The following is a 57,557-nucleotide window of genomic DNA, read 5'->3' on the forward strand; positions in this document are numbered from 1 at the left end:
TGCTCTCCCACTCCCTCAGGCTGTGTCTACTTCTACTCTCATTCGTATCGCTAGTTTCTCTCGCTGGCTATATACCTCTCCACAGAGCATCTCGCTACTCTCCCACTCACTCAGGCTGTATCTACTTCTACTCTCATTCGTATCGCTAGATTCTCTCACTGGTTATATGTCCCTCCACAGAGCAACTCGCTATTCTCCCACTCGCTCAGGTCCAGCGCAGCAGTTATCATAAACAGAAAAATATATTCCACAACTGAACTTACGGGATAATAGTCAGACACCCTCTAGTACATATCTCCACATACCATGAGCTTCTTCGTTTATCCTTACCATAGGCTGCTTTGAGCGTGAGCATTCATGTTCCTGAATCATTGGGATAATAGTCAGACGCCCTTTAGGACATATCTCCACATACCATGGGCTTCTTCGTTTATCTTTACCATAGGCTGCTTTGAGCGTGTTCATTCATGTTCCTGAATCATTGGGATAATGGTCAGACGCTCTCTAGGACATATCTCCCTATGCCATGAGTTTCTTTTCATTTATCCTTACCATAGGCTGCTTCGATCGTGTTCATTCATGTTCCTGAATCATTGGGATAATGGTCAGACGCTCTCTAGGACATATCTCCACATACCATGAGCTTCTTCGTTTATCCTTGCCATAGGCTTATTCGAGCGTGTTCATTCATGTTCCTGACTCATTGGGATAATGGTCAGAAGCTCTCTAGGACAAACATTAGCAATGCAGCACTAACTTATCTCAACTACTACGGAAAAAATTCGTATAAATCATTCTCTCTACTTACACTAGCAAGATTTCGTTATATGTTATATCTTGGCGAAATGCCAATACCAATGCCATAACCATACCTTAGCTTCGAGAAGGGAGTGACGCTATTTTGAAGAAGAATGGGTTTCAATTTAGCATACCAGAGAGAGGTCAAGCTTCATAACAGCATGCTGTCCTCTCGAATGGTGAAGGGAGGAAGATGAGCCATGATGAATTTATTAACGATGGTCACGGGATTATCCAACGACACAATCGCACTAAACCTGATCCAGCATTGGAACCATGACGATGGTACCCTGCGCTTCTGGCGCGCTAGTACGAACTTTGTGTATGTATTTGAACAGCAGCAGCAAAGGTACTTTCTAAGGTTCTCGTCCGAGCAAGACAACTCGCTGGAGCAGATTCAAGCTGAACTAGATTATATGCTGCATCTAGATAAACGTGGCTATCCGTGCGTCAAGCCAATTAGCTCCATCAATGGGAAATGGATTGAAACAGTCCGCACAGAGGTCGGAACCTATTTCGGTGTCGTATTCAGCCAAGCCCATGGCAGACCGTTGGAGGCTGCGACTATCACAGTTGAACAGGCAACCCTATGGGGAGCATCGCTCGCTTCACAGCATGCCATGTCTCAAACGTATGAGCCATCCTGCATAAGACGCAGAAGCGTGGATGACGTCCTGGAAGCCATGCAACATATTCTGCTTCAACACCCTTCTGAACAGGAAGCGATGCGTGAATTAGAAGACTTGCGTGATTCGCTGCACTTATTGTCGGTGTCAAAGGAATGTTATGGGCTCATTCATTATGATTTTGAGCTCGATAATGTACTATGGAATGAGCAGTCATGCCGATATGAAGTAATCGACTTCGACGATTCGATGTATCATTGGTTCGGGATGGATATTGTATCCGCGATTCGCGATCTAACAGATCTGACAGAAGCCGGTGATCAAGCTGCTCGGGAGAAGATCGATTATTTTCTAGAGGGATATCGTTCTGTATTGCCGTTGCTGGAAGAGACCCTGCAGCAGTTTCCTCTATTTCAGAGATTCGAAGCGTTGTACGGATTCACTAGACTGTTACGGGCGTTAGAGAATAGCAACATCAAAGTTGACGCGGCACCCGAATGGTATGGAGGATTGAAGACTAAGCTAGAGCATTACCGTGATACGACTCGACTTAGTTTTAGCTAATAAACGTGAAGTAACGAAAGAAACTGTCCTGTATGATGCTATCCACCATCATAAGCAGGGCAGTTTTTTATGTTCAGCTGCACTCACAGACCATTGACAATCATTACCTAAAGCTTTATGATCTATTTTAACAAACATCTAATTAGACATTTATTAAATCACTTCCAAGGAGTGAATACCACACATGCAAATGGATAAGGTTGTCGCATACCACAAGGCAATGGCGGATCCGACACGAATCAAGATGCTCATTCTGCTGGCTGACGGAGAATTAAACGGTCAAGTGTTAGCGGAGAAGCTCTGCGTAACCCCAGCAACGATAACGCATCATGCCGCAAAATTACGCACTGCGAGCTTGATCAACGAACGCAGAGATAAGAACACGATCTACTTTTCACTGAACCATTATTTCATAAAGAATAGCGCGAACGGGGCACTAAATCTGATTTACAAGCATAGCAAAGGAGATCATGAGCTTATGGATGATATGAACGAACGATTAAGACAATCGGTAATCAAGAACTTCTATACGACAGATGGGAAGCTCAAGAATGTGCCTAGTCAGTTGAAGAAGAAGCTGATCATACTAGAGCACATGGTATCTCAACTGGAAATGGGCAGAACGTATACCGAGAAGCAAGTTAATGAGTTCATCAAGCAGTATCACGCGGACTTCGCGACCATACGCAGAGAATTCATCATGCATCAGTTCATGTTCCGTGAGAAAGAAGTATACGAGTTGAACCCACGGAAAATGTGGGCGCGATGGGAGACGTTGACATGAGTAACGACATCGTGCACATCACGGAAGAAGAGCTGGACTACACGATCATATTCAAAGAAATCGCAGCTAAGGGAAAAGCTTATATCGCAATAGCCAAGTGTGCAAGTAAAGATCGAGACTACGTCATAGACCAAGCAGTACGCGACTTACGATTGGCTGGCGCGAACAGCATCTATCTGACGATTAAAGATGAACACATCGAGCCAAGCTCCGACTTGATCAGCACGATAGATTATTCGTTCCGATATGACAGCGATATGGATGTATTGTGCAAGGATCTATCTAAAGAGGAAGTCATCCCTCGCTCCACATGCGGCATTTCAATCGAGGAGTTAACGGACCATAATAAGGAGCGGTATATAGAGTTGGATAATGAATGCTTCTTTCATGTCCCGAATTCGGCAACATCTGACGATCAAGATACAGCCAGGATGATGAGCGATTCTCGAATTCACGCAGGTCTCCTTATGTTTAACGGAAAGCCTGTCGGAATAGTCGAAATCTCCTATGAAGATCGTGAAGCTGTGCTCTGCTCAATTGGAATCACTACTCCATTCCGCGGCAAAGGATTAGGCACTGCAGCATTAGAATATGTATTGGCTTCTGTACAATCAGCTGGATATAATAAGCTAAGCCTAACTGTTTCTTCAGCTAATCCTGCAGCCTACCGACTCTACCTCAAATTCGGATTCCATAAGACCCATACGATCTCCAAATGGTACCGGTTAGAGCCATGAGTCTCTGCTTCATCATGTCGGCCTGCAGCAGCAAACAAACATAAGGGACTATCCGTTTAGCATTGCTAATAGGATAGCCCCTCTCCAATAATCATGGCTCGTCTCGCAAGAATAACGACACAGCTCCTAACACACCCGCCTTGTTGCCAAGTGATGCTCTACGCAGTTTCACATCCCTAAAGCTCTCCATAACAAGCAACTTCATTCTCGCTTCGATCATGCGCACAAGCTCTTCCCGCTCCATTACACCGCCGCCAACAACGATAGCCGACGGATTGAAGATATGAACAAGTGAAGCTAGGCCAATAGCTACCTCATCCATCCACCCATCCAGAACATGCTGCAGCAGCTCGTCACCCTGGTCAATTTTACGGAATAGAACTCTTCCATTTACACATTCGGGATCTACTTGCGCGGCTTGCTGCACCAAAGCAGTTGTTGACGCAAAAGCTTCATAGTAAGGCTTCCTGCCTGTAGTTGTACGATCCGTCATTGGATGAGTAAAGATATGACCAAATTCAGCCGCAACGCCATTGGCACCTTTGTATATTTTCCGATCAATAACGATGGCACCGCCGATCCCGGTCCCAAACGTTAGACATAAGAAATCGTCGAATGCTTGAGCCGCGCCAAAGTGCGCTTCCCCTAATGCAGCTGCGTTCACATCATTTTCTACCTTAACGGGCTTATTGAATCTCATCTCAACGATTTCTTTAATCTTCATTCCCGTATATCCGGGTATATTCTCGTTCGCGTAAACTATGTAACCTTCCTCTGCGTTTACCTGCCCCGCGGTGCTGATCGCAATCGCATCGTAGTCTTGATAAGCCGCAATCTGCCCCAGCAGCTTCTCGATAACACGCAGCCCACCCTTGTGGCTCTCCGTCTCATACTCTGAGAACTGCTCAATGTTCCCTCGTTCGTCACAGATGCAGATCTTCGTGTTCGTTCCGCCGATATCAACAGCTACCCATTTCATAATCTCATTTCTCCTCTCCTCATCATGAGAGATAAGTCGCAGCTTATTGAATAGCCTGTATGAATCTCTTCGTAATCTCCATCGGTCTTGTAATGGCCGACCCTACAACGGCTGAATGTGCACCCAGCTCAAACATCTTCTTCAATTGTTCTGGAGTAGAAATTCCTCCTTCTGCGATAAAAGGAACGGAAAGGGTGCGAACTATTTTCTCTGCCATTTCATAATCAGGTAGGACTTTCCCTTTAGTAGCAGCTGTATATCCGCTTAAGGTTGTACCTACACAATCAAACCCAAGCTCGACTGCATGAGCCGCTTCTTCGTAAGTGGAGCAGTCCGCCATAAATAATTGATCCTTATACTTCTGCCTCAATATAGGAAATAGCTCGGTTATCGTAGATCCGTCCGGCCTAATTCGATCTGTAGCATCCATGGCGATGATATCAACGCCTTCGCGATACAGCGCATCGACTTCCTTAGCAGTTGGCGTAATAAACACATCGCAGTCACCATACACCTGCTTGATGATTCCGATAATCGGCAAATCAACTTGCTTCTTAATCTCTTGAATATCTTCAACGCTGTTCGCTCGTATACCTGCCGCTCCGCCCAGCTTAGCTGCGTAAGCCATTCTTCCCATGATGAACGGGCTATGCAATGGTTCCTCAGGCAACGCTTGACAGGAAACTATCAATTTTCCCTCTATCTTTTTCAACACTTGATTTCCTATTGTCATATATTCGCATCTCCGCTATGTGATTATTTTTATTCCTTTACTGCACCTGCTGCAATGCCATGTGGATAGTACGCCTACATGGGCATTGAATCCTTCTTTATAAAAATGAATAAAAAATATTTCCTCCATTAAATCTTGCCATGTTGCAGACTACTAGCAATTCCAATCAATTATTAAACCATCGCTTAATTAAATTATATGCAAGCGTTATCAAAATGCAATCCAAAATAGAAATATTCTTTATTTTATTCTGTAAAAGTGGAAAATACATTCACACAAATATAGATATACATCTAATAAAATGATTGACACTTATCTAATATAATGTTTTACTTACATCTAGAAAGGTGGTTAGATGTTCATGGAACAAAGCTTAGCAAAAGGAAAATCATACAAGGATCTATTATCACAGCGCCAATACTTAAAGATGATCGGCGCTAATGTAGTGAATCGTTTTGGGGACTCTCTCGATATGATTGCTTTCTCCTTAATGGTGTTTCAGATTACGGGCTCCGCATCTTGGGTTGCGCTCGTGTTTGGCATCAATGCTCTGCCGACCATATTGTTTCAGCCTTTCGCCGGTGCTATTGTTGAAGGCTTGAACAAAAAGTATACGATGGTAATCTGCGATATCGGCCGAGGCATCGTAGTCGGATTAACTGCCCTGATGCTCATGCTGAGCATTCTTAGCCCTTGGATGCTGCTATTGCTAACCTTCATCAACTCCACACTAGAATCCTTTCGCATCCCTGCTGGTCTCGCTGTGGTTCCCAAGATTCTGGACAAAGAATGCTACACACATGGATTATCCCTCAACTCAACCTTGAGCAAGACCATTGAGATCGTAGGTTTAGCCGCTGCTGGAGCCATAATTGGCTTGTTCGGAATTGGAACTGCGATCCTGATCGACGCCATCACCTTCTTCCTATCTGCGATCATCATTCTATTTATTCGTACACCTGCAGAAGAACGAAAGCCTATTAGCCTAGATATGAAATCGTACCTGAATACATTAGCTGACGGATTTGCTTACTTGAAACAAGCGCGAGTCGTATTCGCCATATGTCTGCTCGGCGGTCTCATTAATCTTGCTCTCATTCCCATTAGCTCGATGTCTGCTCCTTACACCACGGGTGTGCTCGGACTTAGTTCTATCGGAATGTCCGTTGGAGGCATAGGAACAACTGCAGGATTTGGTATAGGAGCTTTCCTATATCCATTCCTGAAGAAGCGTTATTCTGGACGCACTCTATTCATCTTTGGCGGAGCAATGGTCGGACTTTGCTATTTGTTATGGGTAGTCATCCCCTACATTAATCAGCATGAAATGATCACCTATGTGCTGCTCGCATTATCGATGTTCTTGTTTGGTTTATTTGCGTCCTTTATCTTATCTGTCATTCAAGTGTCCTTCATGCAGCATATCGAAGAGGCTTATATCTCTAGGGTCGGCGCTATTTTTAATGCTATAGCCAACTCGACTGCTCCGTTAGGTTCCTTGCTAGTGGCAGGCTCCATGCTATTCCTGTCTTTGCCTCAGCTGTTTGCTGTCATAGGCATTTTTACAATTGCCCTGTTTATTGGTATGCTTTCTATTAAAGTATTAAGGCAGTTGTAAAGGAGCTAGCGTATGAAGATTACTGTGCTGCAGCAACCCAATGCATTAGTTGAATGTGTTGAACTGCTCTTTCGATATACGAATCATGATGAACATCGGAAGCTTAAAGAAAGCTTTGTTCACAAATACAAACTGGACGAAACGGATCTACACGAGCCATTTGCACACATTATTGCACTTGGAGAGCATGTTTATCACAATCTGAATGCTCCCCAAGAACGAATTGACTATTTCTTCACAGAGAAAGGCCAGTCGAAATGGACAATAGCTCATCTGCTCCTCATGAATAGGCACCACTTGAATGTGCTCGATTCTGAAGAACAGATCAAACAGATCCGATCGCTAACCAAACAAGATGTGTTGTCGCAATACGCAAATTCCCTGGTTGAGACTATAACAGGAGTCGTCGGCAGCACCTCACTTCCTGAGATCAACAGTGAAGCGGACCTGTTCCATGTAATCGAATCCTTAGAGCTTGAAGCACAAGACAAATGGCTCTGCATGCTTGTCTATCAGAATTACGAACGCTATCTCGAAGAGCTGCTAGCAATTCTAGAGCAAGCGATTATTCTATACGAGCATCAGCTGCCTGCGCTGCAGCTGATGCTGTCAGAATTCTATACCACTTACAATGAGATCGCTCAGCGCAACCCGGAAAGCCTGCTGCAGGAATCCTTTCATATCAAGCTGGGGCCCATTCAACATCTATATGTAATCCCGTATATTATGGGCTGCAATATGCTTACAAGTACGAATCCGGAAGGTCAAGACGCATCTGATACGGATTACCTATTCTTAGGCGTGCTGTTTGAGCAGCTCGCTGCGTCCGTTGAACATGTGGTAAGCGACGAGAAGCTCTGCAAGATGCTGAAAGTATTAAGCGATACGAGCAAATTTGCGATACTCAAGTCGATTCGCAACGACCCGGCCTATGGACAGGAGCTGGCAGAGCGCCTTAATCTGACCACCGCCACCATATCTCATCATATGAATTCGTTGATCAACAGCGGCTTTATTACAATCGAGAAACAAGCGAACCGTGTCTACTATCAGATGGACAAACATCGAGTGAAACAGTTTATTGAACAACTGCAAATAAGCTTGTTGGACCCTAATTAATCGGGCAAAAGTTTATTGATTCAGACAAAGAAAAGTCATCCTTTGGGATGACTTTTCTTTGTCTTGCAATAATTTACATATAATTGACACTAGCTTATGGCTATATTTACCATTATAATCTAATGAAATACATTATTTTATATTTATTGTTAAATGTATACATGACTCATATCATTCCAGTAGCTCGGGAGGATTCGATGGAACTCAGAAAACAAATGCTAAAATCACTCTTCATTAGCATACTTTCATTTATACTCGTCATCTTAATTGTCTTGTTTCCCCGAGATATGGCCGTTAAGATTCAAGGCTACGGCTATGTTCCTGATGATTATAAGTTTAACATCGAAGCTTATGCCAACAACGTCATCACTTTCTTCAGTGATGCCATGACGAATAAAAGCCTTGGAAAGCTTGCTTATACCGACATAACGACGGAATCGATCATATGGTCCGCTATGCAAAAGAGCATCCTTATCATATTATTCGCGCTTATATTTGGATATCTGCTAGGCGTATGGAAAGGCATAGTAGATTATAAGCTATCGAAGACAAAGTTCAATGTTTTCGGCAACTGGTTCAGCTGGTTCTTTCAGTCGATACCGGACTTCCTGCTTATATTGCTGATCCAATGGTTCCTGATCAAAAAAGTGCGTGTCATCCCATTCTTCGCTCAGGGTGAGTGGTATGATTTCATACTGCCATCTATCTTGGTCTCTATCTATCCCATCATGTATATCGCTAGAATCACAAGCGCATCGCTTGCCAGCCAGGAAGGTCAACTATATATACTAGTTGCTCGCGCAAAAGGAATATCCGAATTTCTGATCCTGTACAAGCATATGTTAGCCAATTGCTTCTCTACGATATTAACTCATCTTTCACCTTTATTTGTTTATATTCTATCTAATCTGCTGATGGTTGAGTACTTTACCAACTATCCGGGACTTGCGTTCCGCATGTTCCGTGCTCTTGATTACAGCGGCTCCTTCGGCACAGGAACCAGTTACAATCCCGGCATGATTATCGGCATTTCATTTTGCTTTATGGTCCTTATCCTGCTTGTACAATTCATTAGCCAAATAGCCAAGCGCTTCGTGGGTCCAAGATAAAGGGGGCGGCAGAGATGAAAAATGTGACATTATGGATCGGTGGAGCGATGCTTGCGCTTCTGTTGTTTGTGATGTTTGCAGGTCCTTACTTGCCATTTGTGGATCGCGAGCTGACACCGGAAAAGCACCGTTGGACGGCAGACGATCATTTAATGCTTCCGCCTTATCCTCCTTCTGAGCTGAATCCGATTGGTTCAGACGCGAAAGGGGTAGACAATCTTAGCAAGCTAATTATTGGGACCAAAGAAACCGTATTTATCATATTTGCTGTAGCACTGGTTCGATACCTGATCGCAGTTCCGTTAGGACTGTTATCTTATCGAAATAAAGGTCCATTTCATTTCATAACGTCAAGCATGAATCAATTCTTCTCTTATTTGCCTACTATTTTCTCAGCTGTCCTATTGATTAATTTACCGTTCTTGTTGTTGACACCTAACCGAATACTGTGGGTTATCCTCATTCTAGCTCTGCTTGAAGTTGGACGAGTTGCCTATATAATACAGCAACAGACGCATCATGTATCGCTTCAGCCGTTTGTTGAAGCAGGAGTTGTACTCGGATTAAGCAATTCACGGATGGCTAGAGGCTATTACCTGCCTGCTATTGGCCCAGAGTTAATCGTAAACTTCTGCATCGATTTAGGTAAAGTCACCCTGCTGATTGGACAGCTTGGCGTACTCGGCATCTTCCTTGCGCATGAATGGGTTGAAGTCAACGTTATGTCTTATCAGTTCGTGAACACAAGCAACAACTGGGTTTCTCTGTTGGCTGAATATAGAAGAGATATCTTCTTAAGCAAATTCGAATTCATCTTCTACCCAGCCGGTGCCATCATGTACACGATTCTAACCTTTAACGTGCTTGGAGAAGGGCTTCGCAAGCATTTTAACAGTAGAATGAAAAGCAATGTATAAGAATAGAGCCTCCGCCCTTGACCAAGGGCGGATTACCGTAAATAACCAGAAACACTTTCCATAATTGTATACCCTAAGCGTTGAACAAATGATATAATGCCACTAGCGATATGTAATCGCTTCATTTTTTAACGCTAGCGTTACCGTTAACTCTTTACTACATTATGAAATGAGAGGTCACAAGAATATGAATACGAACAGCCCTATTCTCGCTGGATATGCCGGTGATTCTATTCTCCCACAAGTAACAGCTGAGGATGCAGCTAAGCTGACTCACCTGAACGTTGCATTTGGTCACGTTAAGAACGATCGAATCTCGATCGAGCATCTAGCTAACTTGAAAGAACTGGCCGTTCTTAAGTCTCATAACCCGAACTTGCAAATCCTGTTGTCTGTTGGCGGCTGGAGCGCTGGCGGCTTCTCTGAAGCAGCTTCAACTCCGGAAGGAAGACAGAGCTTTGCCGAATCCGCGCTAGAAGTACTGAAGGCTGCTCCATTTGACGGAATCGACCTGGACTGGGAATACCCTTGTTATGCTGTAGCTGGCATCGCTTCCAGCCCGGATGACAAACAGAATTTCACAGCCCTTTTGAAGCTTCTTCGTGAAACATTGGATCGCCAAGGCAAAGAAGATGGACGCCACTATCTGCTGACGATCGCTGCTGGCGCAGACCAATACTATATCGATGGCACTGAGATGGACGTCATTGTACAGTATCTGGACTTTATTCAATTGATGACTTATGATATGCGCGGCGGCTTCCAGACGCTGACTGGTCATCATACGAATCTGTATTCATCTACTGGCGACCTGTTCCGCATCAGTGTTGACGCATCGGTTCGTCTATTCATCAACGCAGGTGTACCTAGTGAGAAGCTCGTAATTGGCGCTGCATTCTACTCTAGAATGTGGAAGGATGTGCCGAACCTGAACAATGGCTACTTGCAGATGACAGCTTCATCAGGTGGTTACGGTCCAGATTATACTAAGCTTGCTTCTGAATACATTAACAAGAATGGTTTCGTTCGTCACTGGGATGACGAAGCAAAGGCTCCTTATCTCTATGACGGCAGCACATTCATCACATACGATGACCCTGAGTCGCTGACTCACAAGTGCAACTACATCAAGGAGCACGGCCTCGGCGGCATCATGTTCTGGGAATACACCTGTGACGGCACACATACATTGCTTGAAGCGATGTACCAAGCCTATAAGAAATAGGTTCTTATCGAACCGACAGCTCCTTTCTGGGACTGTCGGTTTTTTGCTGTATATACAAGCTCATATGCAGCACCATCAAAACAAAACGACTGCTCCTCGATTCAATATCGAAAAGCAGTCGTTCTGCTACCTATACCGTCATTCACCTATACGGACCGGCTGTCCACCGTTCAATCTGGAGTGCTCCGCAGCAAATGCCATCAAATGACTCTGCAAGGATGCTGTCGCGGAAGTCAATCCTTGAGCAGGATGAAGCTCAAAGCTTCTGACATCCTTCAAGAACGAGCTAACCATCCGTTCATCGCCGCCTCCATGTCCGTCACCCTTCGTATTGCACTGAATGTCCAGTTTCTCCCCTGTCGCATATCGATACAAGGTGAAGGAGCCCTCATCCATATCCCCGATAATCTCGCCTCTCGTCCCCATGATCTGGACGCGGCGAGTTCCACTCTGTGTCAGTCCTGACATGATGAAGGAGGCATTCGCGCCATTCGTAAATTCCATGTTGACGATCTGATGATCGACCACGTTGTTATCGCAGCGATAGACACAACGACCGAACGGTCCTTCCTGAATAGCCTTCAGGATGCCCTCCTGTGACAGATCATTCGTCATATATCGCGCCCATGGATGGTCTGGAGGCTGAATATACATCTTCAACGCGGAAAACGGACATTCCTTTTCAACCTCACAGCCATTAATGCAGCGATCAACCGATCCTTCAGGAGCGTTCTCAGCTCGGAAATGCAGCAAGTTGCCGTATGAGCTTACACTTGTGCACGGCTGCCCCATCAGCCAAGAGATAAGATCAAGGTCGTGGCACGACTTCGCTAATATCATCGGACTCGTTTCCTCTGAATTGCGCCAGTTCCCGCGAACGTAGCTGTGTGCCATATGTAAAAAGCCAACATTCTCTGTTAATTGAATGGTTGCTACTGTACCCAGCTCTCCATCCTCTATGCATCTCTTGATCCCTGCCCAGAAAGGAGCGTATCTCAGTACATGACTGACAACCAGCAGCCTTTTATGTTCATGAGATGCCTGTTCCAGACGAATGCATTCATCCTTCGAAGGCGACATCGGCTTCTCCAGCAGAACATGATACCCTAGCTCCATAGCTTTCATGGCTGGCACATAATGCATGTGATCCAGCGTGCTGATGATCATCACATCAGCAATCCGCCCATGTTCAAACGCCTTCTCCCATGAATCATAAACATATTCGGGTGCAATATTGTGAATGCTCGCAAACCGCTGTCTTCGTTCATCGTCGGGCTCTGCTACAGCGACAAATTCTAATTCATTCGGAAACTTTTCTGCATACGGCCCATATATATACCGTCCTCGACTGCCAACACCTAATATGACTGCAGTAATTTTTTTCAATCCTGCTCCTCCTCGCCTAATTCACCTTATATACTATAATTCTAGTTGAGCTCCAATAAGGGATAAAGAGACTGCTGCTGACATTTGATATACATTTATTGACCTTGATGCTGCGCCTCCGAACGCCCCCCTCTAAATTCCTGTGGAGTCATTCCGTTCTGCTTCTTGAAGAAGCGTATAAACGCAAGCGCGGAATTATAGCCAAGCGCAGAGGCTACTTCATTCACTTTCTTGGATGTATTCAAGAGCATTTCCTTCGCTGCTAAGGTTCGGTAATCCATAATATATTTAGACAGGCCAATCCCCGTAATCTGTTTGTACAACCTGGACAAGTAGGATGGATTCAGGCCTACGAAATCTGCGAGCGCATTCAAAGAAATGTCCGATGCTATATTCTCTTCGATGTAACTATGGACCTTCGTCACCACTTCAGTCGGCGAATGTGTGACGTTAGATGCATTCCACTCCAGCAAACAATCAGCCAGCTGCCAAAAATATTGCTTGAGATCCGACCACGAGGCCGTATCGCTGGGCTGAAACAAACTATCCAGATCCAGCAGACTATTGACATAATCGCGGAGATTCCGATGCTTATTGATATAGAACAAAAATACAGCAGATAGCGAATGGTATAATTCTGCCTTCCGCTCATAAGATGCCTTCGGATCACTCCAGATGGCTGTCAATTCGACAAACAGCTTGTTGAATTGTTCCCGATGATTGTTCTCTAGACAAGTCATCAACAATTGAACACGCGTATGAAAGAACACATCATGATTGGTACCCACTCTAACGTTCTCTATTTCTTTACGAATGTCCTCATCGGTCATAATAACCTCGCTGGACCAGCCGTAACCGTATACAAAACCGTACTTAATCGAATGAAATTTTTCGGATAGATGATCCCAAGGCAGCCATTCGCTTCCTAGAACAAAGGAAACAGACAACCCGAGCATTCTCTTACAAGTTCCTTGTACGGTCGCAAGAATGCTGCTTGCAGAGCGGTGAGCTCGAGTCCATTCCAACGAGCCATCGTCTCCATTAGGCTGCACTTTGCTAATAGGTTGAATAAGCCAGACGATCTTAGACAAATCGTATACACAGGAATAGCAGCGTACTTGCCCAGATAAATATTCGTCGGCTATATTTTGAAATGCATAAGTCAGAAGCGCTTTATCAGCTGTCGTAAACCGTTCCTTCCAGACGTCCACTCTGCCGAGCAGCAAGTAGACCGGCATCTCCGCATCCAATGGAATATGAATCTCGGAAAATGCATCCTTCAATTGATCTTCCGTCGCCTGCTTGCCTTGAAGCAAGCTCCACATATACTCTTTCTGCAGTGACGGCAGTGCCAATCTCATATTGGAATGCGCCTGAGCGATAATCTTCTGCTGCACATTTTCCTCTTCAAGCTTCTCAATCGCCTTCTCAACGGTCTCGATAATTTTCTCGTCACTTTCTACTTTCAATATATACTCAAAGCCGCCGTAGGTAAGAGCACTTCTAGCATATTGGAAATCATTGTACCCCGTCAGAAAAATAACCTTGCACGCAGGCCAATGGGATTTAATCTCCCTCAGCAATTCAATACCTTCAAGGCCAGGCATCTTGATATCGGAAATGACGATGTCAACCTTATTTTGCTTCATGATTTCCAATGCCTCTTCGCCTGAATAAGCCTTCAATACATCGAGATTCAAATGATCGGTTTGCTCGAACAGCTCAAGAAGGCCGTCAACGATAATTGGTAGATCGTCGACGAGAAGTAAACGGTACATGTTGGTTCCCCCCCCTTTAGCTCACGCTAAGATTAATGGTTACCTTCATTCCTCCTAGAACAGAACGTGATATCAGTATTCCATAATCCTCTCCATAACGAAGCTGTACTCTGCGATGAACATTAATGAGTCCTGTCGTCTCTTCAATACGATTAGAAGATTGCTGCAAACGTTCATTAAGCTTCTCTATTTCCTCATCACTGACACCATCACCATTATCCTCAACATACAAGGATAGAACATCTCCCTTTCGATCACTATGGACCCATAGCTCGCCCTTCTGAACCATATTGCCCAGCGCATGCGCATAAGCGTTTTCAATAATAGGCTGCAATATGAGTCTTGGAACGATCATCTCGGGGACATCCCCCTCAAATTGAACATGAATGCGTTCACCGTAGCAGATCTTTTGCATTTCCACATACGTGCGGGAATGCTCTACCTCAAGCGCGAGCGGTATTTCGTCTTCAGCGTTTCGGGTTATAAATTGAAAATACTGTCCGATATACAGGCAGAATTGATATGCCTTTTCCTTCTGGTTCTCGGATTTAATCAAGCGGCATAGCACAAAAAAGCAATTGTATAAGAAATGAGGATTGATCTGTGACTGCAATCGTTTCAGCTCTGAACGCTGGTTACGAATTTGCTGCTCATAATTTTCCTCGATTAATGTCTTTAACGAACGAACGGTATTATTAAAGGCATGATATAAGTAGCCGAACTCATCATCTCCCCGATCAATCGGGATTAACTCCAGCTTATTCTGCTGAACACGCCTGAAGGAATAAACCAGCCGCATGAGAGGACGATAGATAAGCCGCAACAAAAAGTAAGAGAAGAAAAAGACAATCAACACGGCAAGCGCACATGCCCACCAAAACCAGAATCGATACTTTTCCAACGGTCCCAAAATATCCGATTCAGGAATACACGTTATCGAATACGAATTCCATAGCTCGGAATACTTATAGACGGTCAAGTACTTATTTCCATCATATTTCAAAGTTTCATATCCTTCAACGGATTGGGCGTTTTGCTTCTCTATGGCAAAGCTTTTCATTTCTTCTAGCAGCCCTTCATCAGAACCGCTAACGATCTCCCAATCTCGATCCAGATTAAGAAGCGCACTCTGACCGCCCCGCGTGCCAACGATCTGAGCCAGTGTCTCTTTGATCTTGTTAGTAGACAGCTCAACCCCGACTATGTATATCGGTCTTCGTAACGAGTTGGCAGGGTACTGCATGCTGATGAACAATCGATCATCCCAGTATATAAACGGTTCTTCATACAGCTTAGCGTTCTGCTGCATCGCGAGATATTCCTCACTATCAACAGAGGTATCGTAGTTCAAGCTGTAGATCGTACGCTCGATGAGCGGTACGTAAGCCTTCGCTTCCTTGATAAAGGGACTTGAGTTCTTCATGAGATCCAGGCGCTTCTGAATGTCTAATATTTTGAGCGCGCGCTCGTAATGGCTCATGTAGTTGCCAGTGGTAGAAATCTCCATCAGATCATCGTCCATGACGTAGTTCGGCAAATAGCGGCTGATCCGATCCGCTTCCTTCTCTAGCGAATCTAGATAGAACCGGGTCGTGTTCAAGATGGACTCCGAAATTTCCGTACGTATATTTTTCGAGCCTTGTTCGTTAATCATCCACGTAATCGCCATAAGCGGCAGCAAGGCAGCCAGAAAGGCCGCCATAATCTTTTTAAATATAGAGGAGTCGCGGAAAAAGATAAGACTTTTCATCGTTAGTTCTCCTGCAATAATGTAATAGAACCCCTATATTATTCTTTGACACTCCCCATCACAATTCCTTTAATGAAAAACTTCTGCAGGAACGGATAAACGATTAGGATCGGGAATGCAGCTACAAAGATTTGCGCCGCTCTGCTCGTACGGTCGGACAGCTGAAGTGCCAATTCGGCATTCTCAGCTTTGATAAAACGGAAATCCAAGTTTACGATAATGGTCTGCAAGAAGGTTTGCAGCGGATAATTATCGGGATGATTCATATAGATCATGCCGTCGAACCAGCTGTTCCAATGACCCACCACTGTAAAGAGGCCTGTCGTCGCCAGTGCGGGCAGAGACAATGGCACATAGATTTTCCACAATGTTTTAAAATGCCCAGCGCCGTCAATTCGCGAGGATTCCTCCAGCTCCTTCGGCAGATTGCGATAGAAGTTAAGAAGCAATATGATATTGAATACCTGAACTGCTCCTGGCAGCACAAGCGCCCATATCGTGTCAATCATTCCCAGCGACTTTATTGTCAGGTACGTCGGGACAAGTCCGCCGTTGAACAATATCGTAAATACGAATATCCAGGCATACAACGTACGCATCCGAAGCTGTCTAGTATCCTTAGATAACGGATAGGCGGTTATAATCGTCAGCAGCATACTGAGCGATGTTCCTATTATTACCCGTTGAATCGATACCCAGAATGCACGCAGGTATTCGGGTTTACCAAACACATTTTCATACGCTGCTGTTGTGAATTCTACCGGCCATAGGAATACTTGGCCGGAAGCCGCTGCAGATCCTGAGCTGAAAGAGATCGCTAATATATGGATAAGGGGCGTTAGGCATAAAAAGGATACGAATCCTAAACATATGTAATTGCATACGATAAACAGCTTTCTACTCCATGTTTTGTTTGAAACCATGATGTGGCCTCCTTCTGAATTAGTCGCAACACGATTAGAAGATGCGATAATTCGCTACACGATAAGCTAAGAAATACGAGATCGATATGAATATAAACGAAACGACTGACTTCAACAGACCCACGGCTGTAGCTAAGCCAAACTGCGACTGCTCAATACCCAACCGATAGACGAAAGTATCGATAATATCCCCGCTTTCATACACGGTAGGACTGTAAAGGTTGAAGATCTGATCGAAGCCGGCATTGAGTACATTCCCGATATTCAAGGTAAGCATCAAGACAATGATCGGCATCATGCCTGGCAGCGTCACATGCAATGTCTGCTTGAAGCGTCCAGCCCCATCGATCTCTGCAGCTTCATATAGAGATGGGTTAATTCCGGTAAGTGCGGCCAAATAGACAATCGTACCGAAGCCAAACTCCTTCCAAACGTCCGATATCACCATGACGTAAGGGAACCAGTCGTTATCGCCCAAGAAGAATACCGGATCTATGCCGAATAGGCCGAGCGCTTGGTTCAGAATACCAGATGAAGGAGATAGAATATCGACCAATATACCGCTTAACAATACCCAAGATAGAAAGTGAGGTAAATAAACTAGCGTCTGAAACGTTCGTTTTACCCATTCTTTTCCAAGCTCGTTTAGCAGAATCGCAATTGTGATTGGCACAACGAGTCCAACAATAATTTTCATACTTGCAATATATACGGTATTGAAAAAAATCTGCCCAATATCGGGATAGTCAAGTAAGAATTCAAAGTTTTTCAGCCCGACAAAGGGTGAACCGAACAAGCCCTTATTCGGTACATATTTCTGAAAGGCCATTATAATACCAGCCATCGGAATATAACTGAATATGAAGATCATGACCAATCCCGGAATTAGCATCACATGTAGCGGCCATTCCTTCTTCCACATCCGTCTCAAAGTATGCATGCTGATCACCTCTCTAGAATAGAAAGAGGGATTGCTAATGCTCCAACCCCTCCACATTACTAGTTCATTTATTTGTTATTAGCGTGCCATTCGTTCACTTCTTTAGTTATTTCGTCTCCGCCAAGCTTCTTCCATTCTTCTACGAACTTATCGAACTCATCAACAGAAACTTGGTTCATAATAATCTTGTTGAACACTTCATCGCGCTTTTTGATCAGGATCTCTTGGCGTTCAACCATAGTAGGAGTCGGTGCTCCATAGAATTTATTTTGAAGGAAACGGTTCTCCTCCTTGACCTTCGGAATATGCGAGGATGCGCCATTTGGTCCGGAGATCAGGTATTCCCACCACAAGCTCGTATCGCCATCAACATATTTCATCGCACGTCCATAGCGAGATTTTTGATCCTTGGTCTTCAAGATGCTCTCATCGCGATTCGCAATCGCCTCCGGCAGAATCACACCGTTATCATCGAATTGACTGCCAACTCGGAGCGGGCTAAGCAGCCAGTAGTTGCTGCCTTTCTCCACACGGTCTTTACCGAATTCATATACCTTCTGTTCTTCCGTTGGATTGCTTTCAACAACGATGTATTGATTTATCAGCTTAATAACGCCCTCAGGATGCTTTGCATCCTTCGCTATAACATAATATTCATCAGCGCCTAATCCGATCTGCGTGTTCGCGCCTTTGTCATCAATCGAAGGGATCGGGAATACGCCCCATTCTTGAACGACTTTTCCGTCCTTTACAGCGCCTTTAACAAGCTGTGCTGGTGTCCAGAAAGCGCCGTATACCATACCAATGTTGCCGTTGTATACGAGCTCGGCTTCTTTTTCTACATCCTTGACGGCAAATTCAGGATCAATCAGGCCTTTCTTGAACATATCCTGAAGTGCAGCTAGAGCATTCTTCATTTCCGGCTGGATATCGCTGTTCATTAATCCACCTTTGCCATCATCAAGCCACATGTTAATATACGCGTGGTAGCTGTTCATGAATCCATGAAGCCCAGTTACACCTGTATTTTGATCGAATGGATTCTTACTGATCGCCAACCCGTACGATTTGCCTGTACCGCCTGGATCTTTGGTTGCAAACGCTTCCGCAATTTTGAGCAAGTCATCCATCGTTTTAGGCTCAGACAGCCCCAGTTGTTTCATCCAATCGGTACGAATATAAATATACTGCATGTTATAAGGATTATAAGATTTCGGAATACCCATCAGTTTGCCATCGAACGTAGCCGACTTCAACTGCATGCCGCCGTCCATCGACATGAACTTCTTCGTTTGTTCTGTGGCATGTTGGTCATATACTTCGGTCAGATCCATGATCATATCGTTTTCCGTAAGCTCTTTTAATTGAGTAGCGTTGACTGGGAAGAAGTCAGGCAGATCGTTGGAAGCGATTGACATCTTCACTTTCTCATTGAACTGACTGGTGTCGGCTATCCACTTATTTGTAATCTTCACGCCGATATCTTTCTCGTAAGCGTCATATACGGCGTTCTTCTCAAAGCTCTCACCTGGGTCAAACTTTAAATATTGGTCACTTGGAGAAACCGTCGATACTTCAATTACCTCTGTGTCTTTTGTGTCTTTTGTATCTGTTTGAGACGACTTCGTTTCTGACTGCTTCTCTTCTTTTGGCGCAACAGACTCTGTCGATTTCCCACATGCTGTCATGGCTAAGCTGAGTACCAGTGTGCAGATCAGAAGCATACTCCACTTGCTCTTCATATAACCCCTCCGTCATGTTTCAGAATAAGCAGCATATCTGGTATCACTGCTTTACTTCACATCTTAAGTATAGAAATGAAAGGGCTCTCATTCCATATACTAGTCTTTACTTTCATATACACCTATTGACTATGGACGCACAGTCAATAGGTGGCTTCAGTTGTCAAGCCGATCGATTGAATTAGCTGCCTAGCAGAATGCGGCGCACCTCATCATAGCTCTTAGCTGCGTACTGCGGATTATAATCCGATTCCGGCTCTACCTGCCGATGATTAAACCAGATCATGGTCCAACCTGTATCCTTCGTGCCCATCACATCATTGCGCCAGGAATCCCCTACATAGATGCAGTTGGATGCGGGCACCCCCGTTTTCTCATTTACATGGGCAAACAACCGCGCATCCGGCTTATCCCACCCTACAGCTCCAGACACAAATATTCGCTCAAGAGGTATGCGCTTGTCCAGCGACATGGCGCTGATCTTCTTGAGTTGATGCTCTTCCAAGCCGTTAGTAATGATGCCAACGACATATCCCGCAGCCATCAATTGATCGATCACATCCACTGCGCCTTCGAACATCTTAATATCGTATTGTCTGCCGATATAATCATCCTGGAGCCTACGAGCCTGTTCATCATCTATCTCAATGCCAAACTCTTTCAGCGTCAGTATGAATCGGCTTATACGGATATCCTCCAGAGCTTCTATATTTTCTTCGGAAAATGAGCCTTCCTGCTGTGCGGACAAGATGTCGCTGTAATATCGAAAGCGATGATAGATCTCTTCATATGGATAATCCTCAGGTAGCTTCAGCACCTCGAGCAAAGTGTGACGCAGCGGATCCATATGGTCATACAGCGTATCATCTACATCAAAAAAGACACCTTTTATTGCATGATTACTATTCAAATTGCACCTTCTTCCTAACTAGTCAAAACCTTTACCATTACTGTTGTGATGATCCGCGATAGCATTCAGCAGCTGGTCGATATAATATACTACTTCCTTCGAAGCTTGCTCAATCTGAAGCATATGCTCCTCTACCAGTTCCATATTGCCTGCCGCGTATGCCTCTGCAGCCGCATGCGCAGCTTGGTGAAGCTTCTGATGCGGTTGATCAAGCGACTGGAAGGCAGGCTTCAGTCCGAAACGCGACATCGACTCCGAATCAAAATACCATGTGCCAAGGCGGCATTCATGGTGCGAAGTAACCTGATCTGGCGTTACCTTCTCATAGCCTAACAACATATTGTAGATCCGCCATTTCCACAGAATATGATCGGACTTTGCTAACTTCAGCAGCGCAATAATCGGCATCCCTGTTTGACTCGTAAACATCGAATTTCTAAACTGTTCTGTCGTTTTACTGAGCTCATGCACAGCTGTACCGGTTGAGTTCGCTAGATTGGACACCTGATCCGTTACTTCGGCCATCTCAACTACTTGACTTGATGCTTCTTCAACCGATGCATACTGTTCTTCGGTTATAGCTGCGATTGATGAAGTAGCCGTCCCTATTTTGATCATCTGATCGGTAAACGAAGTCAGAATGGACACAGCTTCATCCGCTTCGCCTACCCCCTTCTGTATGACACTGGAAGCGGACTGAATCGCTACCGATACATCTGAAGTTAAACGATTAATTCTCTGCACATGATCCTGCGCACCCTGAAGCGACTCCTTCGTGGAATGAGCCAACTTGCGAATTTCGGCGGCAACAACAGCAAAGCCTCTGCCTTCTTCTCCTGCTCTGGAAGCTTCTATAGAAGCATTAAGCGCAAGCAAATGCGTTTGGTTCGCAATGCCGTCAACCATCCCCACTACGTTCTCGATCTCTACAAGACTTTCTCTTAACTCATTAAAATGATTAATAACCTGATCTATCGTTATGCCAGAATGAATGATCTCTTCCAGCGCTTCCGTGATTACTTGCTTGCCGTGATCCATATACTTAACCGCATCATCTGTTCGCTCTGCTGCGAGAGTTGCATTGCTCGCTACTTCTTTTATGGAAGCAGACAGCTCTTCCGAGGCGGCGGCAACGCTATGAGATAAGCCTCGTTGGTATTCCATCTTCTTCAGCAGTTCACGGATATAGCTGATCTCGCTGTTCTTATCCAAGAGCGTCACAATCCCCTCGGAAGCCGTTATCATCAAGCTGTTCATATATTCATCCGTCAGCATTTCCAGCTCTAATCCAACCGCCTTCTGCAGACCATTCATGAGCGAATTAGATTTGCTTGTAAACAAGTTGTGCTTGTGCGTTGCCACTTTGATATAGGAATAGTGCAATTCATTCAGGATCGCGAGTGCTTGTCCGAGCGCGAGTCCGCTTGCATGCAGCAACTGATAGAAATCAGATGCCTTACGGATAAACTGTTCATTCCGCGCTTCTAGAAAAAAGGACTTTACGTGCTCTTGTAACATCTTCTCTGATATACTTCCTGGCCCAGCGGCTTGATTGATCTGCTTATAACAGGAGTCAGCCGCCTCTTGAATCGAGCTGTTCATCTGATTGTACCATGCTCTCAGTTGTTTCAATTCTGTCTCTGTCAATAGATGTAAGTTCGGCATATCGTTGTCTCTCCCTTTGGATGATGCATCATCAGATGTCTAATGTGGGACACCTCTAATGCACAATGATGTTTTACATTTCAATATAGCAATACATCGGAGATTATGTAAGCGCTTATTTATGTTCATATTTTCAGTTATAATATATTACTGCCGACTCGGTTCAATAATAGAACTCCACCGTAATTTTCACATAGTTGGGTACAATATTCAGGTAAGACTGCAGTACTTCCACTACGTGCTGCAGATGATCGCTGCGTCTCTGCTAAACGTACTCAATATGTTTATTTAGAAGACGGACAAATGAATTCAAATAAGCTACAATAAGGAAGTAACAAATATTTCAAGAAAATGGTGATGACTTAATGAATTTATTCGAACAACAGTTAGACAAGTATGCAGATCTGATTGTTAAGGTAGGCATTAACGTACAACAGGGTCAAGCCGTATTCATTACAAGCTCAATCCAGATGGCTCCGCTTACACGACTGATCGCAGGCAAAGCATATGAAGCAGGTGCCGGTAATGTTCACGTCGACTGGAATGACGAAACTCTCACTCGCCTGAAATACGACAAAGCAGATGCTAACGTGTTTACTACATACCCCGAATATGAAGCATTAAAACGCAACACTTTCGTTGAAGCCGAAGCAGCCTTCATCTCCATCGTGTCCGAGAGTCCGGATCTATTGAAAGGCGTAGACTCCAACCGCATCAGCAATTTCCAAAAAGCAGCCGGCAAAGCGCTGGAGAACTATCGCAAAGCCGCTCAATCCAATAAGGTGAGCTGGACAGTCGTTGCCGGCGCAGGCAAGGATTGGGCTAAGAAGGTATTTCCTGATGCTGCTCCTGAAGAGGCCGTTCAGCAGCTATGGAACGCGATCTTCGAGGCTGTCCGCTTAAACAGCTCTGATCCTGTTCAAGCTTGGAATGATCATAATGCGAATCTGCATAAGAAGGTTGAAGTGCTCAACAACAAGCATTTCCGCAAGCTGCACTACACTGCTCCTGGCACAGATCTGACCATTGAGCTTAATGATAAGCATCTGTGGGTCGGTGCGAGCAGCACGAACATTAACGATGTTCAATTTATGGCGAATATGCCAACAGAAGAAGTGTTTACTGTTCCGCAGAAAGATGGCGTTAATGGGTATGTTTCCAGCACGAAGCCGCTCAGCTATGGCGGCAACATTATCGATAAGTTCAAGATTACGTTTGAGAACGGCCGCATCGTGAAGGTGGAAGCGGAAGAAGGCCAAGAAATCTTGGAGAAGCTGGTTGAGACGGATGAAGGGTCCCATTACCTAGGTGAAGTTGCCCTCGTACCGCATCAATCCCCGATCTCGGAATCGAACATCCTGTTCTTCAATACGCTGTTTGATGAGAACGCCTCGAACCACCTTGCGATCGGCAGCGGTTATGCGTTCAATGTTGAAGGCGGCACGTCCATGTCCAAGGAAGAGCTGGAAGCAAACGGCGTGAACAGCAGCATGACCCACGTAGACTTTATGATCGGTTCAGGAGAGATGAACATTGACGGTATTCTCGAAGATGGTTCGTCCGAGCCGATCTTCAGAAACGGCAACTGGGCAATCTAGTTCTTACCGGCGGATCTAATCTTGGATATAGAGGAGAAGTGTTCATGGCTTATTACGCTGCAATACTGAATATGAAGGATGCATCCAAGAACATGGTCTTTCGCCAGGACCACCTGGATTACCTGGAGAAGCTAAAAGAACAAGGCAAAGTACATTTAAAGGGCCCATTCAAGGATGGTTCTGGCGGCATGGTCATCTATGTGGCGGATTCGTTTGAAGAGGCGAAGGCAATCGCGGAGAACGATCCTTATGTTGTAGAAGGCGTGCGTGATCTGGATCTGCGCGAGTGGGGAATCTAATTGCAATGAGTATATGACAAAGCAGCCGCGGCATACAGTGCCCGGCTGCTTTGTTATGCTTAGCTATCCGATTATAGATGTCGTAAATATCGTTTGTCACTGAGATTAACTTAACATAATAAGGAATGTTTTCAAGTAAAGTTCTGTTCATTCTTAACTCCAAAATATACAAGCATCAAAGCGTGGCTGTGGAACATCGAATACGATACAATGATGAAGCACGAAATAGAGGTTTCATTGAACTGTAACCTATTGAAAATCTAATGCGGCTCTATCTGTATTTGAAAATAGGGATACACAACACTTACAATAGAATCACAACATGACAAACCTGTAAGACGCATGTAAGAGACATCGATAGAATAGGAATGGGAACTTCGGTAAGCTGTTAGTAAAGGGCAGTTCATCTTCATCCTGTCCGTTCGCTCGAAGAGGAGATTAGGCATGATCAAGACAATGCTAACCAAATACGGCACACGTTTATACGCTGCTATAGCAGTTATTACAATAGTATTTGTATTTATGATCGCGGGATTCATCGGCACCCTAGCGGCAGATTCTAGGGACAGCAAGTATCAGCTGTCACCTCTTAGCTACGACATTCAAGCTCGCTGGGAACAGGAGACCAACACCTTGCATGCTACTGCGGAAGTGACATTCACGAACCCGTATCCCGATGCGCTCTCCGAGCTCGTCTTTCACTGGCATGGCGATTCGACCAGCAATCTCGCGACACAGACACCGCAAGCCAGAGGCGTAGGCGAACAATGGGCTAAGTCACTTGGTGCAGATCATCCTATGCCGGAATCGGATTGGCTGGGCGGTATAACGACGAAAAGTGTTACAACAAAGAAAGGCGAGGCACTTGAGTTTGAGCATCGAGCACAAGCGCTTACGATAAAGCTCCCGAAACAGCTCAAGTCAGGAGACAGCATTACCATTAAGATTAACTACGCGGTGGAATATCCGTACGGCGCCAATCTCTTGATGCGCAGTGAGAGCTTAACCGGGGGAACGTGGTGGACTCCGCAATTAGCGGTATACGATCCGGTGCACCAAGCCTGGAACCGTGTTCCATATGATGCTAACTATCGCAGCGATTTCTATAATATGGCCGATTACAATGTGAAGCTGGAGCTTCCGGCTGAATGGAATGTAATCACGAACGGAGACAATACCCACACATCGACCGTTGGAGATAAACAGATCGTGTCCACCGTTGCTCACGGTGTGCGCGAAATGGTGTGGTATGGCGGAGACTTGGAGGAAGCAGGATCGATTAAGCTGGACAGCGGCCTCAACATTCGCTTGTACCGTCAAGACTCATCCGCTGTTCGTCATGATGGACTCCAGCCATTATCACCAGAAGCGGGTCAGCAGCTTCTCAATCAAGTCGCTGCCGCAGCAGAATGGATGACGGAGAAGATCGGACGACTGCCGTATCCGGAGATTAAATTGATCGAGGCTCCGTATACGGGAATAACACAGAGCATGGACGGCATCATCATGTTCAGCCGCAAGCAGGACGGGACCATAGATGAGAGTTTAATCTATCGGACGCTTGCGAAACAGTGGGTCCAGCATGCTGTTGGCTCCAACCCACAGACAGACGGCTTTTTGAGCTCTGGACTATCTGAGTATATCGCTTCGCGTTATACCGAAGAAGTGCTTCAGAAGCCATGGAGCTCGCCGGATATGAAGCAGCCCGTGCCGCAGACACTGCCTGCTGCCGCTCCAGCGAAGAAGCTGGGAGCAGATGCTGAGCTTCATTATCGCTTGTATGGATCAAACGCATTGCATCAATGGACTTCCCAATTCGGCACAGAAGCGTTCGATCAAGCGCTAAAGCAATTCTATGATACGTATAAAGGGAAGATGGCTTCAACGAACGGCTTCATCAACATTGTCCAACAAGTATGCGGTGAAGAGGCTGCTCAAGCATTGTCCGAATTGCTATTTTAAATGTATAAAGGGGTATTCTGCCGTCCATTCCAGGACGGAGAATACCCCTCTTTCATTATCTGTATTGTTTAATGAACTTTACAGCCTTCATAATATCTTCGCCAGGCGAATCGCCTACTTCACGCTCAATCGTCAAGTAGCCTGTGTATCCGATATCCTGCAGCGCCTTGAAGTAAAGATCGAAGTCGACTCCGCCTTCTCCAAGCGGAACTTCCTTAAACGGACCATCAGTCGCCATCTCCGCGATCTTCTCATGGGACATCGGCTCATATCCGATCATGCCGTACACGTCACGAGGATCAACATCAACCAGCTTAACGCCGTCCTTCACATGAGTATGTACGATGTAGTCCTTTAACAGATACACGCCTTTTGCCGGATCATCGCCCGTTACCATAACCATGTTCGCTGGGTCGAAGTTCACTGCCATTCCTGTACCAGTCAAGGAATCCAAGAATTCTTTCAGATGCTCAGCAATCTCTGGGCCTGTTTCAATCGCAAAGTGGCCGCCTACGCTGTTCGCATATTGGCTAAGCGCCTCACAAGCTTCCTGCATCACAGAATATATTTCGCTGCCCTTCTCAGGAATGAGGCCGATATGAGTCGTCACGATATTTGTACCGAGATCAAGAGCCAGATCGAGAATACGCTTCGACTTCTCGATTCTCTCTGGGTTCGCAGCGTGCTCTTGGAAGCCGTGACCGCCCATATCACCGCACAATGCGGATACTTCGAGGCCAAGCTCATCGATATAAGCTTTCAGCTCTTTGCGCTGTTCAGCAGACAGATTGTCTGGGTCCATTTCCCCCTTAGTCGCATAGATCTGAACGCCTTCAGCACCTGCTTCTTTCGCTTTCAGAAGCGCTTCGCGAACCGGCAATCGAAAGCTGTCTGTGATAACGCCAATCTTGTTCGTCAATTTATCCATGGATTGATTCGCTCCTTCTCTTATTCGTATACAACCTCGCGGCCAGTTGCACTAGATTCGTAGATACCGCATAGCATCTTCATCATCTCAACGCCGTCTTCAACCGGACAGATCGTATCTGCCTTACCCAAGGCGCAGTTTACGAATGCTTCCACTTCGTTGTAGAAGCCTTGTTGGAATTCGAAAGAACGGTGATCGATCTGCGGAGTCATGTTCAGAATCGTGTTGTACTTCTCGCCCACGATCAGCAATTCTGGCTCCAGCTCAGCTCCGCCTTTGTCTCCGTACAATTTAACCGCTATCTCATCCTGCTTAGCGTGCAAGGAGAAGCTCACATCTACCAACAAGGAAGCGCCGTTCTCGAAACGAATGATGGCGTTTGCCAGATCCTCTACTGTGTTATGATCCGCATCATAGTCAGCCGCTTTGTAGATTGAATAGTTCTCAATATTTTTACGGTTGCCGAGCTTGTTGTAGGCGTTCCCGGATACCGATACTACTTTTGGCTTGCCCATCATGTACCAGCACAGGTCGATAACGTGTACGCCAATGTCAATTAGAGGACCGCCGCCGGAACGCTCGATATCACTGAACCAGCCGCCTGGGTTACCGATCTTACGCAGGCAAGTAGCCTTAGCGAAGTAGATCTCACCCAAGTCGCCGTTGTCGATGAATTTGCGAAGCACGCGAGCGTTCATCGCATGACGACGAACATAGCCGACTTGCAGCGTCTTATCGGAAGCGCGAACCGCTTCCTGCATAGCAAGAGCTTCTTCAACCGTGCGGCACATCGGCTTCTCAACCAGCACATGCTTGCCCGCTTTGATCGCATCGATGCCGATCGATGCGTGCGAGTTGTTCCAAGTACAGATGCTGACCGCTTCAATATCAGGATTAGCCAGCAATTCATGATAATCTGTATATACTAACTTAGCGCCATATTTCTCCGCTTTGTCCTTAGCGCGCTGCTCGTTCAAGTCACACACCGCGATAAGCTCAACTTCTGGATTCGCCACATAGCTATCCAAGTGAGATTGGGAGATCGATCCTGCTCCGATAACGCCGACCTTCAGCTTTCTCATTATGATTTCCTCCTCTATGTAAGCCGTTAGCGGCTTTAAGTACGACTATTGTTAGGATAGCTGCTGCTTAAACTTCTTCCCACATTCTACGCGCGTTCGCAAGCGCGATTCGCGTGCCTTTCAAGCAATCTTCCATTCCTTCGAACTCAATCGACAAGTATCCGTCATAGCCGGATTGCTTCACATAGCGAACAATCTCGTTTAATTGAAGATCTCCTTGGCCTACAATCGCACCGCGCACATACTGACCGTGCACCGATTGGAACCATCCCTCGCCAGGATTCTGTTGTGAAGGACGAACATAGAAGTCTTTTAAATGCACCATAGAAGCGTACGGTAAATTGTCCTGAACCGCGAACAACGAAGGCTCATCCACACAGATGAAGTTGCCTACGTCAAGTGTCGTGCGGAAGTTCGGACGATCAACCGCAATAACGAGGCGACGCACTCGCTCACTTGCCTGCATATAAAAGCCATGGTTCTCCACACTGGTCGTAATGCCATAAGCTTGCGCATGATCAGCTATGCGTTGGCACGCCTCCACGAGCTTAGGCAGGTCCTGTTCAAAATATTCGGTACCCATTTCAGCAAGCGGACGAGAAGCAACATCATGCCGCATCCGTTTAACACCAAGACGATGTGCTGCATCTACATGTTTCTTGACGCGCTCTACCTCTGCTTCGAAGGCCTCGTCGCTCAAGCCGGCAAAGTTCGCGCCAATGCAGTAATTGGACAGTTCAAGTTCCAGCGAAGCCGCTTTCTCGCGAATCTGATCCGCAAGCTCCGGAGTCTCAGTCAAGTTAAAGCCTAACTCGACGATCTCCGCATGTTCAGCTCCTTGCTCCTTCAACCATTCCAACACTTGAAACAGATCCATTCGACCATCGTTCATCGCACCATACAAACTGTAAATACTGACACCTAATTTCATCTGGCACACTCCATTCCCACAAATGATGCCAACTGCTCGGCTGAACCGAATAGCTGGCGTATACTGGGCTCCATATTAGTTGAATCTCCTTCATTATAATAGGTAACCGCTTTCGCTCATTGGACTATGTTCCACAAATGTTGGACTATCTTACACGCTTTCATAATTGTTAACTCTAGATCAGCAGCCCGTAGAACACTTTCGCCAATCTGTTGATTCTATTGTAGCTAACTGCCTCTCATGTCCAATAGACTATAAATGTATGAAATATAGCAATAACTTATGAAGATGTGCAATTGGCGCATATGAAAAAGCAATCCCAATGGAAAATGTATACGCATCGGGATTGCTCTTGGCTGTTTAAGGTTGTATAGAGGAAGCTTGCTTCTTATACAGAGTCGGGGCTACGCCCGTCTGACGCTTGAATACACGTGAGAAGTAAGCATGGTCATTAAAGCCGACTCCATAGCTAATATCGGTAACGGACATATCGCTCTTCAGCAGCAGCTCCGCTGCTTTATGGACGCGATATTCAATCAGATAGTCACCGTATGTTTTGCCCGTAAAGCGCTTGAACAGCTGACAGAAGTAGCTCTTGGATATACTAAACTCACGGCAGACGGTCTCCAATCGAAGCTCTTCCGCATGATGATCCTGTACGTATTTGATAGCAGAGATCATCAACTCGCGATACTTCTCCACTCGCTCATCTTCGTCTTTCAGCTTTCCCGCTTGCTTCGCTTGTTCACGAATAATAATAGAAAGCAATTTTAATAGGTCGGCACGCAATACGAGTTCATAATAGCGCTTAGCAGACTGGAATTCATTCAGCATCCCCTGCAGCAGTCGTGTAACTTCCATATCAGCCTCGCCTATTAATGCGATCTTCGGATTCACATTCCGTTCATCCTGCATAAATGGATGGAGATAAAGCGCATCAAAGCTTTCATCTCCTTCATGCACGGCTTGATATCCTTCATATACGAACTGAGGCATGAACTCTAATCCTATGACATGGAAGCCCTTCTCTAGTATCCGATCTACCCGATGAACGGTGTAAGGCGGAATGACGAACAAGTTTCCTTTCACCATTCGGTATGCGTGGTTATTGATCGTGTGCATGAATTCGCCCTTAACCACGTACCAGATCTGAATATAATCATGAGCATGGTCATTAATGCTTATCCCGTTGCGCTTCCAATCGTATATCTTAAACGGCATGGCTGTACCAATCTCACGATCCGCACGAAAGAATACGACATGATCGGGCAAGGAATGACGGGACCGCTCGCTTTTATCAGAGTAAGACATGCAGATCCCCCTTGTTACTGTCCTCTCGATTATCAACATCACAAGCTATATTAACTAAACTATACTATAGGAATCGGAAGTTGACCAATTATATAATAGTAAATATGAAGATTGCAGGCTTGCACACTTGAACCCATTCGCCTGGATTATGTTGAGCCAAGATGACTTCAGCTTGGTATAATATACATATTACTATTTACGAAAATGCGATGACATCATGATTTTGAGCAAGGAGGCATAAAGACTTGAGGGCACATATTGCATCACTTCACGTCGGCAAGCCGGCCGAGTCGTTCACTTATAACGGCAAGCCTGTCCTAACGGGCATGGTTAAAGAGCTCGTCACTGTTTCTATTATGCTGGCCTCGCTTGGCTTCGAGGGTGATGGACAAGCAGATCAGAAGCACCACGGCGGACCTGATAAGGCGGTATGCGTATTTGCGGAAGAACACTATGCCTACTGGAGCAAGGAGATAGGCCGCCCGCTTCCTTCATCTGCATTCGGAGAGAATCTGACCACGAGCGGCTTAATTGAAAATGATGTACATATCGGCGATACATTTCGCATTGGCGAAGCGGTTGTTCAGGTGAGCCAGCCCCGGCAGCCCTGCTTCAAGCTTGCGGCTCGATACGACCGCAAGGAGCTGCCGATCTGGATGCAGAATACCGGGTATACCGGGTATTATCTGCGGGTGCTTGAGCCGGGGCGGGTAACCGTTGGCAACCCGATCGAGGTTATTTCTCTAGAGCCGTCTGCGCTCAGCATCCAATATGCGAATGAGGTCATGCATCAGAAGCTTCATGGCGCTGAGGGCATTGAACGGCTGCTGGCCGTGCCAGCGCTGTCCAGCAGTTGGCGCGCCTCCTTGAACAAGCGTCTGCTTGGCGCGCAGGAGAACACGGATGCACGCATCAAAGGCAGCGAATAGCTGAAACTGCAAAGAGACTTCCCTTATCCACGGTTTGGACACGTTGCTGTGCCGTCCATCGATAAGGGAAGTCTCTTCTGTTTATTCTTTATGCTGTTCAGGCTTAACCGCATGATCAGCGGTGCTGCTTGAGGATACTTGCGCGGCTGCTACCTTATCCGTTTGAGTAGAATAACCTTTGAGCTGAAGCGCAATCGGGATTGCGATCAAGGCAAGCAGGAAGCCGATGAAGTTAACGTCATTAATCCCTTGAGTATAGGCCTCCAATTGAACAGTTGCCTGATCAACTGCTCCGCCCTGCGACAATACCTCTATATGATGCATCGTTCTGGATACAAGGAGTGAGGAGAACATGCTAATAGACAGCGCTGCTAATCCTTGGCGCAGCCAACTATTGATTGAAGAGCCATATCCCGTCCATTCCCGCCGAATGGCACTCATACCTGCATTAACAGACGGCGTGTTCGCTAATGCGATACCGACGTTACGGAATATGAGCCAGAATATGATAGCAGCATGCGACGTATTCACATGCAAGCGGCTCATCGCAAAAGAACTGATCGCGATCAAGGCAAGGCCGATCGAAATCATCTTGGCTGGTCCGAAACGGACATACCATCTGCCTGTGAATGGGATGACCATTGCCATCAGCAGCGATGCGGGGAGCAGAATAAGACCTGCTGTCAAGGTCGATGCTCCTTGTACATTTTGCAGAAACAGAGGCGTTATTAAGGATCCTGAATACAAGCTGATCGTAATAATGCTCACAAGAATCATCGAATACGCAAACTGTCTCGACTGGAACACTTTAAACTGCAGCAATGGGTACTTTTGGCGCAGCGAGCGGTATATGAATAGTCCTATGATCGCTCCACCGATCACAATACATAAGATGGTCTTCCATCCTAACCATCCCCATGCTTGGGTATTACCGATGGCATACAGCAGCAGAATACTTCCGCTCACGACCATCAAGAAGCCCAGCTTATCGAAGCCTGTCTGTCCGCCAACTTTATACATCGGAATAAATTTAATAACTGCCCAGATCGCAATTAATCCAATCGGGATGTTAATCCAGAACAGCCATTGCCAGTTGAACACGTGAGTGAGCCAACCTGCAAGAGTAGGTCCAATTGCCGGCGCCAACATCGCGGACAAGCTCCATATACTGATACCGAATGCCTGCTGCGACTTCGGAATGACCTGATATACGATCGACATGGTCGTTGGCATAATAATGCCGCTGAACGAGCCCTGCAGTACCCGGAATAAGATCAAGCTCGTTTCATTCCAAGCTAACGCGCACAAGCAGGAGGAAACTACGAACCCCATCAAGGCAAAAAGATACAAACGCTTTGTGCTGAATCGATTCCCTAGAAATCCAATTGCCGGTGCGACTGTACCCGTTGCTAACAGAAAGCCCGTCATTACCCATTGAATCGAAGTCAGATTAACATCAAATTGCTCCATTAGCACCGGCAATGCGACCGTCACCATGTTCGTGCTAAGAACAGCAAGGAAGTTACCAAAAAATATAGCAAACATCATACTCCAAAATTTAGATTTCGACAATGCTGAGGCATCGTTCATTCAATTTCCACCATTCTTTACCATAAAATTTAAGAATTTAACATAAATTCGCTTTAATAGAATACATCTTTTATTTCTATGTGTCAATTGTTACATATATTCCCCAGTGAAGTGCAGCTCCATTACAACCTCCGCTCCACATGTTTACGGATCAAAAAAGCTCAGGCTGCCTATTCTAGGCTTACCTGAGCTTCACTTTGCATGCTAAGCTACCATTATAGTTTGAGCTCTTATCTAGAAGGAGATACCTTCTTCACTCCATTCTTCTTCGATCTGCGCTCATCGAATTTCAAGCGGCGCTGGAAATATCCCAGCACGATATCCGCGAAGATCGCAAGCGCAGCAGCAGGTATTGCCCCTGCATAGAGGCGAAGCGGATTCTGATTGTTAATGCCCGCATAGATTTCGCGTCCGAGCCCTCCGCCGCCGACGAGCGGAGCAATCGTCACGACTCCAATCGCGATGACCGCGGCAATGCGCAGTCCTGTCATTATATAAGTCAAGGCTAGCGGAAACCGCACTTTGAACAGCAGCTGCAGCGGATTCATTCCGATGCCGCGTCCCGCTTCAATATAGCTGGGGTTAACCTGCTTCAAGCCTACATAAGTGTTGCGCACGATCGGGTTCAACGAGTAGAACAGCAAACCGACCGTCACTGTGGTCTGTCCCAATCCAAGCACCAGCATGAGCAGAACGAGCAGCGCCAAGCTAGGGATAACCTGCAGCACACCCGTAATAGCAAGGATAATCTTCGCTAAGGTTTCATTTTTAGAGCAGATGACTCCGAGCGGAATCCCGATCACAATCGCCAGTCCAACACCGCCCAGCACCATCAGTACATGCGATATAAAATACTCCCAGAGCATATCCGAATTCCGGCTCATATAGGACAGCAAATCTACAATTGACCATTCATAATCGCCCATATAGTCCTCCCTTCCGGCATTGTATCTGCCGATTGAATTATTTGCTTAATAAACCCTTGTCACGCAGATATTGCTGCGCAACCTCGCGTTCACTCTTCTTCTCGATATCCACCTGATAGTTAAGATTAATCATGGTTTCCGCATCTAAAGTACCCACTAATTCCTGAATGGCCGCTTCTACCTCAGGGTACTTTTCGATCACATCATTGCGTATGACTGGAGATGCATCGTATGGCGGGAAAAAATGCTTATCATCCTGCAGCGTTTGCAGATTATAGGCTTTGAGGCGAGAATCCGTGGAATAAGCTAACACAATATCAACCTGATCATTGCCTACCGCTTGATACACTAAACTCTGTTCCATTGGGAATTCCTTCCCAAACTTAAAACCATATGCTTTCTGAAATGCCGGATAACCATCATTCGAACGCTCAAGCCACGTCGTATCCACACCAAGACGCAAGCTGTCCGCATCCTTCGCTACATCCGATATGGTCTTATAGCCTTTCTCCTGCGCGAGATCTTCTCGGACTGTAAATGCGTACGTATTCTCGAAACCGAGTGAGTCCATCCATTTGAAATCATAATACTTGTCGAATCCCTGCTGCGCCTGCTCCAGAACGCGCGCGCGATCCTTCGTTTCTTCTATCGGAAAATAGTTGTTGAAAATTTCTCCGCTGTAAAGCGTTGCGATCTGAACGTCATTGCGTTTCATCGCGCTAATAATGACTGGACTAGCAGCCAAGTCAGGTATAATCTTGGCTTTCAATTCCGTCCTATCTTCGATCAGCGCCTTGTACATCTCGGCAATGATCTTCGACTCGGTATAGGTTTGGGTGCCGATGACAAGCTCAGAACTCGATCCGCAGCCTGTGAGTACCGTCATCATCAACAACAGCATGGATAATCCGAATGCTATTCGTTTATGCTTCATCCTTATATTCCTCCTTATTCAGACTGGCTCCAGCATTATGCTTATCGGTATAAAACGTATTAAGCAGCAACAGAGCTCGTTCTGCCATAACGTCGTGTCAGCACACGCTCCAACCAGCCGAGCAGCAGATCTGCCGCAAATGCTAACAGAATAGCTCCAGCTGCGCCTGCGACGATCAGCTCGACCTTGTTAACACCGAGGCCGGCAACGATCAACTGCCCCAGCCCGCCAGCGCCGATGAGTGTCGCCAATGTCGCCCAGCTGATAATATAGACCGTCGTGATGCGAATTCCCGACATCATGTACGGAAGAGATAAAGGGAGCTGAACGCGCAAGATTCGCTGGATCGTGCTGTAGCCCATGCCGCGTGCAGATTCTAGCACGCTCGCGTCCACCGACTGAAACCCATCATAGGTGCTGCGAAGAATCGGCATGATGGAATAGAGAAACAAGGCAACTATAGTTGGCTTCATGCCGATGCCAAGCAGCGGGATAAGGATAGCGAGCAGAGCCAAGCTCGGAATCGTCTGCAGCAGGTTGGCCAAGAAGAACACGATGCTGTTAATCCATTTGACACGGTTATACACTAACAGGATTCCGAGAGGAATGGATACGATACATCCAAGCAATACGGATATGAACGTGATCGTCAGATGCTCCTGCAACGCAATCAATATGTCTCCGCCGCGCTCTTGGAAGAAAGTAAACAGCTCGTTCATTACTTCGCCTCCTCTTCGAGGCTCTTGCCATATTGATCAATGAGAGCCGGGTACACTTCGTTCAGATGGCTGACGATACTGCCCCGTGTCAACAGTCCTGCCAAGCGTCCTGTTTCATCTACCACAGCCAGGTTCGATAATCGATGATTCGTCATCATCTCTACTGCTTCAGGCAGCGAGGTCCCAGGAGCAACTTGATACCCAATCGGACGCATCACATCCTGAACCGTCTTGTTCTCACTGCCGAATTCACTTAGAACGCGATAAATCGAAACGATCCCAAGCACCTTCCGGTAGCGGTCAACCACGAACAAGGTATCCACTCGGCGCGCCTCCATAATCTTGATCGCTTCTGCCAAGCCGCGATTCGGATAGATCGTCGCGGGCTGCGTGACCATAACATCGTCAACCGCAGTCATCCGCATAGGCTCGCCTTGAACGGTATCTTCAACCTGTTTCTGTCCGATAAAGGTACGAACAAAGTCATTTGCAGGATAACGGAGTATGGTCTCAGGCGATCCAGACTGCACAATCTCCCCATCCTTCATGAGGATGATCGTATCGGCTAACTTAATCGCTTCATTCATATCATGCGTAACAAAGATGATCGTCTTATGCAACTCTTCCTGCAGACGAACCAGCTCATCCTGCAGCTGCTCACGGCTGATCGGATCAAGCGCGCTGAACGGCTCATCCATCAATATAATATCCGGGTCCGCGGCCAAAGCGCGGATAACACCGATCCGCTGCTGCTGCCCTCCGCTTAATTCAGAAGGATAGCGATCACGATAAACTGCCGGATCCAGATTGACCATGTTCAACAATTCATCTACACGCTGATCTATTTTACTTTGATTCCATTTCATCAGATTAGGAACAACGGCGACATTTTTAGCGATTGTCATATGGGGGAATAAGCCAACACTTTGGATGACGTAACCGATTCGGCGTCTAAGCTCAACCGGGTTCTGAGTGGAGATATCTTCACCATTAATCAGGATGGTTCCACTGGAGGGGGTAATCAGGCTGTTGATATGCTTCATCGTCGTTGATTTACCACAGCCGCTCGGTCCAATAAGTACAGTTAACTCCCCTTTATTAATCGTCAGATTAATATCTTTGAGAGACTGAAAGCCATCTTCATAAATCTTATTTACCTGCTTAAATTCAATCATAATCCTCTCACCTCTACTTTTATTGATCACAGTTTACCCAATATTTGCGATTAAACATTCTCCTGCCAAGCTAATCACTACAGGACTCTTTCTAGATGTTCCATCTCGATTATAAGTACCGTTCATGTCCTGGTAGATCATCAAACCATGAAGCACCTTCAGGGCAATCCAGAGTCATAAACTTCCCATAATTTCCGTTCTTCGATTGATGAAACTTCAAATAGGCTTTGCCATCTTCGATCGCCAATATCTCAATCTTGCCGGACGCATGACTCATGGACAATCTAACCCGCTTACCAAGCCCCGAGGTTCGTGCCTTCGCCTGCTCCACAATTTCATATGCACGCTGCAAGGACAAGACAAAGTCAGAATTGCCCGCAACTGGACGATTGATAAAAAAGTAATACGGTGTAACACCAGCCCATGATAATTGGTCAAGTAGTTCACTCAACACCGCTGGATCATCATTAATCCCCTTTAATACAGGCGTCTGATTCACCACGATAACACCAGCGCTATGGAGTGCATCAAAGGCTCGCTTCGCTTCAAGAGTAATCTCTCGCGGATGGTTGATGTGCGCCATCACATAGATCCGCTGATCTACACTCGAATTCTCACGAAACACCTGAAGCAGCTCTTCATCTTCATAGATCCGCATCGGATTAAACACCGGCAGCTTGGAGCCGAATCGCACAATCTTTACATGCTCGATACTGCGAAGACGTTCCAATATCTCACGAATCTTCTTCGTAGAGAGAATAAGGCTATCCCCGCCCGTGAGCAGCACATTGTTGATCTCAGGATGCTGTTCGATGTAAGCTAGGCCCGGCTCTACATTCAATGAAGCCTCATTCACATCATTGCGGAACAAGCGTTTACGGAAGCAATAACGACAGTAAGCGCCGCACACCTCCGATACAATGAGAAGCGCCGTTGTTCCATACTTGTGCTGACATCCAGGTGCTACATAATTGGCATGCTCATCAGATGCATCCCAACGTCCATACTCCAACAGCTCTCCTTCATTCGGAATGACGAGCTTGCGGATAGGATCATGTTCATCGTTCCAGTCGATCAAGCCAAGGTAGTAATCATTCACGCGGAACACGAATTTCTCCGTGATCTGTTTGAGCTTAGCGCGCTCCTCCTCGGGAATAGCAGTAATTCGATCAATCTGCGTAATGTACTTTGGTTGCGGCATTACGATCGCCCCTTTACTCAAGAATTGGCTTACTCAGTCCTTCTCTTTCAAGTGATGTGCGGATCATCATGATGATCGGTGATTGGATTCAGTCTAGATGCGTCTTGACTGAGACGGGGGGGGGGAAATGGTTCTTTCTTGCTTGCAGAAGATAATACTGTTGCGGGTCAACAGAAAAAGACCCCAACACAAACAATGACTCATCGGTCATTGTTGTGAAATAGGGTCAGCAAAATAATAAAACCCGAATAAAGATTCGGGTCATGGTGATATGTTCATAATTGTGATGTGACCCATCTCCTGCAAACGAGGTTAGCTGACGGACTCGGAAAAGATGGTTTCCTACGCATTGCTGCGACTAGCCCCACTGATTGGTTCCCCCGCTTCCCATTGCTGGGAATTAAGCGTACTTCTATGCTATATGAATATTGACATATTGTCAACATGATTACCACTCAATATTTTCCAGCAATGCAAAATACGAGCACCCCAACGAGTGCTCGCCACTTTCTTATCAAGGAAATTTAACTTATGATATTCGCCTCTAAACTTAATCTTTAGTCGCTTTAGTCCAGAAGCCTCCGTGGAATTGAGTAGGTTCAAGTGTAATGACAAACGCCTTCGAATCAATCTCGATAATCGATTGATACAACTTCTTCTGGTTCTTGCGTCTCGCTAACACTTCCAGCACGAGCCTGTCTCCATCGCGACCTTGACCAATCCATGTGGTAACGCCATAACCTAATTTACGCAGATGCTGAGGTACTTCGCTGAACGGATCGTTTACGATAACTCGCATCGTAACATATCCGAGCGCTAGCTTCCCTTCGATCCAAGAACCTGCTAATACACCTAAGCCGTATCCAAGTGCATATACGATCAGGCTGATCGGCTGATCCAAATATTTCAGAACCATATTCAAGCCAAGCACATATATCGTAATTTCTACACAGCTTAGGACAGCAGCATAATACTTTTGGCCTTTCAGTGTCAGAATCATGCGCAAGGTGAAGAACGCGACGTATACGATTTGTATGCAAAAGATCGATAATAGGATAGTAAATATAACCTACATCTCCTTCAAGTTTATACATTTGTTGTATTACATACGTTAACCGTTAGTGCGCTTCTTCAAACCTGGAGTCGTAAGTATGATGTTTCCGTTAGTCATGAGGAGTGATTCCTGCAATGTCGTAGAGAAGCTCCATTCGCAGATGCTCGCGCACTGTATCAGCCAGCCTGTCAAAAGCCTCTTCTTGTCGATTCACAAAGCTAATACAGCTATTGAGCGGCAATAAACCCTTCCCTTCCCTCAGCTGATTAAGCCACGCACGGCGAAAATGATCATTATGAAATATACCGTGCACATACGTTCCCCAAGCTTTCCCATCTATCGAGGCATAGCCATCGCCAAAGGCTTCTCCAGCGCCTTGAAGTATGAACAAAGGACCTGCGGCTTTCTCGCTCATATTTACCGTTGAGCGCCCCATATGAATTTCATAGCCTGTTATCTTCAACCCCACTAAGTGTTCCTTGTCGGTTAGATTTCGACTTACCTCGCCATACACACGCTCAATCTTCTTCTCCGCGTAGAAGCACGTTTCTATCGGCAGATAACTCAAGCCCTTCACGACCGTCCCCGGTTCAGCCTCAGCACCATCTGGAACACTTATTAGATTGCCTAGCATTTGATAGCCACCGCAGATTCCAACCAGCTTCGCACTGCGGTGAACCTGTACCTCAATTGCCTGCTGTATCCCCGTTTCTCGCAGAAAGCGCAGATCCTCAATAGTGCTCTTCGTTCCTGGCAGGATAATAGCATCAGGTGTGCCGAGATCTGAAGCTTGCTCCACATATCGAATTCGCACGTCAGGTTCAGCCATGAGCGGATCAACATCTGTAAAATTAGAAATGCGAGGATAACGAATCACAGCAATATCTAGCTCATAACTATCTGACTCGCTGCTAGAAATGTGCTTATTCATCTGCTCCAGTACGACGGAATCCTCAGCTTCTATATTCAGATTGCGCACATAAGGCAGCACTCCAAGTACTGGCTTGCCTGTCCGTTCCTCCAACCAGTCTAGACCAGGCTGGAGAAGAGCAACATCACCGCGAAACTTGTTGATGATAAAGCCCTTTACTCGATCCCGCTCATCAGGCTCTAGCAGCTCTAAAGTACCAACAATAGAAGCAAACACCCCGCCGCGGTCAATGTCTGCGACAAGAATGACCGGCGCTTCCGCCCATGCAGCCATATTCATATTCACGATATCGTTGTGCTTCAGATTAATCTCTGCTGGACTCCCCGCTCCTTCCATCACTACTACGTCATACTCCGACTTCAAGCGGTTAACGGCTTCCGTCACCATCACCCGAGCCTCCGGCAAAAATTGACGGCGATAATCCATCGCGCTCATATGCTGATAAGGCTTGCCATGCACAACAATCTGCGAATGCATATCACGAGTCGGCTTAATCAGCACTGGATTCATATCCGTCGTGGCAGCTATGCCGCACGCTTCCGCCTGAACCCCCTGCGCACGGCCTATCTCTTTGCCATCCAGCGTCACATATGAATTCAAGGCCATATTCTGCGACTTAAACGGAGCCACCTTTAGCCCGTCCTGCTTGAAGATGCGGCACAGCGCAGTCGTCACAACGGACTTGCCCACATCCGAGGCCGTCCCTTGCAGCATAATCGCTCGCCCTATCCCATTTGATTCCTCCACTATATAACCAACCACCCTTCATCGAGATGTGTCCCTATCCACACCATTTGACCGTTCTCCCATTAGCTCAGTAAGCATCTGAGTAAACGGGATCGTGAACCGATACTTAATCAGTCACATTAGCCAAGCATTACTCACATGCTCGCTTACTGAGTCATTGGTATAATAGGCAGACACTCTTTTATAGGCACTTGCCAGGCGATGCTTACTGGCTCTATTCCTAATAAATCGCATAAATATAACATATCATTTCAAAAAAAAGCAGAAATGCCGAGCATCATATTCATACGTCCATCTTGAAAAAGATGCATGTTTTGAATGGATGCTCATCGATTCTGCTCTCATCCGAGTGGTTCAAACTACCTGCCTCGTTCAATCTCATTATATTAATGGATATATAGCGACCTGAATCGTCAAGAGAAGGGTCAGCACCAGCTCACAAATCGCTCCGTACGTATCTCCTGTCAGTCCGCCTAGTTTGCGTACAATGGCGCGTGCCAGTACATACGCAAGCAGAGCAGCCAGCAGCAGCATGCCTGCTGTATAACCAAGCACAAGCCATATATTATGAAGCGTTTCAGGGCCTATTATCCACAACTTAACCTCCAGCAGCAGAACGGACAACAAGAGGCTCATTCCCGCCGCTCTGATCACATGTTTGGAGCTTAAACCCTGAAACAGCGAGCCAAGCCCCGACTCCGAAGCTCGCGCATAGGGCTGCTTAGCAATCGCCCACACCATCGTATAGCGGCTGAAGATAAATGGCAGCACAACGGCAATGCTCCATCGCTGCTGCTCCATCAAGCTTGCAATGAGCGACCATTGCCAGAGCAGAATGATAACGCAAGCTATGACCCCCATCGCCCCCACTCGGCTATCCTTCATGATCTCCAGCATCCGCTCACGCGAGCGATGGCTTAGTATGCCGTCGGCGGTATCCATAAGCCCGTCGAGGTGCAATCCACCCGTCATCGCAAGCATGACGAGTACGGTCAATACGGCCGCGGGCATCACCGGCAGCACCTGCATCAGCAGCCAGCCGCTGCCCCATGATACGAGGCCGACGAGCACACCGGCGAAGGGAAAGAACAAGGTGCTGCGCTTCAGCACCTCATTGGTAAACGGCACCTCTACAGGTATCGGCACTCGAGTCAGAAATTGTACTGCGGCAATCAAAGCCTGCTTGAACTGAGTCATAGCTCCACCATCCGACTCTTCAATTCAATAGGAATGCCGGCTGTCACCAGATAAACTTCCTCCGCTATTCCGGCCATTCGTTGATTCAGTCGGCCGGCTGCGTCTCGAAATACCCGCCCAAGCTTATAGGCGGGAACGACACCGTTTCCCACTTCATTGGTCACCATGACCAGCGTTCCGTTATATTTAGCCGCAGCCTCAGCCAACTGCTGAATTCGCCGCTCCACTCGAGCTGTGGAATCAGGCTCGTTCTCAACAGCTAGCAGCTCATTGGACAGCCATACCGTTAAACAATCTACCATAACCGATGGAGCCGTACATGCTGCGAGCTGCTCTGGCAGATTCAACGGCCACTCGGCTGTATCCCAGCGATAAGCCGCAGCGTTTCGTTCTGCTTGATGAAGATGGATGCGCTCTTTCATCTCCTCATCCAGCGCCTCGGCTGTTGCCACATATAAACAGCCTTCCGGCGAGCGCTTACGCATCAACCGCTCCGCGAACGAGCTCTTGCCGCTGCGAGCGCCGCCCGTTACCAGGATGATGCGCCCGCTCATTGCGCCTCGTCCTTGCCCGATACGCCAGCTTGGGCAAAAGTAGCCATCTCGCGCATAATTCGGCAAGCCGCATCAACGAGCTGGAACATCAGCACAGCGCCCGTGCCTTCTCCCAGCCGCATGCCAAGGTGCAAGGTCGGCGTAAGCTTTACCGCTTGCAGCAGCGCGCGATGGCCATGCTCATCCGATAGATGAGAGCCGATCATATAGCCCTGCGCAGCTGGCGCAAGCTTTGCAGCCACTAAAGCGGCAGCCGAGGATATGAAACCGTCGATGACGACAGGCTTGCCATTCATCGCCGCTCCGAGAATAACGCCGACCAATCCAGCGATCTCCAAGCCGCCGACTTTCGCCAGTACATCCAACGCATCATCCTTCTGCGGCTGATTAACCTCTAACGCGCGGCGCACGACATTGCATTTATGCTTCCATTGGTCATCATTGATGCCGGTACCGCGGCCAACCGTTTCTTCCGGCGGCATATCCGCAAATACGCTCATCAAAGCAGCGCTCGCGGTCGTATTGCCGATTCCCATCTCGCCAGTCGCAAACATGCTGTATCCTTGCTTCACCATGTCTGTAACGATATCGATGCCCGCTTGCACAGCTGCCAATGCCTCATCACGCGACATTGCGGGACCCTTAGCCATGTTATCCGTTCCGTGCTTTACCTTGCGATTGACGAGCTTCTCATGGACAAGCTCCGCGTTGACGCCAACATCTACGCATACCACATCTGCGCCTGCTTCGCGCGCCAGCACATTAACCGCCGCGCCGCCATGAATAAAGTTAAGCACCATCTGCGGTGTCACTTCTGCAGGGAAAGCGCTGACGCCCTCCGCGCACACACCGTGATCGCCTGCCATCACAATGACCGCTTTCTTCTCAAATGCAGGCATCGCTTCCCCCGTAATCTCAGCCAGCTGCTTCGACAGCACTTCCAGCATACCTAAGCTGCCAGGAGGCTTCGTCAACTGGTTCTGGTGGTTCATTGCCGCTTGACCGGCCTCCTTATTTAGCGGTGCGATTGAATCGGTCCAAGGATATTTGTTCATATCATCATCTCCATATGTTGTCGTTTAATATTGGTCAATTATGATGTAGTTCCATTCATTTCCGACTTCCCATTAAGACTTGCGGACGGCCGCTCTCCGGATGAGGGACAATTACGGTATCGGTCTGAAATATGCGGCTGATCAGTTGAGGAGTCATGATCTCCTCAGGCTCTCCATTTCCAATAATAACTCCTTCATGCATCACAATAATTCGATCACAGTACAAGGATGCCAGATTCAAATCATGCAGCACGGACACGATCGTCAGCCCGCATGTCTGCTGCCATTCACGCATAACGTCCATAAATTGTACTTGATAGTGAATGTCAAGATAGGTTGTCGGTTCATCCAGCAGCACGAGGCTAGGCGACTGAGCCATAAGCTTGCCCAATGCCGCGCGCTGCCGCTGCCCTCCGCTTAACTGATTCAACTGTCGATCCGCAATATCCGACAGCTGCAGCTGCTCCATAATCTGATCTACAAACGGACCGCTATCCTCACGTTCACTGCCAAACCAAGACTGGTAAGGAAAACGCCCCATCTCTACGATATCTCTTACTGTAAAATGAACGTCTGGCAGCACCTCCTGCTGGTGAACGGCCATTAATCGCGATAGCTGCTTGCGGCTATAATCATGAATCGAGGCGCCATACAGCTTAATGCTGCCGCGCTTCACTGATTCCGCACGAGAAAGGAGGGATAGAAGAGTAGACTTGCCGCTGCCGTTGGGACCGATAATCCCGACCCACTCTCCCGGATAAACTTGAAGGTCTACATCATGGAGCACTGCTTGATTGCCATATGCATGAGATACTCCATTTACATCCACTGCAGGAGTCTGAATCTCCATTACATTTTCCCTCCTCGTTTCAGCCTCTTGTTGCGAATTAATAGATAGGCAAAGAACGGCGCTCCTACAAACGCTGTAACGACCCCGAGCGGAATCTCTGTCGGTGCGAGCAGGGAACGCGCAATCGTGTCCGCCCACATGACATATAACGCGCCGCCAATCGCGGACATCGGCATCAGCAATCGATAATCAGGTCCAACTACTAATCTAAGCATATGCGGAACAACCAGGCCTACAAAGCCAATGACTCCGGATACAGACACCGCTCCCGCTGTCAGGAAGGTTGCTGTCAGCAATACAATCCATTTCGTAAGCTCCACATGAAGACCGAGATGCGCGGCTTGACGTTCACCTAGAGCCAACAGGTTCAGAGGACGCACATAAGCCAGCAGAATGATGAAGCTGATGAGGAAGAACGGCGCGATTACCGCGACATAGCTCCATCCCCGAAGCGCGAGACTGCCCATCGTCCAAAATAAAATCTCATTTACCGTTTGCTCAGACATCGCCACCAAAAATGACACGATCGCACCGAGAAATGCCTGCATGACGACACCGGACAAGATCAGGGTCTCAATCGGTAATTTTCCGTTCGTTCTGGCCATCCGAAGCACAACCAGTAAGGTCAATATCCCAGTCGCGAAGGCAACCACAGGTATGGACCATTGTCCGAGCAGACTGTACTGCAGTCCGAAATAAATGAGCACAGCCGCGCCCACAGAAGCGCCCGAGGATACACCCAGCGTATACGGGTCTGCCAGCGGATTGCGCAGCACGCCTTGAAAGGCGGTTCCCGCAACTCCTAATGAAGCTCCAACGAGCATCGCCAATACAACACGCGGGAATCGCACATTCATCATGATCTGAGCGGAAGCATCATCCCAACTAACGGGAATGAGGTCTCCCACGAAAGGAATATGATGCAGCAGAATCATCGCGATCTCGCCAAATGGCATTTTAACCGACCCGATAGCTAGACATCCAATAACGGACAAGAGGAGGAGCGTAATGCCCGCTCCCCCTGCCATGATGCTGTTTCGCCGCAAGCGGCGCGATGTTGTTTCGCTGTTGGGTGTCATCGTTACCACATCCAATCTATTTTACGAGATCCGGGTAGATCGCTTTCGCAACTTCCTTCAAGCCGTCAGCCAAGCGCGGTCCCGGACGACTAATAATATTCGTATCAATGCCAATCACTTGTTTGTCTTGAATAGCCTTGATGTTGGCCCAACCGCTGCGGTTAGTAATGATCTCCTCAAGCGGCTTCTTGGAATCAAAATCAACCATACCGTCAGCATACAGAATGACGTCAGGATTGCCTTTGATCACATTTTCCTCGTTAAGTTGAATCCAACCTGGTTCACTTGCTGCCACATTTACGCCGCCGGCAATTTCAATCACTTCGTTCATGAATTCGCCTGAACCAACCGTCCAGCCTGGAGCATACTCAATGTATACTTTCTTCTTCTCCTTAACATCCTTCACAGCCGTTTGAACTTCGTCACGCACCTGCTTCATATGGTCGACAACAGCCTTGGCTTGTTCTTGATGGTCTGTAATCAAGCCATACTGTTCAATGCTGGCGATCACATCATCGTAAGTCTTAGGTTCTACCTTGAAGATCTTGATGCCAAGATCGCGGAACTTTTTAACTGCTTCCTCACTCATGGATACACCTGTAAATACGATATCCGGCTTAGCCGCAATAATGGCTTCTTCGTTAGGCTTCGTAATGTCGCCCATCTTCGGCTTAGTCAGCGCTGCTTCCGGGTAGTCATCATAATCGGATACGCCCACGATTTCAGCATCCAAGCCTATAGCAAATAAGGCTTCCGTCTCAGCAGGTGATACAGACACGATTCGCTCAGGCGCTTTCTCAAATATGAACTCTTCGCCTGTAGCGTCCTTCACCGTCAATGGGTAAGTTGTCTTCAGCGCGTCAGGAGTTTTCTGTTCCTGCTGCGGTTGTTGCGTTGTCTCTTGTTTGCCGCTTGTTTCATTCGGAGCTTTCTCTTCCGTTGCTCCGCACGCTGCCAATGTCACGGCCAGCACGAGTGTCATCAGCACGCCTAGCGAGCGGTTCCACCATGTCTTCACGTCGTTCATCCTCCCCTTTTATAGTCCATATTCTGCTGCGCATGGCAAGCTACGGACCAACGTATCCGGTTCGATAAGATTGTGTACTCAACGTCCTCCATATGAACATGAAAAGATCCCTGCCTCGCGCTAGGCGAAACAGGGATCATCGTCATCCAATGGATTGCCGGTGCGTCAATGACTGATTCTCGCATCTGAGCAAGAGAGCTCTATGGCGCATGAGCGGCTGGTTGACGTATTCCTTTCCGCGAAGGATACTTGTCGTCTCGATTCAGGCAGGTCTCCTGACTTACGGGATGCTGCTATGCGCTCGCCTTCCCATCTCAGCTTGGAGACAGTGGCACAAGAGCGCATCACCCGATTCACAGTGGCGGGACCGTGCCGGATTTGCACCGGCTTCCCTTTTCACTTTCTTCCGACAGCATGAAGCTTGCCGAACAGAAAGACCTGAATTCGTATATATACGATTGTCCGTACTTGATATGAACTAAGGTATGATTATAGGCTATATATATCTCCTTAGCAAGTATATCTTGTAAAATGTTTGGCTGCAGGACATGGGCGAGCCGCTCACGGCGATCAGCGCGTGAGCGGCGATCAGCGCGTGAGCGGTTCGGTGCGCAGAAAGCGATAGCGCTTGCCCTGCCGCTGAGCGACGATGACGAAGCCGCCTCCCGTAGGGGCGGGCACGTCCCAGAATGACGCCGCCGGCCATGCCATGCTGTGCAGGCGGCGAACGACCCCGCCGTGCGTCACGATGAGCACGGCGATCGGCGGCCGCGCGCGGCGACCCTGGCGTGGTCGCGGCGCGCGGTGGAGGCGGGCGCGCTCCAATATGGCGCGCCAAGCCTCCTCGGTCCTGGCCGCGAATTGCTGCCAGGACTCGCCGCCTGGCGGGATGACGGCTGTCATGTCATCCAGCCAGGCGCAGTATTGGGCGTCCGCCTGCAGGTCCGCATAGGTGAGGCCCTCCCAGCGGCCGAAATCCAGCTCGCGCAGGCGGGCGTCCACCACCGCGCGCAGCGGTGCGGTGCGGGGTGAGACGCGCTCGAGCGTCGCGATGCAGCGGCGCATATCGCTCGCGAATGCGAGCGGGCGCTCCGCGGCGAGACGCCGCCGCGCGGGGGCGAGCGCTGCCTGCGCCTCCGGCAGCAGCGCCGCGTCGGTGCGGCTCACGTAGCGCCGCTCCGCGTTCTCGCGCGTCACGCCGTGGCGCAGCACCGCGATGCGCACCACTTGCACGCGCCGGCTCACAGCAGCCACCCGCCGCGCGCAAGCAGCACGGCGAGGCCCGCCGCCGCGAACAGCAGCGACGAGCCGCGCAGCAGTCGGCACGCCGCAGGGATATGGCGTGCCGCTAACGTCTCAACGGGCTCACCCATATAGGCGCGCAGGCTGCGTACGCCTTTGTACACATTGTAGCCCCCAAGACGCACATGCAGCGCGCCCGCTGTCGCCGCTTCCGGCCAGCCGCTGTTCGGGCTTGGATGCTTCCCTGCATCGCGCAGCGCCATGCGCAGCGCGCCCTTGGCATCCCCTGCCCGGTACAACCAAGCGGCTAGCGCTATAAGTACCGCCGTCAGCCGTGCGGGAATCCAGTTCGCGACATCATCCAGTCGCGCCGAGGCATACCCTAGGTTCTGGTACTTTTCATTCTTGTACCCTACCATCGAATCAAGCGTATTGACCGCGCGGTAAGCCATCGCAAGCGGTGCGCCGCCGATCAGCGCATAGAATAGCGGCGAGATCACCGCATCAACAATATTCTCTGCCACAGTCTCTACTGTGGCCCGCACTACCTCCGGCTCGTCCAGCTCCGCTGTATCACGGCCGACGATCATCCCAACTTCACGGCGGGCGCCTTCCATATCGACTTCCGCAAGCCGGCGGTATACCGCCATGCCCGCATCCTGAAGGCCTTTAACCGCGATCGTCGTGCCGATCAGCAGAGCTTCAACGCCCCACGCGAGCCACGGTTGCACGGCGTGAAGCCCCCACAGCGCCAGCCACGTCAGTCCGAAAGCACCGCCCGCTATCACTAGCGGCAGCAGCGCACCCAGCGGCTTGAGCGCGGATTCGCTTGGCGCGATGCGCCGCACCAAGCGCTCCATACCCGTGATCCCCCGTCCCATCAAGATGACGGGGTGCGGGATCCACCTGGGATCGCCGACTATCCGGTCCCATACATATGCAGCTATCCAGATCCAAGCAGCGCTGTTCATTCTTCACCACCGCTGCCTTCATTACCTGGCTTCCGCTCCTCCGCGTGTGGAAACAGCTCTGCATCCTCTTCGAACTGAGTCGCTGCCGCTTCCTTTACCGTTCTATATACGAGCATGCCTAGCGCATTCCCTAACGTAGTCGCTGTGCCAGCATACTGGTGCTCCGACGTATATCTGCCGCTGTTATGTACCGCTATCGCAATCGCATCCGTCGTCGTTCCTGTCGCGGACAGCCCTGTCTCTCGGTCTAGGATGCCGAGATCCAGCAGTGCGGCTGTCTTCGCCTCCGTAATCGTGATCAACGCGTTGAATATCGCGCTCTCATGCACCAACCCATCCAGCACGATCATAATGTTAATCGTGCCCGGCGCATGCCGCTTCCCTCCTCTTTGCTGCCGATGTTCGCGTCCACGCACCTGATCCTGCGGAGTTATATAAGCAGAATACGTCTCCCGCTCCACTCCAGCGCGCGCCGCATTAGACGTACCGGCTGATGAACAGCACAGAATTGAGAATTGGTCACCTTTGAGCTCGTCAACAGACATATGCGTCACTTTAGCAGCGGTTATCAAACCAACCGTATCGTTCGGCTCGTACCCCCACTGCTCACACTGGTTCTGCATATGCTGCACAGGATCACTGCAATCGAAAAAGCGATCCACCATATAATTGACGATTCGCGTGCCTGTCGAATTACCTCCGTGTAATACCGCGCTACTGTATATCTTTACCCTCTCTGTCCATTCAACGGAAGCATGGGCATCGCGCCATACCACACGCACTCCCGGCAGATGCTTTGCGTCATAACATTTCGTTCCGTTCCGATAAGGCTGCACTCCACTTCCCCCTTAATTGCTCTATGACGATGATTCTTCAGCTATTGTTCTGTAGACTAGCCTTACAACTCGAACACCTGTCGCATCGTACGGATCAGCTGCTCATTATCTGCTCGATCCTTCACCGCTAAGCGAATATGCCCTTCCGACAAACCATTGTACATCGCACAGCTGCGGATCAGCACTCCGCGCTGTCCAAGCACAGTCTGAAGGGAGCTGGCTGTCCACGGTGCCGGCACTTCACATAATAGATAATTCACCTCGCTCGGCCACACCCGCAGTCCGAGCTGCTCCAGCTGCCCGCTCAGCCATTTGCGTTCTGAAGCAATGAGTTCTCGCGTATGTTGTTCGTATGCCGCTAGCTCAGCATCGCAATCGAACATGGCTTCACCCGCTGCTAGAGCTAAACCGTTAACACTCCAAGCCACTTGCTTGCCCGTCATCGCTATGATCCGCTTAGGATCAGCGATCGCATAACCGAGACGAAGGCCAGGAATGGCATAGAATTTAGTCAAGGAACGAAACACAACCAGATTCGAATGCTTCGTCACCATGGAAAGTGCAGATCGTTCTTCACCATCAGCAAGAAAATCAATAAAGGCCTCATCCACCGCCAGCACCGTTCCACAGCGCTCAGCTGCTTCAACTGTTCGCTGCAGTGTACTGACATCGTACAAGACACCTGTAGGATTATTCGGATGGCCGATAATGCATAGATCCACTTCCGCCATGAGCCGTTCCAATTGCTCAGCTGATACGCGGTAATCGTCGTCCGGATTCCCTACCAAGGATATAACTTCTGCACCATATTGACGCGACAACCCTGCATACTCGGAGAAACAAGGCTCTACAATACCTACTTTCGCAGGTCGCTCTGCTAGAAGCAGCAGTGCCATACATTCCGCCGCTCCGTTTCCGATCAAGAGGGAAGCAGCGTCCACTCCGAGTCGAGCCGCTAATTTCTGCTTCAAACTGCGGTGCCCAGGGTCAGGATAGCGTATGATCCACTTGATCGCTTCTTCCATTACCCGGAGCACTTGAGAAGGCGGACCTAACGGATTAATATTCGCGCTGTAATCGAGGAACCGTTCCTCTTGTCCGCCGTATGCCGTTGCAGCGCTCCATATATCCCCGCCATGTCCATAGCGTTCCAAGTCATTCATACTGCTGTCCACCCCTTCTTCGATTCACGCTATATGTCACCGTTATTCTAATCTGAACCTGAATTGATTTCAACGAAATGCCGAAAAACATTGGTCAATTGCACACTGTATCCGTTCTAACGGTTCATGTATAATGAGCCTAAATCTTTGATATGATTACTAGACTATTGATCGGATTGTGTCCGATCGTGCAAGGGGGGAACCGCAATGTCGGTACACCAGAAAACTTCTTGGTCGTCGCTCTCGGCAGCCATAGCTGTGACGATATATTATGCGGTTACTCTAATATTTACGTTCAAAGGCAATCTTGGACTTTACAGCACGGAGATGATGGCTCTGGCGCGCAATGTATTTGGTATAGCCATCGTATTTCAAGCGGTTATGTACTTTATCAATTTCGTATCGAAAGATGAACCTGAAGAGAAAGAAATAGCACGCGATGTTTCCCTGCGTGCGAATAAAGCAGCGCTCACATTTCTGGTTTTGACGGTAGCTAGCTGCGCTTTCTATCTTATATACGTATCCGATACTCAGACACCTCTTCTAAATCCGCTCATTAGCGCCCATCTTTTGGTCAGCGTATTGCTGGTTGCCTGGATCGTGAAACATGCCTCCGAGCTCGTCATTTACCACCGTTCTTACTCGATGACCAGCCTTGACAAGCATTCTTAAAGCCTTATCTTGAAAGCGATTACTTTTATCATTCACCAACAATTGGCAGCACAGCAGGTTCAGAGACTCTCTCTGGCTGCTGTGTTTTTTCATATCCTGCAGCGTGACAACCTTTTCCTTTTGGGCGCAAATCGTTTACAATAAAGAGACCGCATAAAGGAGGTCCAACTATGAAATTCATTGATAATCAAGGCATCACGGATCCGCGTATCAATCTCGCGATCGAGGAGTTCGTATTGAAGCATCTGCCTATGGATGAAGATAGCTATTTGCTGTTTTATATAAACGAGCCATCCATTATTATTGGACGTAATCAGAACACAATCGAGGAGATTAACGCCGATTACGTGAAAGACCAGAACATTCATATCGTTCGACGCTTGTCCGGCGGAGGCGCAGTCTATCATGACCTCGGCAACCTGAATTTCAGCTTTTTGACGAAGGACGACGGCGAATCGTTCCATAACTTCCGCAAATTCACGCAGCCTGTAATCGATACGCTTCAAAGCATGGGTGTTAATGCCGAATTAACGGGACGCAATGATATTCAAGTCGGCGAGCAGAAAATATCCGGCAACGCTCAATTCTCCACCCGCGGCCGCATGTTCAGTCATGGGACATTGCTGTTCGATTCTAAGATGGACAATGTCGCATCTGCTCTCAAAGTGAAACAGATGAAGATTGAATCGAAGAGCACCAAGTCCGTACGCGCTCGTGTAGCGAATATTGCCGAGTTCCTCAATGAGCCGATGACGATCGAACAGTTCCGAGCAACCATCCTGCGCCATGTATTCGGTATGGAGCCTGATCAAGTGTCGCAGTATAAGCTGACCGAGCAGGACTGGGAGAAGATCCATGCGATCTCCGAAGAAAGATATCAGAATTGGGATTGGAACTACGGGCATTCGCCGAAGTTCAACGTTCAGAACGCGAAGAAGTTCCCAGCTGGCATCGTAGATATTCGATTGGATGTAAAGGACGGCCGCATCGAAGGCGCTAAAATATTCGGTGATTTCTTCGGTATCGGGGAAATCAGCGATGTTGAAGCAAAGCTTGCAGGAGTTCGCTACAATGAACAAGCGCTGCAGGAAGCACTGGCTGAGATTGATGTTAAACATTACCTTGGCAATATCGATCGCGATGATTTCGTACAGCTGCTCCTTCTACAGATCTAATCCGCTTTACTAAAGGCTCTAATCCACCTCTGGCTTGCCAAGCAAGGGTGGACTAGAGCTTTTTAATGCTCTTGTCCACATGCTCATGAAGCTGCTTTTCTTTACTTCATGACTGAAGTGTCCAATTTTTCCTTGTCACCTTCCTCGCTTGTTCGATACAATGTTATGAACAGTATGAATTTGTAAGTTTATTGATAAGGGAGTCAAGATCATCATGAAGCGTTCGTGGATTGCCGACCTCTGCTTATTGTTCATCGCCTTTATCTGGGGGTCTACTTTTATCGTAGTACAAGCTGCAGTACAGATTCTGCCGCCTCTTACCTTCAACGCCGTCCGCTTTCTTGGCGCGGCGTGCTTATTTATTCTATTCATATTGATCTCGGATCGCAGCCTCAAGCGTTTTAAGAACCGACAGTTGCTGCTGCACGGTGGTATTCTAGGGATCATATTATTTGGAGGCTATGCCTTCCAGACAATCGGACTGCTGCACACGACAACCACGAATACCGGTTTTATTACCGGCTTATCTGTCGTTCTCGTCCCCTTCTTCACTATGTGGATGAAGCGCAGTAAACTCTCTATACAGACCTGGATCGCTGCTGCCATTGCCTTATTCGGTTTATATCTGTTAACATTCAATGGGGCAAACATGTCTTGGAACAAAGGGGACATGCTCGTATTCCTTTGCTCCATCTGCTTCGCCCTGCAGATTGCCGTAACCGATAGATTCGCCAGCCTGCACGACACACTGACGCTCGTAACAGTCCAGCTTGGCATCGTTGGTGTACTCGCCACGATCGGCGCGCTTCTGTTTGAACCGCTGCAGTCGCCTAGCGCCTTACTGCAATCCATGTCCGAACCACTTGTCTTGGGCGCTTTGCTCGTATCGATCGGATTATCCACAGCATTTGCTTTTCTGGCGCAAACGTGGGCGCAGCAATATACTTCTGCATCCAGAGTGGCGATCATTTATGCCATGGAGCCTGTATTTGCCGCGATTACAGGTGTAACCTTTGCCAATGAGCAGCTCGGAGCGTATGCTTTAGCCGGATGCGCGTTAATCTTTGTCAGTATGGTCACTGCGGAATTGAAATGGAAGCCGAGAAAGGTACAATTAGATATAGAGAGATAAAGATACACATAAGGAGAGATTCGATATGAATTACAAATTAATCGCGATTGACGTAGATGATACGCTGATCACGGATGAAAAAGTAGTAACAGAGGGCACAAAACGCGCTCTGGAGCAGGCTATTGCACAAGGCACGCACGTTACGCTGGCTACTGGACGTATGTACGCTTCTGCCCGCAAGATCGCCATGCAAACAGGCTTGAATGTACCGCTTATTACCTACCAAGGCTCCTTGATTAAAAACATTATGGACGGCGAAGTTTTGTACGAGTGCGCCGTACCGGATTCAGCGGCTCGCAAGCTGCTGCAGTACTGCGAGGAGATCGGTTTGCACCTGCAGTTGTATATTAATGACGAGCTGTATGCCCGCGAGGACAATGAGCAGCTTCAAGGATATGTCGGGCTTAACAACATCCCGTACAAGATTGAGCCTGACTTGGACAAGTTGTTAGCTACACCGTCTACGAAGATGCTGATGATTGATACGCCGGAGCGTTTGGATGAGCTGACACCAGCGATCCGTGAGCTGCTTGGGCCAGAGGTCCATATTACAAAGTCGAAACCGCATTTTCTCGAGGTAACTCATCGTGACGGTACTAAGGGTAACGCGCTTCGCTTCTTAGCTAAGCACTTTGGCTGCTCCCTAGAGGAAACGATCGGAATCGGTGATTCCTGGAACGATCATGACTTGATCGAGACAGCCGGTCTTGGTGTTGCTATGGCTAATGCCGTACCGACTCTGAAGGAAGCTGCAGATTATGTCACGCTCTCCAACAATGAAGAAGGCGTACGTCATGTAATTGAGAAGTTCGTACTGCAAACGAACCCATCCTAATAGCACTTCAACTATCCGCAACTATAACAATAAGCCTGAACAGCTGGACGAAAAGGTCCACTGTACAGGCTTATTTTTAATAACTGCTGCAATTGGCAGTACCCCAGCTTCATTTTACTGGAACATATACCAGATCAAATAACACAACAGCACGCATACCCACGAAATAAATCCAAAGATAACTACGATCTTATTCTCACTCCAGCCATACTTTAAGCTAAAGTGAAAATGAATCGGCGCCATGCGAAACATGCGCAGCTTCGTCCGCTTATAATACCAAACCTGCAGGATAACCGATAACTGCTCAGCAAAATATACGAGGAACAATATCGGTACGAGCAGCTCTACCTTTTCAATTACCGCAAGAAAGGACAACGACCCTCCGATAGCAAGTGAGCCTGTATCCCCCATGAAGGCCCTGGCGGGATGAATATTGTAGATGAACAGTCCGAGCAAGCACGCGATCATCACTAACGAGAAGACCTTTACCTCGCTATGTTCAGAGATAAGGAAGAAGAACAAATAAGTTGGTATCGCCACATTGATCAGGAGACCGTCCAAGCCGTCTGTAAAATTAATCGCGTTAGCTGAACCAACGATAAACAGCATCATGATCACGACATATAAGAAGATCGGCAGCTCCATCACCAATGTCTGGCCAATCATAATCTCGGATGTGATTCCGAACTGCGTCATCAATATGTATAAGAGCACGGCTGTGAAGCTGAATTGGAACAGGAGTTTCATTTTCCCTGAGATGCCTGAAGGATCTTGAAACACCGCCTTCTTCACATCATCCATAAATCCGATTGCGCTGAATAAGATAAAGGTTGCTGCTATAAATAACATCAGCGGCTGCGGATGAGTGATGACAGAAGTGATAACTCCAACGAGCAAGATAATTCCCGCCATCAAAGGAGTTCCGCGTTTTGCCTGATGGTCAGGCGGAAGCTCAACACGAATCGGCTGCGTCAGCTTCAACGTCCGAAGTCCCCATATGAGAAGCGGCATTAACGCTGCAACGAGCAAGAAAGAAAGACTAGATACTCCGAATATAACTGAATTCATCACATATTCTCCCCAGTGAATAATGATTTACCTTATGTTATGTTCTAATCGGTCATCTTATTAAGTATTTTTCCATATTTAATGCATCGTTATTTCTGTACATATACTGATTCGCAGCAAGTCGAGCATTTCCTTCATAGTTTGAGCTTTTTTTCTGTATCATTGCTTCAAACGACCATGAATCAGACCTCGATCGTTAAGCCCGCATATGACAATTGAACGCTATCTGGCAGCAAGTAAGGCTCTCGAATATCCACACCATGCGACATATGGGTAAATACAGTTCTCACAGGCTGAATTTCTTGAATCAATGCTGATCCTTCTATCATGTCATAAACCGAGCGAGTTTCATATGGGTATGGCTCATGATAGTAACTGGTGCCCAAGATCAATACATCAAGTCCTCTCATATATTCCAATTCATTCACGCTCAAACCTATCGCATCAGAAGCATATAACCAGCTTAATGTATGTCTTCCTTCGGAAGTTGTGCTAGGCTCCGATCGTTCCAATCGGTATGCGTATGAATATCCGTTCTTGCCGTGATTGACCCGAATCGGTGTTATCGACCATTCATCCCACTGCCATTTGTCTTGGATCGAAATGAATTGGATGTGACGTTCAACCCATGGATACATGCGTTTGATCAGATCCAATACCTCTTGCGGCGCTATAACATTCCCTCTGCACTTGGTCCATCTGCATACGTCGGCATATGCAGGTATTCCTGCGATATGATCATGATGAGCATGTGTGATCAATATATCCGGCAAGAAGCGCAGACCCGTCATTTCCATTTGCAGCGTCCAATCAGGACCGCAATCGACCAATAACCGCTTATCGCCTTTATATAAGAGGATGGAAGAACGCAGTCTGCGATTGACTCCTGTCGTGCGTGCCTCACTGCAGACATTGCATTCACAATATACACGAGGCACCCCTAATGAATCCCCTGTTCCTAAAAATGTACACCGCCAACGATCATCCGTTTCTAATACGGAAATCGATGATAATTTCATTTTTGCCACTTCCTCTTCACTCCAACTTTTGGTACATTCTGATTGAAACATATTTCGTTTACGCATTTATCTGGTTTGTACTATAATGATTCATAAGCGTCATGTGGACAATATCCATGTTAGCATTAATAATGCGCCTTATTCATCAAACAGATATAAATAATAGGGGTTAGACTCATATTAATTGATTTATTATCCTATCCGCAAAGGAGCAGGTACATATGGAGTTCAATACCCAATCCGACAATGTTGAAATTGTCGCACATCGCGGCTATGCCGCACTCTATCCCGAGAACACGATGGCAGCGTTCCGGCGTTCGCTGGAGCTCGGGGCCGATACGATTGAATTGGACATTCACTACTCAAAAGAGGGGATTCCTGTCGTTATTCACGATGATACGCTTGATCGTACGACGACTTCGTCAGGGAGCATCCGCAAGCTGTCGCTTCAAGATATTCGACAAGCTGATGCGGGAATCAAGTTCAGTCCTGAATTCGCCGGCAGCCAAGTCCCGCTTCTTGAAGAAGCGTTGGACTTATGTTCCGGGCGTGCAGGCTTGCAGCTCGAATTGAAGGAAACGATAACTGAGAGCGAAGGCCGAGCTCTGCTCCATCTATTGAAGGTTCATGACATGCTCGAGCATACGATGATTATTTCGTTTATTTTTCCTAATCTGACGTTAATGCGTGAGCTTCACCCTCACATTGAACTGGGCTTCTTAACCGATAAGCGCGAATCTTTGCAACCATTGCACCAATTAGGCCATGCAACCTGCTGCTTCAGCAGCTCGCTCGCTATGAATCATCCCGATATGCTGGAGGAAGCAACCTCGCTCGGTATCGATCGGGCGGTATGGACTATACGTGATGAAGAGACAGCCATCAAGCTCTACAAGCTTGGCATACGTCGCTTAACCTCGGATATCCCGTTAACACAAGAAATGTTTACCTCGATCAGATCATAACGCAATAAGCCAGCGGCTCCTGATATGCTCCCATCATAGTAGACAGTAGATAAAACAAAAACTTCTACTGCTACAATGATGGGAGTTTTTCTGATGT

51 protein-coding genes and 2 riboswitches are annotated in these 57,557 nt (G+C 47.5%); of the genes, 17 read left to right on the forward strand and 34 right to left on the reverse strand.

What is annotated here, in order from left to right:
* Window positions 1-998: 998 nt before the first annotated feature.
* The 3 genes from AC3WTP_RS05675 to AC3WTP_RS05685 all read left to right on the forward strand — a co-directional run bounded on the left by AC3WTP_RS05675 (window position 999) and on the right by AC3WTP_RS05685 (window position 3,509).
* Window positions 999-1,988, forward strand: a complete 990-nt coding sequence (locus AC3WTP_RS05675) for a phosphotransferase enzyme family protein (protein WP_492393610.1) — start codon at window positions 999-1,001, stop codon at window positions 1,986-1,988.
* 184 nt (window positions 1,989-2,172) lie between these two features.
* Window positions 2,173-2,772, forward strand: a complete 600-nt coding sequence (locus tag AC3WTP_RS05680; RefSeq protein WP_492393611.1) for a DUF2087 domain-containing protein — start codon at window positions 2,173-2,175, stop codon at window positions 2,770-2,772.
* On the forward strand, window positions 2,769-3,509 hold the full coding sequence (locus AC3WTP_RS05685; RefSeq protein ID WP_492393612.1) for a GNAT family N-acetyltransferase: 741 nt from the start codon (window positions 2,769-2,771) through the stop codon (window positions 3,507-3,509). The genes AC3WTP_RS05680 and AC3WTP_RS05685 overlap by 4 nt, the downstream gene beginning before the upstream one ends.
* Window positions 3,510-3,600: 91 nt before the next feature.
* Here the strand turns inward: AC3WTP_RS05685 and AC3WTP_RS05690 are convergent, their stop codons facing one another.
* Together AC3WTP_RS05690 and AC3WTP_RS05695 are read right to left on the reverse strand one after the other, a co-directional pair.
* On the reverse strand, window positions 3,601-4,488 hold the full coding sequence (locus AC3WTP_RS05690; RefSeq protein ID WP_492393613.1) for an ROK family protein: 888 nt from the start codon (window positions 4,486-4,488) through the stop codon (window positions 3,601-3,603).
* 43 nt (window positions 4,489-4,531) lie between these two features.
* Window positions 4,532-5,221: an N-acetylmannosamine-6-phosphate 2-epimerase gene (locus tag AC3WTP_RS05695; RefSeq protein WP_492393614.1), complete on the reverse strand. Its 690-nt coding sequence runs from the start codon at window positions 5,219-5,221 to the stop codon at window positions 4,532-4,534.
* 361 nt (window positions 5,222-5,582) lie between these two features.
* Between AC3WTP_RS05695 and AC3WTP_RS05700 the strand changes: the two genes are divergently transcribed.
* The 5 genes from AC3WTP_RS05700 (at window position 5,583) to AC3WTP_RS05720 (ending at window position 11,209) form a co-directional block, all read left to right on the forward strand.
* Complete coding sequence (locus tag AC3WTP_RS05700; RefSeq protein ID WP_492393615.1) at window positions 5,583-6,839, forward strand: MFS transporter; 1,257 nt, start codon at window positions 5,583-5,585, stop codon at window positions 6,837-6,839.
* A 12-nt stretch (window positions 6,840-6,851) separates the two neighbouring features.
* Window positions 6,852-7,958, forward strand: coding sequence for an ArsR/SmtB family transcription factor (locus AC3WTP_RS05705; protein ID WP_492393616.1), 1,107 nt, complete (start codon window positions 6,852-6,854; stop codon window positions 7,956-7,958).
* Between the two features lie 197 nt (window positions 7,959-8,155).
* A complete protein-coding gene (locus AC3WTP_RS05710; RefSeq protein WP_492393617.1) occupies window positions 8,156-9,067 on the forward strand; it encodes an ABC transporter permease subunit in 912 nt (303 codons plus the stop codon).
* Between the two features lie 14 nt (window positions 9,068-9,081).
* On the forward strand, window positions 9,082-9,984 hold the full coding sequence (locus AC3WTP_RS05715; protein ID WP_492393618.1) for an ABC transporter permease subunit: 903 nt from the start codon (window positions 9,082-9,084) through the stop codon (window positions 9,982-9,984).
* A gap of 187 nt (window positions 9,985-10,171) precedes the next feature.
* Complete coding sequence (locus tag AC3WTP_RS05720) at window positions 10,172-11,209, forward strand: glycoside hydrolase family 18 protein (protein ID WP_492393619.1); 1,038 nt, start codon at window positions 10,172-10,174, stop codon at window positions 11,207-11,209.
* A 138-nt stretch (window positions 11,210-11,347) separates the two neighbouring features.
* Here the strand turns inward: AC3WTP_RS05720 and AC3WTP_RS05725 are convergent, their stop codons facing one another.
* The 8 genes from AC3WTP_RS05725 to AC3WTP_RS05760 form a co-directional block, all read right to left on the reverse strand.
* Complete coding sequence (locus tag AC3WTP_RS05725; protein ID WP_492393620.1) at window positions 11,348-12,595, reverse strand: Gfo/Idh/MocA family protein; 1,248 nt, start codon at window positions 12,593-12,595, stop codon at window positions 11,348-11,350.
* 95 nt (window positions 12,596-12,690) lie between these two features.
* Window positions 12,691-14,373 (reverse strand): response regulator, encoded by a 1,683-nt coding sequence (locus tag AC3WTP_RS05730; RefSeq protein WP_492393621.1) that lies wholly within the window; start codon window positions 14,371-14,373, stop codon window positions 12,691-12,693.
* A 16-nt stretch (window positions 14,374-14,389) separates the two neighbouring features.
* Window positions 14,390-16,123, reverse strand: coding sequence for a sensor histidine kinase (locus AC3WTP_RS05735; RefSeq protein ID WP_492393622.1), 1,734 nt, complete (start codon window positions 16,121-16,123; stop codon window positions 14,390-14,392).
* A gap of 38 nt (window positions 16,124-16,161) precedes the next feature.
* Window positions 16,162-17,046, reverse strand: coding sequence for a carbohydrate ABC transporter permease (locus tag AC3WTP_RS05740; RefSeq protein WP_492393623.1), 885 nt, complete (start codon window positions 17,044-17,046; stop codon window positions 16,162-16,164).
* A 34-nt stretch (window positions 17,047-17,080) separates the two neighbouring features.
* The gene (locus AC3WTP_RS05745; protein ID WP_492393624.1) at window positions 17,081-17,986 is read right to left on the reverse strand and encodes an ABC transporter permease; all 906 of its coding nucleotides are present in this window, start codon (window positions 17,984-17,986) and stop codon (window positions 17,081-17,083) included.
* A 68-nt stretch (window positions 17,987-18,054) separates the two neighbouring features.
* Complete coding sequence (locus AC3WTP_RS05750) at window positions 18,055-19,728, reverse strand: extracellular solute-binding protein (protein WP_492393625.1); 1,674 nt, start codon at window positions 19,726-19,728, stop codon at window positions 18,055-18,057.
* 181 nt (window positions 19,729-19,909) lie between these two features.
* Window positions 19,910-20,638, reverse strand: coding sequence for an HAD family hydrolase (locus AC3WTP_RS05755; protein ID WP_492393626.1), 729 nt, complete (start codon window positions 20,636-20,638; stop codon window positions 19,910-19,912).
* An 18-nt stretch (window positions 20,639-20,656) separates the two neighbouring features.
* The gene (locus AC3WTP_RS05760) at window positions 20,657-22,303 is read right to left on the reverse strand and encodes a methyl-accepting chemotaxis protein (RefSeq protein ID WP_492393627.1); all 1,647 of its coding nucleotides are present in this window, start codon (window positions 22,301-22,303) and stop codon (window positions 20,657-20,659) included.
* A gap of 365 nt (window positions 22,304-22,668) precedes the next feature.
* On the opposite strand from AC3WTP_RS05760, the gene AC3WTP_RS05765 reads away from it, so the two are divergent.
* From AC3WTP_RS05765 to AC3WTP_RS05775, 3 genes are all read left to right on the forward strand, one after another.
* The gene (locus tag AC3WTP_RS05765) at window positions 22,669-23,901 is read left to right on the forward strand and encodes an aminopeptidase (RefSeq protein ID WP_492393628.1); all 1,233 of its coding nucleotides are present in this window, start codon (window positions 22,669-22,671) and stop codon (window positions 23,899-23,901) included.
* Between the two features lie 44 nt (window positions 23,902-23,945).
* On the forward strand, window positions 23,946-24,200 hold the full coding sequence (locus AC3WTP_RS05770; protein WP_492393629.1) for a YciI family protein: 255 nt from the start codon (window positions 23,946-23,948) through the stop codon (window positions 24,198-24,200).
* A gap of 444 nt (window positions 24,201-24,644) precedes the next feature.
* Entirely contained in the window at window positions 24,645-26,162 is a 1,518-nt protein-coding gene (locus AC3WTP_RS05775; RefSeq protein ID WP_492393630.1) for a gluzincin family metallopeptidase, read from the forward strand.
* Between the two features lie 55 nt (window positions 26,163-26,217).
* On the opposite strand, the gene AC3WTP_RS05780 is transcribed toward AC3WTP_RS05775, so the two are convergent.
* The 4 genes from AC3WTP_RS05780 to AC3WTP_RS05795 form a co-directional block, all read right to left on the reverse strand.
* Entirely contained in the window at window positions 26,218-27,090 is an 873-nt protein-coding gene (locus tag AC3WTP_RS05780) for a sugar phosphate isomerase/epimerase family protein (protein WP_492393631.1), read from the reverse strand.
* A gap of 20 nt (window positions 27,091-27,110) precedes the next feature.
* A complete protein-coding gene (locus AC3WTP_RS05785) occupies window positions 27,111-28,172 on the reverse strand; it encodes a Gfo/Idh/MocA family protein (protein WP_492393632.1) in 1,062 nt (353 codons plus the stop codon).
* A 67-nt stretch (window positions 28,173-28,239) separates the two neighbouring features.
* Window positions 28,240-29,103 carry a sugar phosphate isomerase/epimerase family protein gene (locus AC3WTP_RS05790; protein WP_492393633.1) on the reverse strand — a complete coding sequence of 288 codons (864 nt, stop codon included), beginning with the start codon at window positions 29,101-29,103 and terminating at the stop codon, window positions 28,240-28,242.
* A gap of 360 nt (window positions 29,104-29,463) precedes the next feature.
* Complete coding sequence (locus tag AC3WTP_RS05795; RefSeq protein ID WP_492393634.1) at window positions 29,464-30,414, reverse strand: helix-turn-helix domain-containing protein; 951 nt, start codon at window positions 30,412-30,414, stop codon at window positions 29,464-29,466.
* 245 nt (window positions 30,415-30,659) lie between these two features.
* On the opposite strand from AC3WTP_RS05795, the gene AC3WTP_RS05800 reads away from it, so the two are divergent.
* Entirely contained in the window at window positions 30,660-31,343 is a 684-nt protein-coding gene (locus tag AC3WTP_RS05800) for an MOSC domain-containing protein (protein ID WP_492393635.1), read from the forward strand.
* Window positions 31,344-31,424: 81 nt separating this feature from the next.
* Here AC3WTP_RS05800 and AC3WTP_RS05805 read toward each other — a convergent pair whose 3' ends face one another.
* From AC3WTP_RS05805 to cobD, 18 genes are all read right to left on the reverse strand, one after another.
* On the reverse strand, window positions 31,425-32,933 hold the full coding sequence (locus AC3WTP_RS05805; RefSeq protein WP_492393636.1) for an MDR family MFS transporter: 1,509 nt from the start codon (window positions 32,931-32,933) through the stop codon (window positions 31,425-31,427).
* A gap of 230 nt (window positions 32,934-33,163) precedes the next feature.
* On the reverse strand, window positions 33,164-33,859 hold the full coding sequence (locus AC3WTP_RS05810) for an ABC transporter permease (RefSeq protein WP_492393637.1): 696 nt from the start codon (window positions 33,857-33,859) through the stop codon (window positions 33,164-33,166).
* Window positions 33,860-33,896: 37 nt separating this feature from the next.
* A complete protein-coding gene (locus AC3WTP_RS05815; protein WP_492393638.1) occupies window positions 33,897-34,793 on the reverse strand; it encodes a glycine betaine ABC transporter substrate-binding protein in 897 nt (298 codons plus the stop codon).
* Between the two features lie 59 nt (window positions 34,794-34,852).
* The gene (locus AC3WTP_RS05820; RefSeq protein ID WP_492393639.1) at window positions 34,853-35,512 is read right to left on the reverse strand and encodes an ABC transporter permease; all 660 of its coding nucleotides are present in this window, start codon (window positions 35,510-35,512) and stop codon (window positions 34,853-34,855) included.
* A complete protein-coding gene (locus AC3WTP_RS05825) occupies window positions 35,512-36,687 on the reverse strand; it encodes a betaine/proline/choline family ABC transporter ATP-binding protein (RefSeq protein WP_492393640.1) in 1,176 nt (391 codons plus the stop codon). Before AC3WTP_RS05825 ends, AC3WTP_RS05820 begins: the two co-directional genes overlap by 1 nt.
* A gap of 109 nt (window positions 36,688-36,796) precedes the next feature.
* Window positions 36,797-37,888 (reverse strand): KamA family radical SAM protein, encoded by a 1,092-nt coding sequence (locus AC3WTP_RS05830; protein ID WP_492393641.1) that lies wholly within the window; start codon window positions 37,886-37,888, stop codon window positions 36,797-36,799.
* A 286-nt stretch (window positions 37,889-38,174) separates the two neighbouring features.
* Window positions 38,175-38,305, reverse strand: a riboswitch (cyclic di-AMP (ydaO/yuaA leader).
* 133 nt (window positions 38,306-38,438) lie between these two features.
* A complete protein-coding gene (locus AC3WTP_RS05835; protein ID WP_492393670.1) occupies window positions 38,439-38,954 on the reverse strand; it encodes a DUF2179 domain-containing protein in 516 nt (171 codons plus the stop codon).
* Between the two features lie 97 nt (window positions 38,955-39,051).
* The gene (locus AC3WTP_RS05840; RefSeq protein ID WP_492393671.1) at window positions 39,052-40,587 is read right to left on the reverse strand and encodes a cobyric acid synthase; all 1,536 of its coding nucleotides are present in this window, start codon (window positions 40,585-40,587) and stop codon (window positions 39,052-39,054) included.
* 414 nt (window positions 40,588-41,001) lie between these two features.
* Entirely contained in the window at window positions 41,002-41,817 is an 816-nt protein-coding gene (gene cobS / locus AC3WTP_RS05845; RefSeq protein WP_492393642.1) for an adenosylcobinamide-GDP ribazoletransferase, read from the reverse strand.
* Window positions 41,814-42,371: a bifunctional adenosylcobinamide kinase/adenosylcobinamide-phosphate guanylyltransferase gene (gene cobU / locus AC3WTP_RS05850; RefSeq protein WP_492393643.1), complete on the reverse strand. Its 558-nt coding sequence runs from the start codon at window positions 42,369-42,371 to the stop codon at window positions 41,814-41,816. The genes cobS and cobU overlap by 4 nt, the downstream gene beginning before the upstream one ends.
* Window positions 42,368-43,426, reverse strand: coding sequence for a nicotinate-nucleotide--dimethylbenzimidazole phosphoribosyltransferase (gene cobT, locus AC3WTP_RS05855; protein WP_492393644.1), 1,059 nt, complete (start codon window positions 43,424-43,426; stop codon window positions 42,368-42,370). Before cobT ends, cobU begins: the two co-directional genes overlap by 4 nt.
* Window positions 43,427-43,481: 55 nt before the next feature.
* Entirely contained in the window at window positions 43,482-44,276 is a 795-nt protein-coding gene (locus tag AC3WTP_RS05860; RefSeq protein ID WP_492393645.1) for an ABC transporter ATP-binding protein, read from the reverse strand.
* Window positions 44,276-45,355: a FecCD family ABC transporter permease gene (locus tag AC3WTP_RS05865; RefSeq protein WP_492393646.1), complete on the reverse strand. Its 1,080-nt coding sequence runs from the start codon at window positions 45,353-45,355 to the stop codon at window positions 44,276-44,278. The genes AC3WTP_RS05860 and AC3WTP_RS05865 overlap by 1 nt, the downstream gene beginning before the upstream one ends.
* Window positions 45,356-45,371: 16 nt before the next feature.
* The gene (locus tag AC3WTP_RS05870; protein ID WP_492393647.1) at window positions 45,372-46,382 is read right to left on the reverse strand and encodes an ABC transporter substrate-binding protein; all 1,011 of its coding nucleotides are present in this window, start codon (window positions 46,380-46,382) and stop codon (window positions 45,372-45,374) included.
* A gap of 248 nt (window positions 46,383-46,630) precedes the next feature.
* Window positions 46,631-46,839, reverse strand: a riboswitch (cobalamin riboswitch).
* Between the two features lie 131 nt (window positions 46,840-46,970).
* Entirely contained in the window at window positions 46,971-47,627 is a 657-nt protein-coding gene (locus AC3WTP_RS05875) for a histidine phosphatase family protein (protein ID WP_492393648.1), read from the reverse strand.
* On the reverse strand, window positions 47,624-48,595 hold the full coding sequence (gene cbiB, locus AC3WTP_RS05880; RefSeq protein WP_492393649.1) for an adenosylcobinamide-phosphate synthase CbiB: 972 nt from the start codon (window positions 48,593-48,595) through the stop codon (window positions 47,624-47,626). The genes AC3WTP_RS05875 and cbiB overlap by 4 nt, the downstream gene beginning before the upstream one ends.
* Window positions 48,592-49,431 (reverse strand): adenosylcobinamide amidohydrolase, encoded by an 840-nt coding sequence (locus AC3WTP_RS05885; RefSeq protein ID WP_492393650.1) that lies wholly within the window; start codon window positions 49,429-49,431, stop codon window positions 48,592-48,594. The genes cbiB and AC3WTP_RS05885 overlap by 4 nt, the downstream gene beginning before the upstream one ends.
* A gap of 62 nt (window positions 49,432-49,493) precedes the next feature.
* The gene (gene cobD / locus AC3WTP_RS05890) at window positions 49,494-50,594 is read right to left on the reverse strand and encodes a threonine-phosphate decarboxylase CobD (protein ID WP_492393651.1); all 1,101 of its coding nucleotides are present in this window, start codon (window positions 50,592-50,594) and stop codon (window positions 49,494-49,496) included.
* A gap of 207 nt (window positions 50,595-50,801) precedes the next feature.
* On the opposite strand from cobD, the gene AC3WTP_RS05895 reads away from it, so the two are divergent.
* From AC3WTP_RS05895 to AC3WTP_RS05910, 4 genes are all read left to right on the forward strand, one after another.
* Window positions 50,802-51,266 (forward strand): phosphatase, encoded by a 465-nt coding sequence (locus AC3WTP_RS05895; RefSeq protein WP_492393652.1) that lies wholly within the window; start codon window positions 50,802-50,804, stop codon window positions 51,264-51,266.
* Window positions 51,267-51,436: 170 nt separating this feature from the next.
* The gene (lplA, locus tag AC3WTP_RS05900) at window positions 51,437-52,441 is read left to right on the forward strand and encodes a lipoate--protein ligase (RefSeq protein WP_492393653.1); all 1,005 of its coding nucleotides are present in this window, start codon (window positions 51,437-51,439) and stop codon (window positions 52,439-52,441) included.
* A 214-nt stretch (window positions 52,442-52,655) separates the two neighbouring features.
* A complete protein-coding gene (locus tag AC3WTP_RS05905; RefSeq protein ID WP_492393654.1) occupies window positions 52,656-53,573 on the forward strand; it encodes a DMT family transporter in 918 nt (305 codons plus the stop codon).
* Between the two features lie 25 nt (window positions 53,574-53,598).
* Complete coding sequence (locus AC3WTP_RS05910; RefSeq protein ID WP_492393655.1) at window positions 53,599-54,408, forward strand: Cof-type HAD-IIB family hydrolase; 810 nt, start codon at window positions 53,599-53,601, stop codon at window positions 54,406-54,408.
* A 114-nt stretch (window positions 54,409-54,522) separates the two neighbouring features.
* On the opposite strand, the gene mraY is transcribed toward AC3WTP_RS05910, so the two are convergent.
* Both mraY and AC3WTP_RS05920 read right to left on the reverse strand, forming a co-directional pair.
* Complete coding sequence (mraY, locus tag AC3WTP_RS05915) at window positions 54,523-55,476, reverse strand: phospho-N-acetylmuramoyl-pentapeptide-transferase (protein ID WP_492393656.1); 954 nt, start codon at window positions 55,474-55,476, stop codon at window positions 54,523-54,525.
* 182 nt (window positions 55,477-55,658) lie between these two features.
* A complete protein-coding gene (locus AC3WTP_RS05920) occupies window positions 55,659-56,495 on the reverse strand; it encodes an MBL fold metallo-hydrolase (protein ID WP_492393657.1) in 837 nt (278 codons plus the stop codon).
* Between the two features lie 221 nt (window positions 56,496-56,716).
* On the opposite strand from AC3WTP_RS05920, the gene AC3WTP_RS05925 reads away from it, so the two are divergent.
* Complete coding sequence (locus tag AC3WTP_RS05925) at window positions 56,717-57,460, forward strand: glycerophosphodiester phosphodiesterase (protein ID WP_492393658.1); 744 nt, start codon at window positions 56,717-56,719, stop codon at window positions 57,458-57,460.
* Window positions 57,461-57,557 lie beyond the last annotated feature (97 nt).

This window comes from Paenibacillus sp. EB106-04-04-XG159 (assembly GCF_058791835.1).

Coding starts and splice junctions, on each gene's coding strand:
- AC3WTP_RS05710 (WP_492393617.1), top strand. CDS start 8,156: ATGGAACTCAGAAAACAAATGCTAAAATCACTCTTCATTAGCATACTT.
- AC3WTP_RS05770 (WP_492393629.1), top strand. CDS start 23,946: ATGGCTTATTACGCTGCAATACTGAATATGAAGGATGCATCCAAGAAC.
- cobU (WP_492393643.1), bottom strand. CDS start 42,371: ATGAGCGGGCGCATCATCCTGGTAACGGGCGGCGCTCGCAGCGGCAAG.
- AC3WTP_RS05925 (WP_492393658.1), top strand. CDS start 56,717: ATGGAGTTCAATACCCAATCCGACAATGTTGAAATTGTCGCACATCGC.
- AC3WTP_RS05705 (WP_492393616.1), top strand. CDS start 6,852: ATGAAGATTACTGTGCTGCAGCAACCCAATGCATTAGTTGAATGTGTT.
- AC3WTP_RS05750 (WP_492393625.1), bottom strand. CDS start 19,728: ATGAAGAGCAAGTGGAGTATGCTTCTGATCTGCACACTGGTACTCAGC.
- AC3WTP_RS05760 (WP_492393627.1), bottom strand. CDS start 22,303: ATGCCGAACTTACATCTATTGACAGAGACAGAATTGAAACAACTGAGA.
- AC3WTP_RS05790 (WP_492393633.1), bottom strand. CDS start 29,103: ATGAAATTAGGTGTCAGTATTTACAGTTTGTATGGTGCGATGAACGAT.
- AC3WTP_RS05680 (WP_492393611.1), top strand. CDS start 2,173: ATGCAAATGGATAAGGTTGTCGCATACCACAAGGCAATGGCGGATCCG.
- AC3WTP_RS05820 (WP_492393639.1), bottom strand. CDS start 35,512: ATGAACGAGCTGTTTACTTTCTTCCAAGAGCGCGGCGGAGACATATTG.
- mraY (WP_492393656.1), bottom strand. CDS start 55,476: ATGAATTCAGTTATATTCGGAGTATCTAGTCTTTCTTTCTTGCTCGTT.
- cobT (WP_492393644.1), bottom strand. CDS start 43,426: ATGAACAAATATCCTTGGACCGATTCAATCGCACCGCTAAATAAGGAG.
- AC3WTP_RS05730 (WP_492393621.1), bottom strand. CDS start 14,373: ATGTACCGTTTACTTCTCGTCGACGATCTACCAATTATCGTTGACGGC.
- cobD (WP_492393651.1), bottom strand. CDS start 50,594: ATGAATGACTTGGAACGCTATGGACATGGCGGGGATATATGGAGCGCT.
- AC3WTP_RS05830 (WP_492393641.1), bottom strand. CDS start 37,888: ATGCCGCAACCAAAGTACATTACGCAGATTGATCGAATTACTGCTATT.
- AC3WTP_RS05870 (WP_492393647.1), bottom strand. CDS start 46,382: ATGAACGACGTGAAGACATGGTGGAACCGCTCGCTAGGCGTGCTGATG.
- AC3WTP_RS05920 (WP_492393657.1), bottom strand. CDS start 56,495: ATGAAATTATCATCGATTTCCGTATTAGAAACGGATGATCGTTGGCGG.
- AC3WTP_RS05795 (WP_492393634.1), bottom strand. CDS start 30,414: ATGTCTTACTCTGATAAAAGCGAGCGGTCCCGTCATTCCTTGCCCGAT.
- AC3WTP_RS05860 (WP_492393645.1), bottom strand. CDS start 44,276: ATGGAGATTCAGACTCCTGCAGTGGATGTAAATGGAGTATCTCATGCA.
- AC3WTP_RS05745 (WP_492393624.1), bottom strand. CDS start 17,986: ATGCATACTTTGAGACGGATGTGGAAGAAGGAATGGCCGCTACATGTG.
- AC3WTP_RS05895 (WP_492393652.1), top strand. CDS start 50,802: ATGTCGGTACACCAGAAAACTTCTTGGTCGTCGCTCTCGGCAGCCATA.
- AC3WTP_RS05700 (WP_492393615.1), top strand. CDS start 5,583: ATGGAACAAAGCTTAGCAAAAGGAAAATCATACAAGGATCTATTATCA.
- AC3WTP_RS05815 (WP_492393638.1), bottom strand. CDS start 34,793: ATGAAGCATAAACGAATAGCATTCGGATTATCCATGCTGTTGTTGATG.
- AC3WTP_RS05675 (WP_492393610.1), top strand. CDS start 999: ATGATGAATTTATTAACGATGGTCACGGGATTATCCAACGACACAATC.
- AC3WTP_RS05765 (WP_492393628.1), top strand. CDS start 22,669: ATGAATTTATTCGAACAACAGTTAGACAAGTATGCAGATCTGATTGTT.
- AC3WTP_RS05785 (WP_492393632.1), bottom strand. CDS start 28,172: ATGAGAAAGCTGAAGGTCGGCGTTATCGGAGCAGGATCGATCTCCCAA.
- AC3WTP_RS05715 (WP_492393618.1), top strand. CDS start 9,082: ATGAAAAATGTGACATTATGGATCGGTGGAGCGATGCTTGCGCTTCTG.
- AC3WTP_RS05810 (WP_492393637.1), bottom strand. CDS start 33,859: ATGGGCGATTATGAATGGTCAATTGTAGATTTGCTGTCCTATATGAGC.
- cobS (WP_492393642.1), bottom strand. CDS start 41,817: ATGACTCAGTTCAAGCAGGCTTTGATTGCCGCAGTACAATTTCTGACT.
- AC3WTP_RS05720 (WP_492393619.1), top strand. CDS start 10,172: ATGAATACGAACAGCCCTATTCTCGCTGGATATGCCGGTGATTCTATT.
- AC3WTP_RS05740 (WP_492393623.1), bottom strand. CDS start 17,046: ATGGTTTCAAACAAAACATGGAGTAGAAAGCTGTTTATCGTATGCAAT.
- AC3WTP_RS05910 (WP_492393655.1), top strand. CDS start 53,599: ATGAATTACAAATTAATCGCGATTGACGTAGATGATACGCTGATCACG.
- AC3WTP_RS05805 (WP_492393636.1), bottom strand. CDS start 32,933: ATGAACGATGCCTCAGCATTGTCGAAATCTAAATTTTGGAGTATGATG.
- AC3WTP_RS05825 (WP_492393640.1), bottom strand. CDS start 36,687: ATGATTGAATTTAAGCAGGTAAATAAGATTTATGAAGATGGCTTTCAG.
- AC3WTP_RS05775 (WP_492393630.1), top strand. CDS start 24,645: ATGATCAAGACAATGCTAACCAAATACGGCACACGTTTATACGCTGCT.
- AC3WTP_RS05865 (WP_492393646.1), bottom strand. CDS start 45,355: ATGACACCCAACAGCGAAACAACATCGCGCCGCTTGCGGCGAAACAGC.
- AC3WTP_RS05690 (WP_492393613.1), bottom strand. CDS start 4,488: ATGAAATGGGTAGCTGTTGATATCGGCGGAACGAACACGAAGATCTGC.
- AC3WTP_RS05905 (WP_492393654.1), top strand. CDS start 52,656: ATGAAGCGTTCGTGGATTGCCGACCTCTGCTTATTGTTCATCGCCTTT.
- AC3WTP_RS05685 (WP_492393612.1), top strand. CDS start 2,769: ATGAGTAACGACATCGTGCACATCACGGAAGAAGAGCTGGACTACACG.
- AC3WTP_RS05735 (WP_492393622.1), bottom strand. CDS start 16,123: ATGAAAAGTCTTATCTTTTTCCGCGACTCCTCTATATTTAAAAAGATT.
- AC3WTP_RS05695 (WP_492393614.1), bottom strand. CDS start 5,221: ATGACAATAGGAAATCAAGTGTTGAAAAAGATAGAGGGAAAATTGATA.
- AC3WTP_RS05780 (WP_492393631.1), bottom strand. CDS start 27,090: ATGGATAAATTGACGAACAAGATTGGCGTTATCACAGACAGCTTTCGA.
- lplA (WP_492393653.1), top strand. CDS start 51,437: ATGAAATTCATTGATAATCAAGGCATCACGGATCCGCGTATCAATCTC.
- AC3WTP_RS05840 (WP_492393671.1), bottom strand. CDS start 40,587: ATGCTGCAAGGGACGGCCTCGGATGTGGGCAAGTCCGTTGTGACGACT.
- cbiB (WP_492393649.1), bottom strand. CDS start 48,595: ATGAACAGCGCTGCTTGGATCTGGATAGCTGCATATGTATGGGACCGG.